General features: G+C 70.1%; 51 protein-coding genes (1 of these 51 cut by a window edge). 31 read left to right on the top strand and 20 right to left on the bottom strand.

What is annotated here, in order from left to right; translation table 11 throughout:
* Positions 1-695, top strand: partial view of a proteasome-type protease gene (locus tag CKO41_RS01305; protein WP_200381015.1) — the 3' portion only. It extends 61 nt beyond the left edge of the window; only the last 695 of its 756 coding nucleotides appear in the window; the start codon falls outside the window, past its left edge; its stop codon occupies positions 693-695.
* A gap of 5 nt (positions 696-700) precedes the next feature.
* Here CKO41_RS01305 and CKO41_RS01300 read toward each other — a convergent pair whose 3' ends face one another.
* Entirely contained in the window at positions 701-1,249 is a 549-nt protein-coding gene (locus CKO41_RS01300; RefSeq protein ID WP_200381014.1) for a SprT family zinc-dependent metalloprotease, read from the bottom strand.
* A 302-nt stretch (positions 1,250-1,551) separates the two neighbouring features.
* Between CKO41_RS01300 and rimP the strand changes: the two genes are divergently transcribed.
* The 8 genes from rimP to CKO41_RS01260 all read left to right on the top strand — a co-directional run bounded on the left by rimP (position 1,552) and on the right by CKO41_RS01260 (position 13,919).
* Positions 1,552-2,013: a ribosome maturation factor RimP gene (gene rimP, locus CKO41_RS01295; protein ID WP_200381013.1), complete on the top strand. Its 462-nt coding sequence runs from the start codon at positions 1,552-1,554 to the stop codon at positions 2,011-2,013.
* Between the two features lie 14 nt (positions 2,014-2,027).
* Entirely contained in the window at positions 2,028-3,554 is a 1,527-nt protein-coding gene (gene nusA, locus CKO41_RS01290; protein WP_200381012.1) for a transcription termination factor NusA, read from the top strand.
* The gene (gene infB, locus CKO41_RS01285; protein ID WP_200381011.1) at positions 3,551-6,328 is read left to right on the top strand and encodes a translation initiation factor IF-2; all 2,778 of its coding nucleotides are present in this window, start codon (positions 3,551-3,553) and stop codon (positions 6,326-6,328) included. Before nusA ends, infB begins: the two co-directional genes overlap by 4 nt.
* A complete protein-coding gene (gene rbfA, locus CKO41_RS01280; RefSeq protein ID WP_200252073.1) occupies positions 6,329-6,700 on the top strand; it encodes a 30S ribosome-binding factor RbfA in 372 nt (123 codons plus the stop codon).
* Between the two features lie 18 nt (positions 6,701-6,718).
* Positions 6,719-7,642 (top strand): tRNA pseudouridine(55) synthase TruB, encoded by a 924-nt coding sequence (gene truB / locus CKO41_RS01275; RefSeq protein ID WP_200381010.1) that lies wholly within the window; start codon positions 6,719-6,721, stop codon positions 7,640-7,642.
* 198 nt (positions 7,643-7,840) lie between these two features.
* Positions 7,841-8,110 carry a 30S ribosomal protein S15 gene (rpsO, locus tag CKO41_RS01270; protein WP_200252075.1) on the top strand — a complete coding sequence of 90 codons (270 nt, stop codon included), beginning with the start codon at positions 7,841-7,843 and terminating at the stop codon, positions 8,108-8,110.
* A 171-nt stretch (positions 8,111-8,281) separates the two neighbouring features.
* A complete protein-coding gene (gene pnp / locus CKO41_RS01265; RefSeq protein ID WP_200252076.1) occupies positions 8,282-10,396 on the top strand; it encodes a polyribonucleotide nucleotidyltransferase in 2,115 nt (704 codons plus the stop codon).
* Positions 10,397-10,463: 67 nt separating this feature from the next.
* Positions 10,464-13,919 (top strand): mechanosensitive ion channel domain-containing protein, encoded by a 3,456-nt coding sequence (locus CKO41_RS01260; RefSeq protein WP_338115526.1) that lies wholly within the window; start codon positions 10,464-10,466, stop codon positions 13,917-13,919.
* Positions 13,920-14,345: 426 nt separating this feature from the next.
* On the opposite strand, the gene CKO41_RS01255 is transcribed toward CKO41_RS01260, so the two are convergent.
* Positions 14,346-14,810, bottom strand: coding sequence for an Lrp/AsnC family transcriptional regulator (locus CKO41_RS01255; protein ID WP_200252078.1), 465 nt, complete (start codon positions 14,808-14,810; stop codon positions 14,346-14,348).
* Positions 14,811-15,196: 386 nt separating this feature from the next.
* Here CKO41_RS01255 and leuA point away from each other — a divergent pair, with 386 nt between their 5' ends.
* Positions 15,197-16,867: a 2-isopropylmalate synthase gene (gene leuA, locus CKO41_RS01250; RefSeq protein ID WP_200381005.1), complete on the top strand. Its 1,671-nt coding sequence runs from the start codon at positions 15,197-15,199 to the stop codon at positions 16,865-16,867.
* 147 nt (positions 16,868-17,014) lie between these two features.
* Here the strand turns inward: leuA and rpmG are convergent, their stop codons facing one another.
* The 3 genes from rpmG to rlmKL all read right to left on the bottom strand — a co-directional run bounded on the left by rpmG (position 17,015) and on the right by rlmKL (position 19,768).
* Entirely contained in the window at positions 17,015-17,182 is a 168-nt protein-coding gene (gene rpmG / locus CKO41_RS01245) for a 50S ribosomal protein L33 (RefSeq protein WP_015279697.1), read from the bottom strand.
* Positions 17,183-17,197: 15 nt separating this feature from the next.
* On the bottom strand, positions 17,198-17,434 hold the full coding sequence (rpmB, locus tag CKO41_RS01240) for a 50S ribosomal protein L28 (protein ID WP_200252081.1): 237 nt from the start codon (positions 17,432-17,434) through the stop codon (positions 17,198-17,200).
* A gap of 177 nt (positions 17,435-17,611) precedes the next feature.
* Positions 17,612-19,768, bottom strand: a complete 2,157-nt coding sequence (gene rlmKL / locus CKO41_RS01235) for a bifunctional 23S rRNA (guanine(2069)-N(7))-methyltransferase RlmK/23S rRNA (guanine(2445)-N(2))-methyltransferase RlmL (protein WP_200381003.1) — start codon at positions 19,766-19,768, stop codon at positions 17,612-17,614.
* Between the two features lie 217 nt (positions 19,769-19,985).
* Here rlmKL and CKO41_RS01230 point away from each other — a divergent pair, with 217 nt between their 5' ends.
* Positions 19,986-20,615: a carbonic anhydrase gene (locus CKO41_RS01230; RefSeq protein ID WP_200381001.1), complete on the top strand. Its 630-nt coding sequence runs from the start codon at positions 19,986-19,988 to the stop codon at positions 20,613-20,615.
* Between the two features lie 24 nt (positions 20,616-20,639).
* On the opposite strand, the gene CKO41_RS01225 is transcribed toward CKO41_RS01230, so the two are convergent.
* The 4 genes from CKO41_RS01225 to map all read right to left on the bottom strand — a co-directional run bounded on the left by CKO41_RS01225 (position 20,640) and on the right by map (position 25,167).
* Positions 20,640-20,987 carry a NifB/NifX family molybdenum-iron cluster-binding protein gene (locus tag CKO41_RS01225; RefSeq protein ID WP_200252085.1) on the bottom strand — a complete coding sequence of 116 codons (348 nt, stop codon included), beginning with the start codon at positions 20,985-20,987 and terminating at the stop codon, positions 20,640-20,642.
* A 63-nt stretch (positions 20,988-21,050) separates the two neighbouring features.
* On the bottom strand, positions 21,051-21,527 hold the full coding sequence (locus CKO41_RS01220; RefSeq protein ID WP_200381000.1) for a hypothetical protein: 477 nt from the start codon (positions 21,525-21,527) through the stop codon (positions 21,051-21,053).
* Positions 21,528-21,664: 137 nt separating this feature from the next.
* Entirely contained in the window at positions 21,665-24,289 is a 2,625-nt protein-coding gene (gene glnD / locus CKO41_RS01215; protein WP_200253528.1) for a [protein-PII] uridylyltransferase, read from the bottom strand.
* Positions 24,290-24,390: 101 nt separating this feature from the next.
* Positions 24,391-25,167 carry a type I methionyl aminopeptidase gene (gene map, locus CKO41_RS01210; protein ID WP_200253526.1) on the bottom strand — a complete coding sequence of 259 codons (777 nt, stop codon included), beginning with the start codon at positions 25,165-25,167 and terminating at the stop codon, positions 24,391-24,393.
* Between the two features lie 379 nt (positions 25,168-25,546).
* On the opposite strand from map, the gene rpsB reads away from it, so the two are divergent.
* The 15 genes from rpsB (at position 25,547) to rnhB (ending at position 40,025) form a co-directional block, all read left to right on the top strand.
* Entirely contained in the window at positions 25,547-26,284 is a 738-nt protein-coding gene (rpsB, locus tag CKO41_RS01205; protein WP_200253524.1) for a 30S ribosomal protein S2, read from the top strand.
* 60 nt (positions 26,285-26,344) lie between these two features.
* On the top strand, positions 26,345-27,229 hold the full coding sequence (gene tsf / locus CKO41_RS01200; RefSeq protein ID WP_200253522.1) for a translation elongation factor Ts: 885 nt from the start codon (positions 26,345-26,347) through the stop codon (positions 27,227-27,229).
* A 61-nt stretch (positions 27,230-27,290) separates the two neighbouring features.
* Positions 27,291-28,013: a UMP kinase gene (gene pyrH, locus CKO41_RS01195; protein ID WP_200253520.1), complete on the top strand. Its 723-nt coding sequence runs from the start codon at positions 27,291-27,293 to the stop codon at positions 28,011-28,013.
* A gap of 3 nt (positions 28,014-28,016) precedes the next feature.
* Complete coding sequence (frr, locus tag CKO41_RS01190) at positions 28,017-28,574, top strand: ribosome recycling factor (protein WP_200253518.1); 558 nt, start codon at positions 28,017-28,019, stop codon at positions 28,572-28,574.
* Positions 28,575-28,630: 56 nt separating this feature from the next.
* Entirely contained in the window at positions 28,631-29,383 is a 753-nt protein-coding gene (uppS, locus tag CKO41_RS01185; RefSeq protein ID WP_338113792.1) for a polyprenyl diphosphate synthase, read from the top strand.
* Between the two features lie 9 nt (positions 29,384-29,392).
* The gene (locus CKO41_RS01180; RefSeq protein WP_200253516.1) at positions 29,393-30,226 is read left to right on the top strand and encodes a phosphatidate cytidylyltransferase; all 834 of its coding nucleotides are present in this window, start codon (positions 29,393-29,395) and stop codon (positions 30,224-30,226) included.
* Positions 30,223-31,413, top strand: coding sequence for a 1-deoxy-D-xylulose-5-phosphate reductoisomerase (gene ispC, locus CKO41_RS01175; protein WP_200253514.1), 1,191 nt, complete (start codon positions 30,223-30,225; stop codon positions 31,411-31,413). The genes CKO41_RS01180 and ispC overlap by 4 nt, the downstream gene beginning before the upstream one ends.
* Before the next feature lie 135 nt (positions 31,414-31,548).
* Positions 31,549-32,913, top strand: coding sequence for an RIP metalloprotease RseP (gene rseP / locus CKO41_RS01170; RefSeq protein WP_200380999.1), 1,365 nt, complete (start codon positions 31,549-31,551; stop codon positions 32,911-32,913).
* 178 nt (positions 32,914-33,091) lie between these two features.
* On the top strand, positions 33,092-35,419 hold the full coding sequence (bamA, locus tag CKO41_RS01165; RefSeq protein ID WP_200253512.1) for an outer membrane protein assembly factor BamA: 2,328 nt from the start codon (positions 33,092-33,094) through the stop codon (positions 35,417-35,419).
* Positions 35,420-35,436: 17 nt separating this feature from the next.
* Positions 35,437-35,946 (top strand): OmpH/Skp family outer membrane protein, encoded by a 510-nt coding sequence (locus CKO41_RS01160; protein WP_242463857.1) that lies wholly within the window; start codon positions 35,437-35,439, stop codon positions 35,944-35,946.
* A 23-nt stretch (positions 35,947-35,969) separates the two neighbouring features.
* Positions 35,970-37,001, top strand: coding sequence for a UDP-3-O-(3-hydroxymyristoyl)glucosamine N-acyltransferase (lpxD, locus tag CKO41_RS01155; protein WP_200380997.1), 1,032 nt, complete (start codon positions 35,970-35,972; stop codon positions 36,999-37,001).
* Between the two features lie 84 nt (positions 37,002-37,085).
* Positions 37,086-37,520, top strand: coding sequence for a 3-hydroxyacyl-ACP dehydratase FabZ (gene fabZ / locus CKO41_RS01150; protein WP_242463868.1), 435 nt, complete (start codon positions 37,086-37,088; stop codon positions 37,518-37,520).
* A gap of 2 nt (positions 37,521-37,522) precedes the next feature.
* Positions 37,523-38,293 carry an acyl-ACP--UDP-N-acetylglucosamine O-acyltransferase gene (gene lpxA / locus CKO41_RS01145; protein ID WP_200253506.1) on the top strand — a complete coding sequence of 257 codons (771 nt, stop codon included), beginning with the start codon at positions 37,523-37,525 and terminating at the stop codon, positions 38,291-38,293.
* The gene (lpxB, locus tag CKO41_RS01140; RefSeq protein WP_200253504.1) at positions 38,293-39,453 is read left to right on the top strand and encodes a lipid-A-disaccharide synthase; all 1,161 of its coding nucleotides are present in this window, start codon (positions 38,293-38,295) and stop codon (positions 39,451-39,453) included. Before lpxA ends, lpxB begins: the two co-directional genes overlap by 1 nt.
* Positions 39,447-40,025: a ribonuclease HII gene (rnhB, locus tag CKO41_RS01135; RefSeq protein ID WP_200253501.1), complete on the top strand. Its 579-nt coding sequence runs from the start codon at positions 39,447-39,449 to the stop codon at positions 40,023-40,025. The genes lpxB and rnhB overlap by 7 nt, the downstream gene beginning before the upstream one ends.
* Here rnhB and ispG read toward each other — a convergent pair.
* From ispG to radC, 5 genes are all read right to left on the bottom strand, one after another.
* Complete coding sequence (gene ispG, locus CKO41_RS01130) at positions 40,010-41,236, bottom strand: flavodoxin-dependent (E)-4-hydroxy-3-methylbut-2-enyl-diphosphate synthase (protein WP_200253499.1); 1,227 nt, start codon at positions 41,234-41,236, stop codon at positions 40,010-40,012. The genes rnhB and ispG overlap by 16 nt on opposite strands.
* Positions 41,237-41,300: 64 nt before the next feature.
* Positions 41,301-42,158 (bottom strand): DUF4743 domain-containing protein, encoded by an 858-nt coding sequence (locus tag CKO41_RS01125; protein ID WP_200253497.1) that lies wholly within the window; start codon positions 42,156-42,158, stop codon positions 41,301-41,303.
* Positions 42,155-42,571, bottom strand: a complete 417-nt coding sequence (locus CKO41_RS01120) for a secondary thiamine-phosphate synthase enzyme YjbQ (RefSeq protein ID WP_200380996.1) — start codon at positions 42,569-42,571, stop codon at positions 42,155-42,157. Before CKO41_RS01120 ends, CKO41_RS01125 begins: the two co-directional genes overlap by 4 nt.
* Positions 42,571-43,386, bottom strand: coding sequence for a nucleoside triphosphate pyrophosphohydrolase (mazG, locus tag CKO41_RS01115; RefSeq protein ID WP_200253492.1), 816 nt, complete (start codon positions 43,384-43,386; stop codon positions 42,571-42,573). Before mazG ends, CKO41_RS01120 begins: the two co-directional genes overlap by 1 nt.
* Positions 43,387-43,492: 106 nt before the next feature.
* Positions 43,493-44,167, bottom strand: a complete 675-nt coding sequence (radC, locus tag CKO41_RS01110) for a RadC family protein (protein WP_200253490.1) — start codon at positions 44,165-44,167, stop codon at positions 43,493-43,495.
* A 145-nt stretch (positions 44,168-44,312) separates the two neighbouring features.
* Here radC and coaBC point away from each other — a divergent pair, with 145 nt between their 5' ends.
* The 4 genes from coaBC to argB are packed head-to-tail and all read left to right on the top strand — an operon-like array spanning position 44,313 to position 49,500.
* On the top strand, positions 44,313-45,542 hold the full coding sequence (gene coaBC, locus CKO41_RS01105; RefSeq protein ID WP_200380995.1) for a bifunctional phosphopantothenoylcysteine decarboxylase/phosphopantothenate--cysteine ligase CoaBC: 1,230 nt from the start codon (positions 44,313-44,315) through the stop codon (positions 45,540-45,542).
* Complete coding sequence (gene dut / locus CKO41_RS01100) at positions 45,520-45,978, top strand: dUTP diphosphatase (RefSeq protein WP_200253532.1); 459 nt, start codon at positions 45,520-45,522, stop codon at positions 45,976-45,978. The genes coaBC and dut overlap by 23 nt, the downstream gene beginning before the upstream one ends.
* Positions 45,979-46,035: 57 nt before the next feature.
* On the top strand, positions 46,036-48,561 hold the full coding sequence (locus tag CKO41_RS01095) for a phosphomannomutase/phosphoglucomutase (protein WP_200380994.1): 2,526 nt from the start codon (positions 46,036-46,038) through the stop codon (positions 48,559-48,561).
* Positions 48,562-48,603: 42 nt separating this feature from the next.
* Positions 48,604-49,500 (top strand): acetylglutamate kinase, encoded by an 897-nt coding sequence (gene argB, locus CKO41_RS01090; protein ID WP_200253703.1) that lies wholly within the window; start codon positions 48,604-48,606, stop codon positions 49,498-49,500.
* 53 nt (positions 49,501-49,553) lie between these two features.
* On the opposite strand, the gene CKO41_RS01085 is transcribed toward argB, so the two are convergent.
* Together CKO41_RS01085 and pyrE are read right to left on the bottom strand one after the other, a co-directional pair.
* Positions 49,554-50,621, bottom strand: a complete 1,068-nt coding sequence (locus CKO41_RS01085) for a DUF4124 domain-containing protein (protein ID WP_200253705.1) — start codon at positions 50,619-50,621, stop codon at positions 49,554-49,556.
* Between the two features lie 54 nt (positions 50,622-50,675).
* A complete protein-coding gene (pyrE, locus tag CKO41_RS01080) occupies positions 50,676-51,335 on the bottom strand; it encodes an orotate phosphoribosyltransferase (RefSeq protein WP_200380993.1) in 660 nt (219 codons plus the stop codon).
* A gap of 239 nt (positions 51,336-51,574) precedes the next feature.
* Between pyrE and CKO41_RS01075 the strand changes: the two genes are divergently transcribed.
* Positions 51,575-52,264 (top strand): sulfite exporter TauE/SafE family protein, encoded by a 690-nt coding sequence (locus CKO41_RS01075; protein ID WP_200253708.1) that lies wholly within the window; start codon positions 51,575-51,577, stop codon positions 52,262-52,264.
* 69 nt (positions 52,265-52,333) lie between these two features.
* Here the strand turns inward: CKO41_RS01075 and CKO41_RS01070 are convergent, their stop codons facing one another.
* From CKO41_RS01070 to proC, 4 genes are all read right to left on the bottom strand, one after another.
* Positions 52,334-54,232, bottom strand: coding sequence for a dynamin family protein (locus CKO41_RS01070; protein ID WP_200253710.1), 1,899 nt, complete (start codon positions 54,230-54,232; stop codon positions 52,334-52,336).
* Positions 54,233-54,293: 61 nt separating this feature from the next.
* Entirely contained in the window at positions 54,294-54,623 is a 330-nt protein-coding gene (locus CKO41_RS01065; RefSeq protein WP_200253718.1) for a DUF167 family protein, read from the bottom strand.
* A gap of 41 nt (positions 54,624-54,664) precedes the next feature.
* Complete coding sequence (locus CKO41_RS01060) at positions 54,665-55,249, bottom strand: YggT family protein (protein ID WP_200253712.1); 585 nt, start codon at positions 55,247-55,249, stop codon at positions 54,665-54,667.
* Positions 55,246-56,076, bottom strand: a complete 831-nt coding sequence (gene proC / locus CKO41_RS01055; protein ID WP_200253714.1) for a pyrroline-5-carboxylate reductase — start codon at positions 56,074-56,076, stop codon at positions 55,246-55,248. Before proC ends, CKO41_RS01060 begins: the two co-directional genes overlap by 4 nt.
* Positions 56,077-56,240: the final 164 nt, after the last annotated feature.

Raw genomic sequence — 56,240 nt, 5'->3', positions numbered from 1 at the left:
CCAACGCCGGGGTCGACTATGTGACGACCTTCAGCAAGTTGCACGTCTTCACGCCGGCGCCTGACCGGCTCTTCGTGCTGCTCTCGGCCGGCAACCTGGCGACGACGCAGGAGGTGCTCGATCGCGTGCGCCGCGACCTGGAGCAGCCCGGCGAGCTCGGCAGCCTGCTCGGCGCGCGCTACCTGTTCGAGGCCGCCGACTACATCGGCAAGGTCAGCCTGGCCGTGCAGCGCGCCCACGGTCCGGCCCTCCAGCAGAGCGGGGTCAGTGGCGAGGCGACCTTCATCCTCGGCGGGCAGATCGCCGGACAGCCGCACGGGCTCTACATGATCTACCCGCAGGGCAACTACTTCGCCGCCTCGCCCGAGACCCCGTATCTGCAGATCGGCGAGAACAAGTACGGCAAGCCGGCCCTCGATCGGATCGCCGACCCGGCGCTGTCGCTCGCCGACGGGGCGCGCCTGTGCATCGTCTCGCTCGATGCCACGGCGCGCTCCAACGTCACCGTCGGGCCGCCGTTCGAGGTCGTCCTCTACCCGAGGGACGCGATGGCCCTCTCCCACCGCCTCAAGCTGACCGCCGGGATGCCGTTGCTCGGGCAGATGTCGCAGAGCTGGAACGCCGGCATCCGCCACGCCTTCGAACAGCTGCCGCGCTTCGACTGGGAGCTCGGCGGGCCGGGCGGATTCGGTTGACGGCCTCAGTCGCCGCGCTCGCCCGCGGCCTCGTCGGGGTGTGCGCCAGGCCGCAGCGCCTGGCCGCAGGCGCGGCAGAAGTAGCGTTGGCCGCGCTGCACGCGGTTGTGGCGGATGCTCGTCAGCGCGTGGGTACGGCAGGCGCAGTGGTAGGGATGGCGGGGGAGCGCTCGAGTGGCGTCCCGGGCGACGGCGAAGCGGTGGCAGCGCTGCGGCGGTGCGCCGAAGAGGGCCATCACCGCCCGCCACTCGCGGCCGTGGGGGCGGATGCGCGGGCCGAAGACCCGGTAGGCGACCAGATGGGCGACCTCGTGGGCCACCGTCTGGGCCAGGAACTCGGCGGGGTTGTCGCGCAGGAGCCGGTCGTTGTAGCGGATCTGCCCGGCCTGGCCGGCGGCGATGCGGGCCTGGCCGGCCGCCTGCCCGCGCAGGTCGAAGCGGATCTCGGGGGTCGGTATCGGGCAGCGGAAGTGCCGTTCGGCGAGTGCCAGCAGCCGCCGGCCGCGCGCGATCGCCTCGCGGCGCAGCGCGAGATCGGGCTCAGGCGCGGACATCGTCGCCGGCCCGGTGATGGGTGTGGTCGGCGGTGCGCCGCGCGGGCGTCGCCGGGGTGCGGAGAAAACCCCCAATAGTTTCGCTGTGTTGCATAATCGCTCGCAAAGGGATAGTATTCGCGGGATTCGATTGCGACGGATTCGGTCATGTAGCCCAATCGCGCAGGAGGCCCCGGATGCGGGGCTTTTTCAACTTCGCATGGTGCATTCGAGGGCGCCCCGCGTGCCCCCGTGGTGCCGAAGCAGATTGGGCCGCTGGCCCATTTTTTGTTTTTACCTTTGGCATAAAGATCCGCAGGCCGATGCAGCACGCCGATACCAGGTTGACCCGTCTCGCGCGAGAGGTCGTCGAGCCGATGGGCTATGAACTCGTCGGCGTCGACTTCTTCCAGCGCGGCGGGCGCGGCGGTGCCCTCCTGCGGGTCTACATCGACCGGGAGCAGGGCATCACCCTGGACGATTGCGCGGCCGTGAGTCACCAGCTCAGCGGGGCGCTGGACGTCGAGGACCCGATCGGTGGGGAGTACGATCTGGAGGTCTCCTCACCGGGCCTCGATCGCCCGCTCTTCACGCCCGAGCATTTTGCGCGCTTCCGCGGCCATCGGGTCAAGATCCGGCTCGTGGCGAAGCAGGATGGCCGGCGCAGTTTCGAGGGTATCATCGGCGAGCTGCAAGAGGGTTCGGTGAGCCTGGAGATAGACGGCACGGTCGTCGAGCTGCCCTTCGCGGCGGTCGAGTCGGCCCGGCTGGTCCCCGAATTTTGAGACGGAAGACCTGAATGAGCAAAGAGATCCTCCAGGTAGTCGAGGTCGTATCGAACGAGAAGGATGTGCCCGAGGACGTGATCTTCGAGGCCATCGAGGCGGCACTCGCGTCGGCGACGCGCAAGAAGCACGGCGGCGAGATCGACGTGCGCGTGAAGATCGATCGCAAGAGCGGCGATTATGCGACCTTCCGTCGCTGGGAGGTCGTCGACGATCCACCCCCCGGCGAGGTGCTGGAGGCCCCCGAGCGCCAGATCACGCGGTCGGCGGCCCGCGAGTTGGAGCCCGGGATCGACGTCGGCGGTTTCATCGAGGACGAGGTCGAGTCGGTCCTGTTCGGGCGGATCGCCGCCCAGACGGCCAAGCAGGTCATCGTGCAGAAGGTGCGCGAGGCCGAGCGGGCCAAGGTCGTCGACGCCTTCCTCGGGCGCCGAGGCGAGCTGGTGACCGGCCTCGTGAAGAAGGCCGACCGCGGTAGCATCCTCGTCGACCTGGGCGGCAACGCCGAGGCGATCGTGCCGCGCGACCACGTGATCCCGCGCGAATCGGTGCGCCCCGGCGACCGCCTGCGCGGCTACCTCTTCGATGTGCGCGCCGAGCCGAAGGGCCCGCAGCTCTTCGTCAGCCGCACGGCCCCCGAGCTCCTGATCGAGCTATTCCGGCTCGAGGTCCCGGAGGTCGGCGAGGGCCTGATCGAGATCGTCGCGGCGGCGCGCGACCCGGGTGTGCGGGCGAAGATCGCGGTGCGCACCGCGGATCCGCGCATCGATCCGGTGGGGGCCTGCGTCGGGATGCGCGGCTCGCGCGTCCAGGCGGTCTCCAACGAACTCAGTGGCGAGCGCGTCGACATCATCCTCTGGGACGAGAACCCGGCCCAGTTCGTGATCAACGCCATGTCGCCGGCCGACGTGGTCTCCATCGTCATCGACGAGGAGGCGCGCAGCATGGACGTGGCCGTCAAGGAGGAGAACCTGTCCCAGGCGATCGGCCGCGGTGGTCAGAACGTGCGCCTCGCCAGCCAGCTGACGGGCTGGGAGCTCAACGTCATGAACGAGGAAGACGCGGCGGCCAAGAGCGAGCAGGAGGCCCAGCGTCTGGTCGAGACCTTCATGGAACAGCTCCTGGTCGACGAGGGCGTGGCCGCAGTCCTGGTCGACGAGGGCTTCACGAGCGTCGACGAGGTGGCCTATGTGCCGCTCGCCGAGCTCCAGGCGATCGACGAGCTCGACGAGGCGACGATCGCACAGCTGCGCGAGCGGGCCAAGGACCTGCTGCTGACCCGGGCGATCGCCAGCGAGGAGACGCTCGGGGGCGACCCGGCGGAGGACCTGCTGGCGATGGAGGGGATGGACGAGACGCTCGCCTATGCCCTCGCCGAGCGTGGCGTGCGGACCGTCGAGGACCTTGCCGAACAGTCGGTCGACGAGTTGATGGAGATCGACGATATGGACGAGGAACGGGCGGCCCAGTTGATCATGAAGGCGCGAGAGCCTTGGTTTGCCGGCGCGGACTCCGACGGTCGGCTGGAGGATGGCGAATGAGCAGTGAAGTAACGGTCAAACAACTCGCCAGCACGGTCGGGATCCCGGTCGAGCGCCTCCTGGCGCAACTTCAGGATGCCGGCATCTCGGCAAGCGCCGAGGATGCGACCCTGACCGAGCAGGAGAAGCTCCAGCTGCTGACCTATCTGCGTCGCTCCCACGGGCGCCGCGAACAGGAAGATGCCGCGACGCCGGAGCGGGTCACGATCAAGCGCAAGTCCGTCAGCGAGTTGCGCCAGCCGACCGCCGCGCCGCGCTCCGGCACCGGCGGGACGCGTCCGGCCCCCGCGGCGGCCCGCTCCAAGACGGTCAGCGTCGAGGTGCGTCGCAAGCGGACCTACGTCAAGCGCGGCGAGGCGCCGGCGTCCGAGGGCGCCGCGCCGCGACCGGCCGAGCGTCCGGCGACGGCGCCGGGCGGGGCCGGCAAACGGCGCGCCCCGGGCGGTGCGTCCCGTCCGGGTACCGGCCGTGTCGTCGTCGACGAGGCGCGCCGCCGCTCCGAACTGGAGGCACGGCGTGCCGAGGTCGAGGCCAGTCGCTCGGCCGAGCAGGAGGAGCAGGAACGGCGCGCCCGCGAAGAGGAGGCGCGTCGGCGCGTCGCCGAAGAGGAGCGCCGTCGGGCCGAGGCCAAGGCCGAGGAGGAACGGCGCCTTCAGGCCGAGACCGAGGCGGCCACCCGCGTGGAGCCCGAGGTGTCGGAGGAGCCCGTCCCGGCCGGGCGCGAGTCGGCGAGGCCCGCGAAGGCGCCCAAGCGGACAGCCCCCCAGGCCCCGGAGCGCGAGCGCCCCGGCAAGAAGGCCGCCGCCGATGTCGGCGAGAAGGAGCGTTCCGCGAAGAAGACCGCGCGCAAGGACTCGGTCCGTGCCCGCGAGCTGGAGCGCCCGGAGGTCGAATACGTCGAGGACGACGGCAAGGAGGCCGCGAGCGCCGGCCGGCCGCTGCGTCGCAAGCGCAAGACGGCCAAGCCGCAGCTGCAAGACAAGCACGGCTTCCAGCGGCCGACCGCGCCGGTCGTGCGCGAGGTCGAGATCCCCGAGGCGATCTCGGTCGGCGAGCTGGCGGCACGGATGTCGGTCAAGGCCGGGCAGGTCATCAAGGAGCTCTTCAAGCAGGGGGTCATGGTCACGATCAACCAGACGATCGACCAGGACACCGCCGCGATCCTCGTCGAGGAGATGGGGCACAAGCCGGTGCTCGCCGCCCGCCAGGACGTCGAGGACGAACTGATCGCCGAGCTGGCGCGCCAGGTCGAGGAGGTCGAGCGACAGCCGCGGCCGCCGGTCGTGACCATCATGGGTCACGTCGATCACGGCAAGACCTCGCTGCTCGACCACATTCGTCGCACCCGCGTCGCCTCCGGGGAGGCCGGCGGCATCACGCAGCACATCGGCGCCTACCGCGTCGAGACCGATCGGGGCACCATCTCGTTCCTCGACACGCCCGGCCACGCCGCCTTCTCGGCGATGCGCGCCCGCGGCGCGAAGGTCACCGACATCGTGATCCTGGTGGTCGCCGCCGACGACGGCGTCATGCCGCAGACGGTCGAGGCGATCCAGCATGCGCGTGCCTCGCAGGTGCCGGTCGTCGTCGCGATCAACAAGATGGACAAGCCGGAGGCGAATCCGGATCGGGTGATGCAGGAGCTCACCCAACACGAGGTCGTCGCCGAGGAGTGGGGTGGCGACACCATGATGGTCAAGGTCTCGGCCAAGTCGGGCGAGGGCATCGACGACCTGCTCGACGCCGTGCTGCTCCAGGCCGAGGTCCTCGAGCTGAAGGCGGCGGTCGATGGGCCGGCGCGTGGCGCCATCATCGAGTCCAGTCTCGACAAGGGGCGCGGACCGGTGGCGACCGTCCTCGTGCAGTCCGGCACTCTGCGTCGCGGCGACATGATCGTCAGCGGCACCGAATACGGGCGCGTGCGGGCGATGTTCGACGAGACCGGCCAGCCCGTCCAAGAGGCCGGCCCGTCGATGCCGGTGCAGGTGCTCGGGCTGTCGGGCGCGCCGAATGCCGGCGACGACGTCCTCGCCGTGATCGACGAGTGGCGGGCCCGCGAGGTCGCCGAGCTGCGCGCCGAGCGCGAGCGCCAGACCAAACTCGATGACCAGCGCGCGGTGAGCCTGGATCAGCTCTTCTCCCAGCTCAAGGAGGGCGAGCAGAAGAGCGTCAACATCATCCTGAAGGCCGATGTCCAGGGTAGCGTCGAGGCGATCAAGGAGAGCCTGCTGAAGCTCACCAATGACGAGGTCCGGGTCACCATCGTCGCCAACGGCGTCGGCGGCATCACGGAGTCGGATGCCAACCTGGCGGTGACCTCGAACGCGATCCTGATCGGTTTCAACGTGCGCGCCGATGCCGCCGCGCGGCGGGTCGTCGACGAGAAGGGCCTGGATCTGCGCTACTACAGCATCATCTACGAGTTGATCGACGAGGTGAAGCAGGCGATCTCGGGCATGCTGAGCCCGGTCGTGACCGAGGAGATCGTCGGCCTGGCCCTGGTGCGCGACGTCTTCCGCTCGTCGAAGTTCGGCGCCATCGCCGGCTGCATGGTCACCGAGGGCGTCATCCGGCGCAACCTGCCGATCCGCGTGCTGCGCAACAATGTCGTCGTCTTCGAGGGGGCGCTCGAATCGCTGCGCCGCTTCAAGGATGACGTCAGCGAGGTCAAGGCGGGTACCGAGTGCGGCATCGGGGTCAAGAACTACAACGATGTCCAGGTCGGCGACCAGATCGAGGTCTTCGAGCGCACCGAGCGGGCGCGGGTCCTCTAAATGAAGGAATTCGATCGCACCGCGCGGATCGGCACCGAGATGCAGCGCGAGCTGGCGCAGATCCTGCGCGCCGAGGTGCGTGACCCGCGCCTCGGCGCCATCACGCTGCAGGAGGTGCGAGTCAGTCGCGACCTCGCCCACGCCAAGGTCTTCTTCACCTGCTTCCCGCTCGATGACGGGGGTGGGGAGCAGGAGCGCCTTCTCAACGGCCGCCTCGCCGGCTTCCTGCGCCGCGAACTGGCCCACCGGTTGCGGCTGCGTACGGTCCCGGAGCTGCATTTCGTGCACGATGAATCGGTCCGCCGCGGTGAGGCGCTTGCGTCCCTCATCGACGAGGCGGTCGGGGCGGAACGCGCCGATTCGGCGCACTAGATAGCACGGACAGGCATCATGGGACGTCGACGCAGGCCCGGCCGGGACGTCAGCGGCATTCTGCTGCTGGACAAACCGGCGGGGCTCACCTCCAACGCCGCCTTGCAGCGGGTGAAGTATCTCTACCGCGCCGCCAAGGCGGGCCACACCGGGAGCCTCGATCCGCTGGCGACCGGCCTGCTGCCGCTGTGCTTCGGCGCGGCGACCAAGTTCTCCGCCTTTCTCCTCGATGCGGACAAGCGCTATCGGGTGCGGGTGCGCCTCGGGGAGACGACGAGCACGGCCGATGCCGAGGGCGAGGTCATTGCCACCGCCCCCGTCGACGGGGTCGACGAGGCGGCGCTGCGCGCGGCGCTGGCCGAGTTCCTCGGCCCGATCGAGCAGCTGCCGCCGATGTACTCGGCGGTCAAGCACCAGGGCGAGCGGCTCTACAAGCTCGCCCGGCAGGGCATCGAGGTCGAGCGCCAGGCGCGCGCGGTGACCATCTTCTCGATCGAGTTGTGCGGCTTCGCGCTGCCCGACTTCGAGATGGAGGTGCACTGCTCGAAGGGCACCTATGTGCGCAGTCTCGCCGAGGACATCGGCAACCGGCTCGGGTGCGGCGGGCACGTCGTCGCGCTGCGCCGCACCGGGGTTGGCCCCTATCGCGACGATGGCGCGACCTTCGTCACGATCGAGGACGTCGAGCAGGCCGCCGAGCAGGGGGCCGAGGCCCTCGACGCACTGCTGTTGCCGCTCGACAGCACGCTCGGCCACTGGCCGGCGGTGCGCCTGTCCGAGGATGCCGCCTTCTACCTGCGCCAGGGCCAGGCGGTCCTGGTGCCGCGCGCGCCGCTGGAGGGCCTGGTGCGGCTCTACGACCCGTCGAACCGCTTCATCGGCGTCGGCGAGGTCCTCGACGACGGCAAGGTGCAGCCCAAACGCCTGTTCGGCAATGACTGAAGCGCCGTTCGCGTGGCCCTGCGGGGGCCGCCCGCCGGTCGCGGAGCGCGAGGATTCCATCCCCGGCGGGCGTCGTACCGCCGGGTCTTTTCGGTTGGCCCGATCCCCTGAAGCCATTGTCGGGGTGGTCAGCCCCGCACCCAGGCGGTGCGGTGTACGGGCCTGTTTCCATGTCTCGATTCCATGAGGAGACGCACCATGACAATGAGCGCCACGGAGAAGCAACAGGTCATCGCGGATTACCAGCGGGCCCCCGGCGACACGGGTTCGCCCGAGGTCCAGGTCGCCCTATTGACCGCTCGGATTCAGCAGCTGACCGAGCATTTCTCGGCCCACAAGCAGGATCATCACTCGCGCCGCGGCCTGGTCCGCATGGTCAATATGCGACGCAAGCTGCTCGATTACCTCAAGGGCAAGGACCTCGAGCGCTACCGCACCCTGATCTCGCGCCTCGGCCTGCGCCGCTGAGGACATCGTCGCCGCGGGCGTGAATCGGCCCGGTGGCGCGCTGGCGGACCCCCAGGTCCGCGGGCGTGCCGCCCGGCCCTCGCCCCCGCCCAGGCGTGCGCCGCCGGTCTCGTGCGCCGCCGAGCCGCCGGCCCTTGCGCCCGTGGTCAGCCATCCCCTGAGGACAAGCCCGTGATCCCAACACCGATCCGCAAGACCTTCCAGTACGGTAGCCAGACCGTGACCCTCGAGACGGGGGAGATCGCCCGCCAAGCCGACGGGGCGGTCCTGGTCAACATGGACGACACCGTGGTCCTGGTGACCGTCGTCGTCGACAGAAAGCCCGGCGTGGTGCGCGACTTCCTACCATTGACCGTCGAGTACCAGGAGAAGACCTATGCCGCCGGGCGCATCCCCGGGGGCTTCTTCCGCCGCGAGGGTCGTCCGAGCGAGGCCGAGATCCTGACTGCGCGCCTGATCGATCGGCCGATCCGCCCGCTCTTCGCCGACGGCTTCACCAACGAGGTCCAGGTCATCGCGACGGTCAAGTCGCTCAATCCCGCCGTCAATCCGGAGGTCCCGGCGATGCTCGGCGCCTCGGCAGCGTTGGCGATCTCCGGGGTCCCGTTCAACGGCCCGATCGCCGCCGCCCGCGTCGGCTACAAGAACGGCGAGTACATCCTCAACCCGGCGATGGTCGGGCTCGGCCCTGACAGCGACCTGGACCTGGTCGTGGCCGGTACCGAGAACGCGGTCCTGATGGTCGAGTCCGAGGCCCGCGGCCTGCCCGAGGACGTCATGCTCGGCGCGGTGCTGTTCGGCCACGAGCAGATGCAGGTCGCGATCCAGGCGATCCGCGAGCTGGCCGCCGAGGCCGGCAAGCCGCCGATGGACTGGCGCCCGGCCGAGCCCGATGGCGAGCTGACTCAGGCGGTCGCGGCGGCCTGCGCTGGGCGCATCGCCGAGGCCTACCGGATCAAGGAGAAGCTCGAGCGCTACCAGGCCCTCGACGGGATCCGCGCCGAGGTCATTGCCGCGCTCTGCGAGGGCGAGGCGCCTCAGTGGAGCGAGACCCAGGTCAAGGGGGCGATCGAGTCGCTGGAGAAGAAGACGGTGCGCGCTGCGATCCTCGCCGGGGAGCCGCGCATCGACGGGCGGGACAACCGCACGGTGCGCCCGATCACGATCCGCGTCGGCGTCCTGCCGCGCACCCACGGTTCGGCCCTCTTCACCCGCGGCGAGACCCAGGCCCTGGTGGTGACGACGCTCGGCACCGAGCGCGACTCGCAGATCATCGACGCCCTGGGCGGCGAGCGGCGCGAGCACTTCATGCTGCACTACAACTTCCCGCCCTTCTGCGTCGGCGAGATCGGCCGCGTCGGCAGCCCGAAACGGCGCGAGATCGGCCATGGGCGCCTGGCCAAGCGCGGCGTGCTGGCGGTGATGCCGAGCATCGACGAGTTCCCCTATTCGGTGCGCGTGGTCTCCGAGATCACCGAGTCGAATGGCTCCAGCTCGATGGCGAGCGTCTGCGGCACCAGCCTGTCGCTGATGGATGCCGGCGTGCCGGTCAAGGCGGCCGTTGCCGGTGTCGCGATGGGCCTGATCAAGGAAGGCGAGCAATTCGCGGTACTGACCGACATCATGGGCGACGAGGATCACCTCGGCGACATGGACTTCAAGGTCGCCGGCACCGTCTCGGGCATCAACGCCCTGCAGATGGACATCAAGATCGAGGGCATCACCAAGGAGATCATGGAGGTCGCGCTGGCCCAGGCGAAGGACGGCCGACTGCACATCCTCGGCGAGATGGGCAAGGTCATCGAGGGGCATCGCTCCGAGATGTCCGAACACGCGCCGCGGATCATCGAGCTGAAGATCCACCCCGAGAAGATCCGCGACGTCATCGGCAAGGGCGGTTCGACGATCCGCGCCATGACGGAGGAGACGGGCGCGACCATCGACATCGGCGACGACGGCCTGGTCAAGATTTTCTCCGTCGACAAATCGGCCGGCGAGGAGGCCAAGCGGCGCATCCGCCTGATCACCGCCGACGTCGAGGTCGGCAAGATCTACGAGGGCAAGGTCGTGCGGCTGATGGACTTCGGCGCCTTCGTCCAGATCCTCCCCGGCCGCGACGGTCTCGTGCATATCTCCCAGATCTGCGAGGAGCGGGTGCAGAAGGTCAGCGACAAGCTGGCCGAGGGCGATGTCGTGCGGGTCAAGGTCCTCGAGGTCGACAAGCAGGGGCGGATCCGGCTCAGCATGAAGGCGGTCGAAGAGCAGGAAGGGGGGCTCGCCGGCTGAACCCCGAGGTCCGACGTCGGGCCCGCCCCTCGACCCTCGTCATCCCGCAAAGGGCGGGGAGGTGCCCGTGCGCCGTTCATCGTCGAAGCTAACCCGGGCGCGGTGGCGCTGGCCGTTCGCAGCGCTGCTGCTCGCCTGGCTGGCGGGCGCCGCGCTGCTCGGGGTGTTCGCGTCGGTGGCGCTGGCCGCGCCGCAGGACTCGGTTACCCTGACCGCGCGTCCCGACGCCGGCGTCTCGGTCGCCCAGATCGAGAGCAAGATCAAGGAGGTCGAGTCCGCCACCGACCTTGATGACGCCACCAAGGCCAAGGTCCAGGAACTGCTGCAGCGCGCGATCAGCAACCTGCAGGTCGCCGACGACCACGAGGCCAAGGCCCAGGCCTACGCCGAGGCGCTGACCATGGCCCCGGCGGAGACGGCCCGCATCCGCAAGGAGATCGCGGCCGCCGAAGCCGCCACGCCCAAGCCCGTCCCCGCCACCCTCTCGCTTGCCGAGATCGAGCAGCGCCTGACCCAGACCCAGGTCGAGGTCTCGCTGACGGAGACCAAGCTCAACGAGGCCGACAAGGTGCTCGACGACCGCACGCAGCGGCTCGAGCGGGCGCGCCAGCGCATCACCGAGGCGCGCCGCAGTCTCGAGGAGCTCGGCACCGAGCTCGGTCAGCCCGCCGTCGAAGGGGAACCGCCGGCCCTGGCTCAGGCGCGCCGCTGGGCACAGCAGACGAACCAGCAGGCCCTCTGGTCCGAGGTGCGGATGCTCGAGCAGGACCTGGTCAGCGCCGATGTGCGTGCCGAGCGGCTCAAGGCGCAGCGCGATCAGGCCGCCGGGCGGCTCGAGCGCCTGCGCGCGCAGCAGCGCAGCCTCGAGGAGTTGCGCAACGAGCGGCGGCGCGCCGAGGCCGAACGGGCCGAGGCCGAGGCCAAGGCCGCCGAGGCGCAGGCGGCCGATGCCGATCCACGGGTCCAGGAGTTGACGCGCGCGAACGCCGCGCTCGGCCAGGCGCTGACCGCCCTGACGGCCGACCTCGATGCCCTGGGCAAGACGGCCGAGGAACTGCGCGGCCAGGCCGAGCGGATCGAGGCGGAGTACCAGGGGGCACGCCAGCGCATCCAGATCGCCGGCGTCAACGAGGCCTTCGGTCAGCTCCTCCTCGATCGGCGCAAGCAGCTGCCGGATCTGCGCGTCGTGCGCCAACAGCTCACCGCCCGCCAGGGCGCCCTGACCGACTCGATGCTGCGTCAGCTGCGCTATCAGGAGGAGCGTCGCCGATTCCAGGGGCGGGATGCCTATCTCGACGAGCAGACCGCCGCGGTCGAGCCGGATCAGCGCATCGAGGTGCGCCGCCAGCTCAGGGAGGCGGCGACGCGCCGCGTCGAACTGCTCGACCAGGCCCTGCGCCTGGAGGAGACCTACCAACGCGCCCTCGGCGAGCTCAACTTCGCGACCTCGGAGTTGCTCGCGACGGCGGCCCGCTACGACGATTTCCTCGCCGAGCACCTGCTCTGGGTGCGTAGCGCAGCGCCGGTCGGCCTGGCAACGCTCAAGGCGCTGCCGGCGGCTGCGGCCTGGCTGGTCGGCCCGTCCGGCTGGAGCGAAGTGGCGCGCGTCCTCGCCCATGAGGCGCGGACCTCGTCGTTGTTTTGGCTCCTGGTGATGGCGGTTGCGCTGCTCATCTGGCGGCAGCGGGCGATCCGCACCGCCCTGCGCGCCACGGCCGAGCCGCTGCGCCGGGTGCGCACGGACAGCTTCCTGCATACGGCCAAGGGGCTGGCGCTGACCCTGCTGCTCGCCGCGCCCTGGCCGTTGTTGATGGCCGGTTTGGGTTGGCGTCTCGCCGATTCGGCGCAGTCGACGGTCTTCACGAGCAGTCTCGGGGTCTCGGCGATCAGCCTGGCGGCCGGCGTCTATTACCTGCGCGCCTTTCGTGCCCTCTGTATCGCGCGGGGGGTCGCCGACCGCCATTTCCGCTGGTCCGGCGAGATCCTGCTGCGCCTGCGTCGCAATCTCGATTGGCTTACGGCGGTGCTGATACCGCTCGGGCTCGTCGTGCTGCTGCTCTACAATCAGACCAATGAAAGCTATAGCGCCAGCCTCGGTCGCCTGGCGCTGATCGCCCTGATGCTGGCCTTCGCCGTCTTCTTCGCGCGGCTCCTGCATCCGTCCGGCGGCGTGCTGAAGGAGTTCCTCGCCAATCACCCGGCAGGCTGGGCCAGCCGGTTGCGCTACGTCTGGTATCCGTTGATTCAGGCCGTGCCACTGGGCCTGGTCGTCCTTGCGGTGCTCGGCTTCGTCTACACCGCCGGCACGTTGCTCAATGCGATGGTCAGCCAGCTGTGGCTGGCCCTGGGGCTCGTGGTCCTGCATCAGTCGATCGTCCGCTGGCTGATCGTCACGCGCCGCCATCTGGCGCTGAAGGCGGCCCTGGAACGGCAGGCGGCGCGTCGGGCCGAGGCGGAGCGTTCGAGCGAGGAGACTGGCGGTGGGAGCACCTTGCAGTACGAGGAGCCCGAGGCGGATCTGGCCTCGCTCGACGAGCAGACGCGTAACCTGATCAACACGCTGGTCTTCTTCGCCGCCGCGAGCGGCCTGTGGCTGATCTGGCGCGACCTGTTGCCGGCGCTGGGCGTCTTCGATCGCATCGCCCTCTGGCACTACGCGGCGGTCATCGATGGGGCCGACCAGATCAAGCCGTTCACGCTCGTCGACCTCGGGATCGTCCTCGTCGTCTGTTTCATCGCCTTCGCGGCCGCCCGCCACCTGCCGGCCCTGATCGAGATCCTGCTCCTGAAGCAGACCAAGATCACCGCCGGCAGCCGCTATGCGATCACGACCCTGATCGGATACGGCATCTTCGCCGTCGCGATCCTGCTGGTCTTCTCCGCGCTCGGCCTCTCCTGGTCGCAGGCCCAGTGGCTGATCGCGGCGCTTGGCGTCGGCATCGGCTTCGGTCTCCAGGAGATCGTCGCCAATTTCATCAGCGGCCTGATCATCCTCTTCGAGCGGCCGGTGCGGGTCGGCGACATCGTCACGATCGGCGATACGACCGGTGTGGTCACCAAGATCCGCATCCGGGCGACGACGATCCGCAACTGGGATCGGCAAGAGCTGTTGGTGCCGAACAAGGAGTTCATCACCGGGCGCCTGTTGAACTGGACGCTGACCGATCAGACCACCCGCCTCACGCTCCCGGTCGGCGTCGCCTACGGCAGCGACACCCGCAAGGCCCTGGCGCTGCTTGCCGAGGCGGCGCGCGAGCATCCCCAGGTGCTGGCCGACCCGGCGCCGCTGATCACCTTCGAGAGCTTCGGCGACAATGCGCTGACGCTGGTGCTGCGCTGCTATCTGGCCTCGCTGGAGAATCGCCTGGCGGTGACCACGGATCTGCACCAGGCGATCAACGACAAGTTCGCCGAGGCCGGGATCGAGATCGCCTACCCGCAGCGCGATGTGCATCTCTTCGCAAATCAGCCGCTCGACGTGCGTCTGCACCGTGCCGGCTCGAAGCCGGCCGCCGAAGACTAGGCGGGCCTTCGGCCGACCAGGACGAACAGTTCGGCGGGCCGCCCCACCGACGCGGACCCCGCTGCGCCGTGCAGAGCCCTCGCCCGCGCGCGCCGGTAGCGCAGCAAATCCCCGCGCGATCCTCCCGCCTCCGCGCCTCGGGGGCGGCGGTGCCGATAGGAACCGCATCCGTCGGGAACGATGCGGTTCGCCGGCCCATCGCATCCTGCGGCCCTCGCCTCTTGGACGGTCCGCGGGTTCTCGAACCGATTCATCGACGATCGGCGTTGGCAATGGGGGCGAGACGCAAGGTGGAAGGAGCGGGCAACTACGGTGGGGGTACGAGCCCGGTGGCTGCCTTGCAGGCTTCTGCGGAGCCCGGGTGCGAGCCGGCGGGCCGTGGCAGCGCGGTCGGGGGCGTATCTCGGAGGCCCCTGCCAGGTGTCCTCAGGGGATCGGTAGGGCAGTGCGCTCGACGATGCGGCGCAGGACGAAGCTCGAGTGGACGCCCGAGACGCCCTCGATGCGGGTCAGCTTGTTGAGCAGCAGGTCTTGGTAGGCGTCCATGTCGCGCACGACGACCTTGAGTTGGTAGTCGGCATCGCGTCCGGTGATCAGCAGGCACTCCAGGACCTCGGGGATGGCGGCGACGGCGGCGTCGAAGCGGGCGAAGCGCTCGGGGGTGTGGCGGTCCATCGAGATGCTCAGGATCGCGGTCAGCGTGAGCCCGAGCTTCTGCGCATCGAGCAGGGCGCGGTACCCTGCGATGATGCCGGCCTCTTCGAGGGCGCGCACGCGACGTAGGCAGGGCGAGGGGGAGAGGCCGATGCGCTCGGCGAGGTCCTGGTTGCTGAGGCGGCCCTCCTGCTGGAGGATCTCCAGGATGCGGCGGTCGTAGCGGTCGAGCTTCATGGTCTGGCGCGCCTTGGCTTTCCTCCGCAATTTATAGCCAAATTCCCATCGAATTTAAAATAAAGAATCTATCTATTCGCCTCTGCGCGCCGAATACGCAATCCTGCGTCCCGCTGTTTGACGTAATCTGTTCCCCGTCGCGCCGACCAGCGCGACGCCCCGGGCGGTCGCTCACGAGGCGGGTGCCCAATGCGCACGATCCCACGAGGATCCAGCGTGGTCGAGGCCCCACGAGGGCAAGACCGCAATCAGGCCGTGCGGCGGGTGATCGCGGTCGGGCAGGGACTCCCCGCCCGGCCTGTGACCCCGGCGGGTGGAACAGAGATGATGTGCGCCCCCGCCTCGTCGGGCGAGGGGCGACCCAAGCGGACCGACAGGAGAGATCCATGACCAGCTTCGACCATCGGAAGTACCGTCCCGGCCCGGTGGTCCGGTTGCCGCATCGGCAATGGCCCGACCGCGTCGTCGAGCGCGCCCCGCGCTGGGCGAGCGTCGACCTGCGCGATGGCAACCAGGCCCTCATCGAGCCGATGAGCGTGGCGCAGAAGCGTCGCCTGTGGGCCCTGCTCGTGGATCTCGGGATCAAGGAGATCGAGGTCGGGTTTCCGGCGGCGAGTCAGCCCGACTACGACTTCGTGCGCTGGTTGATCGAGGCCGAGCAGATCCCGGCGGACGTGACCGTGCAGGTCCTGGTCCAGGCCCGCGAGGACCTGATCGTGCGGACCTTCGAGGCCCTGGGCGGCGTCGCGCGCGCGATCGTCCACGTCTACAACTCGACCTCGCCGGTGCAGCGCGATTGGGTCTTCGGTCAGGGCCGTGATGGCGTCAAGGCCCTGGCCTGCCGCGGGGCCGAGTTGGTGCGTCGCGAGGCGGCCAAGTATCCGGGCGTCGACTGGACCTTCCAGTACTCGCCCGAGAGCTTCACGGCGACCGAGCCCGACTACGCGGTCGAGATCTGCGAGGCGGTGATGGCGGTCTGGGAGCCGACCCCGGAGCGGCCGTGCATCATCAATCTGCCGGCGACGGTCGAGGTCGCGAGCCCGAACGTCTTCGCCGATCAGGTCGAGTACTTCGCCACCCGCATCGCGCGGCGCGACAGCCTGATCCTGTCGGTGCACACGCACAACGATCGCGGCGGGGCCGTCGCGGCGGCCGAGCTGGCCCTGTTGGCCGGGGCGGACCGGGTCGAGGGGACCCTGCTCGGCAACGGCGAGCGCACCGGCAATATGGATATCGTGACCCTGGCGATGAACCTCTACAGCCAGGGGATCGACCCGGGCCTCGACCTGTCGCGTCCGGACGAGATCATCCAGGTCGCGACCGAGTGCACCGGCATCGCGCTGCACCCGCGTCACCCCTGGGTCGGCGAGCTGGTCTACACGGCCTTCTCCGGCAGCCACCAGGACGCGATTCGCAAGTGCCTGGCGCGCCAGGGCCATGGCGCCTCCTGGCAGGTCGCCTACCTGCCGATCGACCCGCGCGACCTGGGCCGCACCTACGAGGCCGTCATCCGCGTCAACAGCCAGTCGGGCAAGGGTGGCGTGGCCTTCGTGCTCGAACGGGAGTACGGCCTGTCGCTGCCGCGCTGGCTCCAGGTCGAGCTGGCGCAGCTCGTCCAGGCCGAGAGCGAGCGGGGTGGCGAGGTGAACGCGGCGCGCATCCATGCCCTGTTCCGCGAGCGCTTCGTCGTCGACCAGGGACCGGTGCGGTTGGTCGGCTACGGCCTGGTGCGCAACGGCCACGATGTGATCGAGGCGCGCATCGCCGAGGCCGGCATCGAGCGTACCCTGCACGGCGAGGGCGATGGGGCGATCGCGGCCCTGATCGACGCCTGGACCCGCCACAGCGGTCAGCGCGTGAGCGTCGTCGATTATCGCGAGCAGGCGATCGGCGAGGGGACCGATGCCGAGGCCGCGGCCTATGTGCTGCTCAACGTGGACGGGCAGCGGGTGGCCGGGGCGGCGATCGACCAGGACACGGTCAGCGCCTCGGTCAAGGCGGTCTTCTCGGCGATCAACCGGGTAGCCGCGGCCTGCGAAGTGGCCAAGGTCGCCTAGGGCGCCGCCGGTGTCGGCCGTCAGCCGGCGACAACGAAAATCGGCTGCCGGTAACGAAAATGGCGGTTACGCTGAGCTGACGGCTGATAGAACGACGAAGGCCCGCCAATGGCGGGCCTTCTCGCGTTCGGCTCCAGCTGTCCGCCGCTACTTGATCTTGCCTTCCTTGTACATCACGTGCTGGCGGACGACGGGATCGAACTTCTTGATCTCCATCTTGCCGGGCTGATTGCGCTTGTTCTTGGTCGTCGTATAGAAGTGACCGGTCCCGGCGCTCGATATCAAGCGGATCTTCTCGCGTGCTGCCTTGGCCATCGTAGCTCCTCCGCGTTAGACCTTGACGCCTTGGGCGCGCAGGTCGCTGAGCACCTGCTCGATGCCCTTCTTGTCGATGATGCGCATGCCCTTCGACGAGACGCGCAGTTGCACCCAGCGGCCCTCGCTGGCGACCCAGAACCGCTTGTTGTGCAGGTTGGGCAGGAAGCGGCGCTTGGTCTTGTTGTGCGCGTGCGAGACGTTACAACCGGTGAGCGGGCGCTTGCCGGTCACTTGACAAACCTTCGACATGACGAGTCCCCTTTCGGATTCCGGTTGCCGGGCGCGAGCGATCGTTTCTCTTTCGCGCTGAAAGACCGCGAATTCTAGCGACTTCATCCTGTTGGCGCAACCTCGATGCGCGTTGGCGCGGTTGCGCCCTGGCCGGCTTCGTCCGAGCGCTCGGAGCCGCCTCGCCGCGCGCCGCGGTCAGCGGCGCTCGATCCGCCAGCACTGGTGGATCCGCGGGTTGCGCGCGAAGTCGCGCGGCAACGTCGCGGCGGTGATGTCGGTGCAGCGCAGCTCGGCGAGGGCCTCGGCGTCGAGCCGGAAGCGGCGGCGGTTGGTCGAGAAGATCAGGATGCCCTCGGGTGCGAGCCGGGCGAGGGCCGCGCGGATCAGCGCGACCTGGTCGCGCTGGACGTCGAGCGTCTCCTGCATCCGCTTCGAGGTCGAGAAGCTCGGCGGATCGAGGAAGATCAGGTCGTAGCCGGGGCCCGGTTCGGGGGTGGCGAGCCATTGCAGGCAATCGGCCTGGATCAGGCGGTGTCGCGGGCCGCTCAGGTCGTTCAGGGCCAGGTTGCGGCCAGCCCATTCGAGGTAGGTGTTGGAGAGGTCCACCGTCGTCGTTGCGAGCGCCCCGCCGCGCGCGGCATAGCAGGTCGCGGTGCCCGTGTAGCCGAACAGGTTGAGGACGCGGCGCCCGGCGGCGAGCTCGCCGACCAGGCGGCGCACGTCGCGGTGGTCGAGGAACAGGCCGGTGTCGAGGTAGTCCTCGAGGTTCACGAGGAAGCGCAGACCGTTCTCCTGGACGGTCAGGAAGCGCCCGTGCTGCGCCAGGCGCTGGTACTGGTTCGAGCCCTTCTGCTGGCGGCGGACCTTGAAGAGGACCTGCCCGTCGGGCACTGCCAGCACCTCGGGCAGCACCCCCAGCGCCTCGCGCAGGCGGCGGCGCGCCGCGCGCGGATCGATCGTCGCGGGCGCCTCGTATTCCTGGACGTGGACCCAGCGCCGCTCGGCCTCGTAGATGTCGACGGCGAGTGCGTACTCGGGCAGGTCGGCGTCGTAGAGGCGGAAGCAGTCGACCTGCTCGCGGCGACGCCACTTGGCCAGGGCCTTGAGGTTCTTCGCGAGCCGGTTGGCGAACATCGCGGCGCCCGGGCCGCGCTCGGCGGCCGGCAGTGGCCGCGGGCGGTCGGAGACATGGGCCTCGGGGCCGACCCGGAAGTGCAGCAGCCGGCAGTCGAGCGGGCCGTTCATCAGCCGGTGGTGGCGGTGGGCGCGCAGGCCCATCGTCTTGCCGAGGTCGGGGTTGCCGGTCAGGACCGCCGCCTGCCAGCCGTCGAAGCCCTCGCGCAGCCTGGCGCCGAGCAGCGCGTAGAGGGCCGGCAGCTCGGCCGCCTCGCCGAGGCGCTCGCCATACGGCGGGTTGGCGACGACCAGGCCTGTTTCGCCGTTGCGGCCCGGTGCCACCTCGGCGAGCTCGCGGCGCTCGAAGTGGACCCGTCCGGCGAGTCCGGCGCGCGCCAGATTGGCGAGCGCGGCGCGGATCGCGCCCGGGTCCCGATCGTAGCCGCGCAGGCGGCCGAGGCCGGCGAGTCCGGCCCGGCGTCGCTCCCAGGCCTCGTCCAAGAGCGCCTGCCAGCCGTGCGCGTCGTGCTGGCGCCAACCGAGCAGGCCCCAGTAGGGGCGCCGCAGCCCCGGGGCGCTGTCGGCGGCGATCAGGGCGGCCTCGATCGGCAGGGTGCCGGAACCGCACAGGGGGTCGACGAGGCCGCCGCCGGCCGCCGCGATCGCCGGCCAGTCGGCGCGCAGCAGGATCGCCGCCGCCAGGTTCTCCTTCAGCGGCGCCGCGGCCCCCTGTTCGCGGTAGCCGCGCCGGTGCAGGGACTCGCCGGCGAGGTCCAGGCTCAGCGTCGCCTCGTCGCGGTGGAGATGGACGTGGATCGGGATGTCCGGGCGCTCCGGCGCCACGCTGGGGCGCTGGCTGCAGCGCTGCCGGAAGCGGTCGGCGATCGCGTCCTTGACCTTGAGCGCGCCGTAGCGGCTGTCGCCGATCTGCGACTGGACGCTGTCCAGGTGGACGGCGAAGGTCTGCTCCGGCGTCAGGTGTTCTTCCCAGGGGAAGGCGGCGGCGCCTTCGTAGAGGGCCTCCGGGGTCGGCGCGGGGAAGTGGGTCAGCGTCACCAGGACGCGGTTGGCGACCCGCGACCAGAGGCAGACCCGATAGGCCTCGGCGAGGGTGGCCGTAAAGGCGACCCCACCGCGGGTCTCACGCGCGGTCGCGAGCCCGAGGGCGCGCAGCTCGTCGGCGAGCAGGGTCTCGAGGTATCGCGGGGCGGTGGCGAAGCAGGCGAGGTCGGACATGGGCGGGGACTTGATGCTGGGGCGCTAAGGATAGCCTGAAAGGGGGGCGAGCGGTGGTGCCATCGGAGGCCGCGGCCGTGTAGGATTGGCGGCCGCTGCCGATTCCGCCCTTTCGATGAGGAGACCAGGTGTTGATCGTAATCGCTACTGGAATGCATACCCCGGGTGCCGTCAATGGTCCGGTCGTCTGGAGCGGTCGGCCCACGGGGGTTCCGCGATGATCTCGGCGCGTGAGGCGTTGGCGCGGCTGCGCGAGGGGAACGCCCGCTATGTGGCGGGCGAGCCGATCGGCGGGGCCCTGGCCAGCGCGGCGCGGCGCAGTGCGCTGACCGACGGTCAGGCGCCGTTCGCGATCGTGCTGGGTTGTTCGGACTCGCGGGTGCCGGCCGAGATCATCTTCGACCAGGGGCTCGGCGACCTGTTCGTCATCCGCGTTGCCGGCAACATCGTCGCGCCCTCGCAGGTGGGCAGCGTCGAGTTCGCCGCCGAGCGCTACGGCACGCGGCTGGTCGTCGTCCTCGGCCACTCGCAGTGCGGTGCCGTCCTCGCGACCCTCGATGAAGTGCAGCGCCCGACGCCGAATCAGTCGCCGAATCTGCGCTCGATCGTCGGGCGCATCAGCCCGGCCGTCGTGCCGCTGCTGGCGACCGGGTTGAAGGGCGATCCCGAGGCCCTCGTCCACCAGGCCGTGCGGGCCAACGTCCTGGCCGCGGCCAACCATTTGCGCCACGGCTCGGCCCTGCTGGAGCAGATGACCCAGGACGATGGGCTCGTCGTGGTCGGCGCCGAGTATTCGCTCGAGACCGGCGTGGTCGACTTCTTCGACGGCGTGCCGGACGCCGCCTAACCGCTGGCGGGCGCGGCCCGGCGCTCAGTGCGCGTGCGGCGTCGGCGGGGGCAGGGGCTCGCCGGCGGCGAGGGCGCGCACCGCGGCCAGCGGGTCGCTCTCGCTGGTCGCGTAGACGCGGACCCCCGCGCGGGCCAGGCGCTGCACGAAGCCGCTCCCGGCGCTGCCGGTGACGATCGCCTCGAGGCCGCTCGTGAAGAGCGGGTGGTCGGTGCCCTGATAGTCGTGCAGCGCCATGCCCGGCGGCAGGTCGAGCCGCTCGACCTCGCGTGGCGCGTCGGCCCCCTCGACCTCGAAGATCAGGAAGCGACGGGTCTTGCCGGCGTGGGGGGTGACGGTGCGGAAGTTCTGGCTCGATACGGCGACGCGCATGCGCGCACTCCTCTAGGACGGGCGGGCGATCGGCGCCGGGGCCGGAGAGGCCGCGGCGCGTCTTCAGTATCCCCGATAGTACCAGCCGTTGTCCCAGCCCGGTGGCCGATGATCCGGGGGCGGCGGGGCGGCGTGCCCGGGGTCGCTGGGGGTGTCGCCCGGCCAGGGCGGCGCCGGGGTCGCGGACCAGGGTCCCTGTCGGCGGAAGCGCTCGCGGTCGCGGTCGATCTGCTCGAGCCGCTCCTCGCGGCGCTGCTGGAAGGCCTGCTCGCGGGCCTCGTGCTGGGCGGCGGCCCAGGGGTCCTGCCAGCGCCGTCGGGCGTCGATCGCCTCCTCGGCCGTCTGGCGTTGCGCCTCCCAGGCGCGTCGCTGGGCGCGGACCTCCGCGAGCCAGGGCGATCCCCCTTCGCTCGTCGCCTGGGCCTGCGCTGCCGAGGGCGGCGCCTCGTCGGCTTGGCCCGGACTCATCGCGAGCAGTGCCCAGAGCGTTGTACAGACCACCCGGGCGGTGGTCGGGCGGCTCGGGTGTGCGGCTGACATCGAAGGCGGATCCGGGGGGTGGCTTATCGGTTGTTCACTGATCGCTTATATAGCGAATCTTCGGTCGGTCACGCAAGCCATTCAACGGATTGCCCGGTCCTCCCGAGCCCGGGGCGTTGCCGGCCGGGACGCCGTCGTCAGTGACGCGGGACCCGCTCGAGGTGGCGGTGGATCTCCTGCTGGAGGCAGTCGAGGGCCTCTTCGCAGGTGATCTGGGTGCCCTCGGGCGAGGTGATGAAGAAGATGTCGTCGACCTCGGCGCCGATCGTCGCGATCTTGGCGTTGCTCAAGCGGATGCCGCAGGCCTCGAAGACCGATCCGACGGCGGCGAGGAGGCCCGGTCGATCGAGGGTCGTCAGGCGCATCACGGTGCGCCGATTGGCCTCGTCGGCCGTGAAGCTGACCCGGGTCTCGATCGGGAAGTGCTTGTACTGGCGCGGCATGCGCCGGGCGACCTCGAGGCTCGGGTCGGCGTCGGCGAGGACCGATTCGAGGGCGTTCTGGATCTCGGCGAGGCGTGCCTCGTCCTCGACCTGGGTGCCACCCTGATCGAGGACCTGATAGCTGCTGAGCGTCATGCTGTCGTCGTTGGTCAGGATGCGCGCGCCCATGATGTTGAGCCCGAGTTGGTCGAGCATCGCCGTCGTGCGGGCGAACAGGCCCTGGCTGTCGCGGGTGTAGATGAAGATCTCGGTGCCGCCGCGCGCCGTCTGGGGGCGGATCCGCACGAGCGGCAGGGCCTGGCGGTCGGCGGCGAGGACCAGTCGGGTCTGCCAGACGATCTCGTCGGGCGAGTTGTGCAGGAAGAAGTCGCGGTTGAAGCCCTGCCAGAGCGCCTGGCAGGCGGCCCTGTCCTGGTCGTCTTGGCCGAGCAGGCGCAGGGCCTCGGAGCGCTTGCCCTCGATCAGCTCGTCCTGCGCCTGGGGGTTGTCGAGGCCGCGCAGCAGGGCGCGCCGGGCGTTGTGGTAGAGCTCGCGCAGCAGGGCGTCGCGCCAGCTGTTCCAGCGCTTCGGGTTGGTCGCGCGCGAGTCGGCTACGGTCAGCAGATAGAGGTAATCGAGGCGGGTAGAGTCGCCGACCTCGGCGGCGAATGCCTGCACGACCTGGGGGTCGCCGATGTCCTTGCGCTGCACCGTGATCGACATCAGCAGGTGCTTCTCGACGAGCCAGGCGACGAGGCCGGCGTCGAAGTCGCTGAGGCCGTGCAGGCGGGAGAACTCCAGGGCCTCGCGGGCACCGAGTTGGGAGTGGTCGCCCTGGCGGCCCTTGGCGATGTCGTGGAACAGGCCGGCGAGGTAGAGGAGTTCGAGCTTCGGGATCTTCTGGGCGATCGCGGTGCAGAGCGGCAACTCGTCGGTGAGTTCCGGGACCGTGTAGCGACGCAGGTTGCGCAGCAGGAACAGGGTGTGCTCGTCGACGGTGTAGACGTGGAACAGGTCGTACTGCATCCGCCCGACGATGTTGGCGAAGGCCGGGATGTAGGCGGCCAGGACGCCGTAGCGGTTCATCCGGCGCAGTGCGCGGTTGATGCCGATCGGTTGGCGCAGGATCTCCATGAACAGGCTGCGGGCGCGCAGGTCGGCGCGGAAGGTGTCGTCGATCAGGTGGCGGTGTTCGCGGATCAGGCGGATCGTGCTGGCGCGCACGCCCTGGAGCTCGGGGTGGGTCTGGAGGATCAGGAAGACCTCGAGCAGGGCCCGCGGGGAGCGGCGGAAGACGCCGTCGTCGGTGACCTCCAGATAGCCGCTACGGCACTGGAAGCGGCGGTTGATCGGCACCGGCGGGCCGAGCCGGTCGCGCAGCAGGATCGCCTCCTCGAAGAGCTGGAGCAGCATCTCGTTGAGCCGGTTGAGCTCCATGACGGTGCGGTAGTAACGCTGCATGAACTGCTCGACGGCGAGGTTGTTCGGCCCGTCGCTGTAGCGGAACTGCTGCGCCAGCGTGCGCTGGTAGTCGAAGAGCAGGCGGTCCTCGCGTCGGCCGGTGAGGCGGTGCAGCGCGAAGCGGATCCGCCACAGGTGGGCCTGGCCCTCGACCAGGGTGCGGTGCTCGTCCTCGGTGAGGAAGCCGTGATCGACGAGATCGTGCAGGGTCTCGGCGGCGAAGTGGCGCTTGGCGACCCAGGCGATCATCTGGATGTCGCGCAGGCCGCCGGGGTTCTCCTTGATATTGGGTTCGAGGTTGTAGGCGGTGTCGCCGTACTTGTGCCAGCGCGCCTCCTGCTCGCGGTGTTTGGCCGAGAAGAAGGCGTCGCTCGGCCACACCCGCTCGGGTGCGATCGCCCGGCGCATCGCCTCGAAGAGTTCCGCCTCGCCGGTGAGCAGGCGCGACTCGATCAGGTTCGTGATGACGGTGATGTCGCTGGCGGCGATGCTCGCGCATTCGGCGACCGTGCGCACGCTGTGTCCCGGTTGCAGGCCGATGTCGAAGAGCAGCGTGATCAGTTCCTCGAGCGGGCCGGCGAGCGGCGCGACGGCTTGCGGGTCGACCAGGACCAGGATGTCGACATCCGAGGCCGGGTGCAGCTCCTGGCGCCCGTAGCCGCCGACCGCGACCAGCGCGGCCGGCGCGCCGGCGGGGACGATCTGCTCCCAGAGTTCGCAGAGGATCCGGTCGATCAGGCGACTGTGGTCCTCGACCAACTCCGTGACCGGGATCCCGTGATCGAACCGCTCGAAGAGGGCGGCGGCCCCGGTGCGCAGACGCTCGCGATAGCGCCCGATGATCGGCGAGAGGTGATGGACTGGGTTGGCTGACGACATGGGCGCCTCGGGGCACTGGGGAACACGGGGCGCGACGCGGCGAGACCGGCGTGCGCGAGGGGTGTCGTCCCTGGCCGCTGCGCGAGTCCGTCCCGCCCGGGTCAACCGGGACGGGGCGCGTCGCGCTCCTCGGCACGCAGGGTCAGGACTTCATGCCCATCGGGGGTCACGAGCACCGTGTGCTCCCATTGGGCCGACAGGCTGCGGTCCTTGGTCACGACCGTCCAGCCGTCTGGCAACTGCTTGATGAAGCGCTTCCCGGCGTTGACCATCGGCTCGATCGTGAAGCACATGCCCGGCTCCAGGGTCAGCCCGGTGCCGGGCTTGCCGTAGTGGAGGATCTGCGGGTCCTCGTGGAACTCGCGGCCGATGCCGTGCCCGCAGTATTCGCGCACGACCGAGAAGCGCTGCGCCTCGACGAAGCGCTGGATCGCGTGGCCGATGTCGCCGAGGGTCGCGCCCGGTCTGACCTGCGCGATGCCGACGCGCATCGCTTCGAGGGTCACCTGCATGAGCCGGCGGGCCTGGATCGAGGGCTCCCCGACGGCGAACATCATGCTGGTGTCGCCATGGTAGCCGTCCTTGATGACGGTGACGTCGATATTGAGGATGTCGCCCTTCTTCAGGACCTTTTCGCCCGGGATGCCGTGACAGACCTGGTGGTTGACCGACGTGCAGATCGAGCGGGGGAAGCCGCGGTAGTTCAGCGGCGCCGGCACGGCCCCTTGGACCTGCGTGATGTACTCGTGGCAGAGGCGGTCGAGTTCGCCGGTCGTGATCCCGGGGCGGACGTGCTCGCCGATCATGTCCAGCACATCGGCGGCCAGGCGTCCGGCGACGCGCATCTTGGCGACCTCGTCGGGGGTCTTGATCGGCACGCTCCCGGCTCTTGTGACGGCATCCACAGTGGGGTTTGAACCTCGTTGAAACCTGAAGAGAATTGCTCGGTCGGAACCCGGTATGGTATAAAACGCGGCGCGTTGCCGCAAACCCGGCCGATCGGGTGGTGGGAATGCCGCGGGTCCGATTCGTGGCATCCCGTCGATCTTCCAGGCGGGTGGCGGTGGCGCCGAGTCTCGCAGACCCGAAGCGAAAAACGCGTGTTTTTCGCTTTATTTTTAGCTGGTGTCCGGGCGCTCGATGTCAAGCGCCGGCACGATCCAAGTCCGCACACGCGCCGTCACAGAGAGCCGGGTGCCCCGCGAGGGGTCGCTGTCTGGGGCGCGTGGAGGCCCAACCCCAACGAGGAATCATTCCGTGACTGAGATTACGATGCGGCAGATGCTGGAGGCTGGTGTCCATTTCGGCCATCAGACCCGCTACTGGAACCCGAAGATGGCCGCGTTCATCTTCGGCCACCGCAACAAGATTCACATCATCAACCTCGAGAAGACGCTGCCGCTCTATCGCGAGGCCGCGAACTACCTGGGTACCCTCGTCGCCAACGGCGGCAAGGTGCTCTTCGTCGGCACCAAGCGGGCGGCGCGCGAGGCCGTGCGCGAAGAGGCCCGGCGCTGTGGCATGCCCTATGTCGATCACCGTTGGCTCGGCGGGATGCTGACGAATTTCAAGACGATTCGCCAGTCCATCAAGCGGCTGAAGGACCTCGAGGCGATGTTCGAGGACGGCAGCATCGAGCGTTTCAACAAGAAGGAGGCCCTCGACCTGAGCCGCGAGCGCGACAAGCTCGAGCGCAGCCTCGGCGGCATCAAGGACATGGATCACCTGCCCGATGCCCTGTTCGTCATCGATGTCGGTTACGAGAAGATCGCCGTGACCGAGGCGAACAAGCTCGGCATCCCGGTCGTCGGCGTCGTCGACACGAACAACGACCCGGGTAAGATCGACTACGTCATCCCCGGCAACGACGACGCGATCCGCGCGGTGCGCCTCTACATCCAGGGGATGGCCGACGCCATCCTCGACGGGCGCGCGACCAGTGCGGCGATCGCCTCGGGCGGCGAGGCTCTCGAGGAGGCGCCAGCCGCCGGCTAGATCTTCAGGTGGCGCCGGCGCTCGCCGGCGTGCCAACCTTTCCGACAAGGAGCAGAATTCATGGCTATTTCAGCCGCACAGGTGAAAGAGCTTCGCGAGCGCACCGGCTCGGGAATGATGGAATGCAAGAAGGCGCTAACCGAGACCGGTGGTGACATCGAGGCCGCCATCGAGTTGATGCGCAAGACCGGGCAGGCCAAGGCCGCGAAGAAGGCTGGGCGGGTCGCCGCCGAGGGTGCCATCATGCTCGCCGTCAGCGACGACGGGCGGCGCGGGGTCTTGGTCGAGGTCAACTGCGAGACCGATTTCGTCGCCAAGGACGCCGGCTTCGGCGAGTTCGCCGAGGCCGTCGTCGCGCAGGCCCTGGCCAGCGACGTCGAGGATGTCGAGGCCCTGATGGCCCTGCCCATGGCCGGCGCCGGGCAGACCCTCGCCGAGGCGCGCGAGGCGCTGATCGCCAAGATCGGGGAGAATATCCAGGTGCGCCGCGTCGTGCGCCTGGACGGGGCGCAGGGTCAGATCCACAGCTACCGCCACGGCGTGCGCATCGGTGTCCTCGTCGATGTCGAGGGGGGCGACGCCGAGGTCGGCAAGGACATCGCGATGCACATCGCCGCGAGCCGTCCGCTCTGCGTGAGCGCCGACCAGGTCGACGGCGATGCGCTCGCCAAGGAACGCGAGATCTTCCGTGCCCAGGCCCTGGAAGAGGGCAAGCCGGAGAAGATCGTCGACAAGATCGTCGAGGGCCGGGTGCGCAAATACCTCGAGGAGATCACCCTGCTCGGGCAGCCCTTCGTCAAGGACCCTGACCTGTCGGTGGAGCAGCGCCTGAACCAGGCCGGCGCCAAGGTCGCGCGTTTCGTGCGCCTGGAGGTCGGCGAGGGTGTCGAGAAGCGCCAGGAGAACTTCGCCGACGAGGTCATGGCCCAGGTGCGCGGCGCCTGACGACGGCTTCGGGGCGCCGCCCCGCGCGGGGCGGCGCGCGCTAACCCAAGGAGAGACGAACGTGGCGACTGCGCCCTACCGGCGGATACTCCTGAAGCTCAGCGGCGAGGCCCTGCTGGGCGATCAGGACTACGGCATCGACCCCAGCGTCGTCGCCCGGCTGGCCGGGGAGGTGCGCGAGCTGGTGGCCACGGGTCTGCAGGTCGCGCTCGTGATCGGCGGTGGCAACATCTTCCGCGGTGCTGGCCTCGCGCAGGCCGGCATGGATCGGGTCTCGGCCGACCACATGGGCATGCTCGCCACCGTCATGAACGCCCTGGCGATGCAGGATACCCTCGAACGTCTCGGGGTGCCGACGCGCGTGATGTCGGCGCTGCGGATCAACCAGGTCTGCGAGGACTACATCCGGCGGCGCGCGATACGCCACCTCGAGAAGGGGCGGGTGACCATCTTCGCGGCCGGCACCGGCAGCCCGTTCTTCACGACGGACTCGGCGGCCAGCCTGCGGGCGATCGAGATCGGCGCCGACCTCCTGGTCAAGGCGACCAAGGTCGACGGCGTCTATTCGGCGGATCCGGTCAAGGATCCGCAGGCCGTCTTCTATCGTCGTCTGACCTACAGCCAGGCCCTGCGCGAGGACCTGCGTGTCATGGATGCGACCGCCATCGTCCTGTGCCGCGACAACGGCCTGCCGTTGCGGGTGCTGAACATCAACGTGCCGGGGGCACTGATGCGCCTCATCTCCGGCGAGGACGTCGGGTCGCTGGTAGAGAGTGGGGACTGAACAATGATCGATGATGTCAAGAAAGATGCCGCCGGCCGCATGGCCAAGAGCGTCGAGGCGCTGCGCCACGAACTGGCGAAGATCCGCACCGGACGGGCCCATCCCGCCCTGCTCGACCACATCATGGTGTCGTACTACGGCTCCGAGGTTCCGATCAAGCAGGTGGCCAACGTTACCGCCGAGGACGCCCGCACGCTCGCGGTGACGCCCTGGGAGCGCAACATGGTCCAGGCGGTCGAGAAGGCCATCATGCAGTCCGACCTCGGGCTCAATCCGAACACGGCCGGCACCGTGATCCGCGTCCCGATGCCGGCGCTGACCGAGGAGCGGCGTCGCGATCTGATTCGGGTCGCCCGGCACGAGGCCGAACAGGCCCGGGTCGCAGTGCGTAACGTACGGCGCGACGCCAACAACGAGCTCAAGGAGATGGTCAAGGAAAAGATGATCTCCGAGGATGACGAGCGGCGCGGCGAGGAACTGATCCAGAAACTGACCGACCAGTACGTCAAGGAGATCGACGGGGTCCTGGCGGAGAAGGAGACGGATCTGCTGTCGATCTGACGCGCGTGTTCCCGAGTTTTGCATCGATCGTGGTCGATCCTCGTTCGGATCCCCTGGTGGGCGCGCCGGCCGGGGTCGTGCCTCGGCACGTGGCCATCGTCATGGACGGCAACGGCCGCTGGGCGCGGCAGCGGCGCCTGCCGCGCACGGCCGGGCACCGTGCCGGCGTGAAGACGGTGCGCGTGATCGTCGAGGAGTGCCTGCGCCGGCGCATCGAGGCCCTGACCCTGTTCGCCTTCAGCAGCGAGAACTGGCGGCGCCCGCGCGCCGAGGTGGACCTGCTGATGCAGCTGTTTCTGCACACGCTTCGCGGGGAGGTGCGCCAACTGCACGAGAACGGCGTGCGCCTGCGGATCATCGGGGAGCGCGGCGCGTTCCCCGATACCCTGCGGCGCCACATGGCGGAGGCCGAGGCCCTCACGGCCGGCAACGACGCCCTGCAACTCCAGGTCGCGGCCAACTATGGTGGTCGCTGGGACATCGCCCAGGCGGCCCAGCGTCTCGCCGCCGATTGCGCGGCCGGACGGCTGGCGCCGACGGCGATCGACGAGACTGCGCTGGCGGCACGCCTGGCCGGCGCCGACCTGCCGGACCCCGACCTCTTCGTGCGCACCGGCGGCGAGAAGCGTATGAGCAATTTTCTCCTGTGGCAGTCGGCCTATGCCGAGCTCTACTTCACCGACCTCCTGTGGCCGGAATTCGACGAGGACGCCTTCGGCCTCGCGCTGGCCGACTATGCGGCGCGCCAGCGTCGCTTCGGGCTGACCGGCGAACAGGTCGTGGCCATGTCCGCACGGGCAGGGGGCTGAGTCTTGCTGATGGTTGGTACCGCTCTGCGCCAGCGCGCGGCCACCGCGGCGCTGCTGATCCCGCTCACGGTCGCCGTGGTCCTGTGGCTGCCGACCCCGCTCTTCGCGCTCTGCCTCGCCGTCGTCGTGCTGTTCGGGGCCTGGGAGTGGGCGGCGCTCGCCGGGCTCGCGAGCCTGCGTGGCCGAGTCGCCTATCTGATCCCGCTCGCCACCGGCATGTGCCTGCTGTGGCTGGCTCCGTCGGGCGGCTGGAGCCCCTGGATCCTGGCCGGCTTATCGCTCTGGTGGTGGTGGGTGGCGCTGACCCTATCGACGATTCGGGTCGTCGAGGCGCAGCGCGGCGTCGCTTGGCGCCTCGCGGCGGCCGGTGCCCTGGTCCTGCTCGGTCCCTGGCTCGCGCTGGTCCATCTCCACGCCGTCGAGGGCAACGGGCCGCTGCTCGTGCTGTTCCTGCTGGTGCTGATCTGGATCGCCGACTCGGCGGCCTACTTCAGCGGTCGGCGCTGGGGGCGGGCGAAGCTCGCGCCCGTGCTCAGCCCCGGCAAGACCTGGGCGGGTGCCTACGGCGCCCTGCTCGGCGGGCTGCTCTGGGGGCTGCTGCTGGTCTGGGGCCTTGGGCTGCGCTGGGATCAGGCCTTGCTCGCGCTGGCGGTCTGCGTGGTCAGCGTGGCCATGTCGATCGTCGGGGACCTCTACGAGAGCCTCCTCAAGCGGCGCCGCGGTCTGAAGGATTCGGGGCGGCTGTTGCCCGGGCATGGTGGTATCCTCGATCGCATCGATAGTCTAACGGCCGCCGCGCCCTGCTTCGCGCTCGGCCTGATCTTGCTGGGGATAGGCAATTGATTGGGATCACGGTACTCGGCTCCACGGGCTCGATCGGCGTCAGCACCCTGGATGTGGTCGCGCGCCACCCCGAGCGGTTTCGCGTCGTCGCACTGACGGCCAACCGCGATGCGCAGGGGCTGGCCCAGCAGTGCCGGCGCGTGCGCCCGGCCTATGCGGTCATGGCCGATCCGCAGGCGGCTGCCCAATTGCGTGAGTTGCTGGCCGACATGAAGGGACCGCCCGAGGTGCTCAGTGGCGCCGCGGCGCTGGAGCAGGTCGCCGCGCTGCCCGAGGTCGGGGTCGTCATGGCGGCCGTCGTCGGCGCCGCTGGCATGCTGCCGACGTTGGCTGCGGCGCGCGCCGGCAAGCGGGTCCTACTCGCGAACAAGGAGGCCCTGGTCGTCGCCGGTGCCCTGCTGATGCGGGCCGTCGCCGATCATGGCGCCCTGCTGTTGCCGATCGACAGCGAGCACAACGCGATTTTTCAATGCCTGCCGCCGAACTATGGCGAGGGGCTCGCGGCCGTCGGCGTCGAGCGCATCCTGCTGACGGCCTCCGGCGGGCCGTTCCGCGATGCCGATCCGGGTACGCTTGCGGGGGTGACGCCGGAGCAGGCCTGTGCCCATCCGAATTGGTCGATGGGGCGCAAGATCTCGGTCGACTCGGCGACCATGATGAACAAGGGCCTGGAGCTGATCGAGGCCTGCTGGCTCTTCGGCACCTCGCCGGAGCGCATCCAGGTCGTCGTGCATCCGCAGAGCGTGATCCATTCGCTGGTCCAGTACGTCGACGGCTCGGTGCTCGCCCAACTGGGAAATCCGGACATGCGCACGCCGATCGCTCACGCCCTGGCCTGGCCGCAGCGGATGGCCTCCGGGGTGATGCCGCTCGATCTCTTCGCCGTGGCGCGGCTCGATTTCCAGCCGCCGGACCTGGTGCGCTTCCCCTGCCTGCGGCTCGCCTACGAGGCGGCCGCGGCCGGTGGCACGGCGCCGGCGGTCTTGAACGCGGCCAATGAGGTCGCCGTCGCCGCCTTCCTGGAGCGGCGCATCGGCTTCACCGACATCGCCCGGGTCGTCGGCGAGACGTTGGCGGCGAGGCCGAGCGTGGCGATCGGCGAGGGGCAGGGCGTCGAACTGCTGCTCGAGGTCGATCGCGAGGCGCGGGCCGTCGCCGACCGCCAGGTCCAAGCCCAGGCCGTCTGAGGGGCGCCGCCTGAGGGGCGCCGCCCGGGGGCGTCGGCACCGCGCGCCGCTGGCCCGACCCGCTGGTCCACCCCGTCGGTGCGCCCGGGGTGTGGCTCGCCGAACGCTTGCCCCTGCCACTGTCACGGTGACGATATGTCCGATCTGCTCTTCACTATCGGTTCCTTCCTGGTCGCCTTGGTGATCCTGATCGCGGTGCACGAGTTCGGGCACTTCTGGGTCGCCCGCAGGCTCGGCGTGCGGGTCCTGCGCTTCTCGCTCGGCTTCGGCAAGCCCTTGCTGCGCTGGACGGATCGACGCGACGGTACCGAGTTTGTCGTCGCGAGCCTGCCGCTCGGCGGCTATGTCCAGATGCTCGACGAGCGCGAAGGCGAGGTCCCCGAGGCGGAACTGCATCGCGCCTTCAATCGCCAGGTCGTCTGGAAGCGGGCAGCCATCGTCGCGGCCGGCCCGCTCTGCAACTTCCTGCTGGCAGTCGCCCTCTACTGGGGCATCCTCGTCGTCGGCGATGTCGGGAACCGCCCCCTGATCGGCGAGGTGGCTCCGGCGTCGGTCGCCGAGACCGCGGGCTTCGCGCGGGGCGACGAGCTCCTGCGGATCGAGGATCGAGCGACGCCGACCTGGGAGTCGGCGGTCTTCGCGTTGCTCGTCGAGGGCCTCGGCGGGCAGGATGTCGCCGTGCGGGTACGCGAGGAATCGGGCGGCGAGGTCGTGCGCTGGCTCGCCGGCGACGCCCTCGAGGGGCTGACCGACAGCCCGGCGATCCTCGCCAACATCGGCCTGGCACCGGCGCGCCCGACCCTCGATCCGGTCGTCGGCGAGGTCCTCGAGGACGGTGCGGCCGAGCGGGTTGGGATCCGGCCCGGCGATCGCATCGTCGCCGCCGACGGCACGGCGATCGGCTCGTGGGGAGAATGGGTCGCGCTGGTTCGCGCCCACCCGGGAACCCCGATCCCGACTGAACTCGTGCGCGATGGCGAGACCCTGCGCGTGACGATCACGCCGGATGTCGTGACCGAGGGCGAGGAGCGCATCGGGCGGATCGGGGTCGCGGTGGCGCTGCCCGAGGGGCCGGGCGAGCGCTACCTGGCCGAGGTGCAGCTCGGTCCGGTCGACGCCGTCGGCGCGGCCCTGGCCAAGACCGCCGACATGACGGTGCTGATGCTGCGGATGGTCGGGCGCATGTTCGCCGGCGACGCCTCGATCGACAATCTCAGCGGTCCGATCGCGATTGCCGAGACGGCTGGCAAGACGGCCAGCTACGGTTTGCTGCCGTTCGTGAAGTTCCTCGCCGCCGTCAGCATCAGCCTGGCGGTCTTGAACCTGTTTCCGATCCCGATCCTCGATGGGGGGCACCTCCTCTACTACTTCATCGAGTGGATCAAGGGCAGTCCGCTCTCCGAGCAGGCCCAGATCCAGGGGCAGCGCCTCGGGATGGTGGTCCTCGCGATGCTGATCACGTTCGCCTTCTACGTCGACATCTCCCGGTTGCTGGGCTAGTTCAGCGCTTTCCCTTATACTGGCGCGGACCTCGGGGGGCCGCCCCTCGGGCGGCCCTGAGGTCGCGCGGGCGTGCGCCGCATCCCCACTCGGGGGCGCCGACGAGGTGGCCACTCGTCCGGGCGCGGAGTGCGCCGCGGCGCCGGCATCTTTCTTCGACATCGGGTAGGGTTTGCGGATGAGCATCTCGGTCAAGGGCGGAGCGCCTCGTCGATGGATCGGCCTGATCGCCGCGCTGCTGTTCAGTCAGGCCCTGCCGGCGGCGCAGTTCACGATCTCCGACATCCGCCTCGAGGGGCTCCAGCGCATCTCGCCCGGTACCGTCTTCAACTCCATGCCGGTCGCGATCGGCGACACCGTCAGCGACAGTGTCACCGCCAATGTCATCCGCTCCCTCTATGGCACCGGCTTCTTCGACGACGTGCGGGTCGAGCGCGATGGCTCGGTCCTCGTCATCTGGCTCGAGGAGCGCCCTGCGATCGCCGAGATCGACATCTCGGGCAACAAGGACATCAAGACCGACGACCTGAAGAAGGGGCTGGGGGATATCGGTCTTGCCGAGGGGCGGGTGTTCAACCCCTCATTGCTCGATCGCATCGAACTGGAGCTCAAGCGCCAGTACTTCGCCCGTGGCAAGTACGGCGTGGAGATCCGCTCGACCGTGTCGCCGCTGGAGCGCAATCGGGTCGCGGTGCGCATCGAGATCGCCGAGGGCGCCACCTCGCGGATCAAACAGATCAACCTGATCGGCAACGCCTCCTTCAGCGAGAAGGAGTTGCTCGGCGAGTTCAAGCTCGGCGGCCGCCGTTGGCACTCCTTCTACTCGAAGAACGACCAGTATTCGAAGCAGAAGCTCGCCGGCGACCTCGAGGCGCTACGCAGCTTCTACCTCGATCGCGGTTTCATCCGCTTCGAGATCAAGTCGACCCAGGTGTCGATCAGTCCTGACAAGAAGGACATCTATGTCACGGTCGCGATCGATGAGGGTGGCCGCTACGAGATCGGCGACATCCGCCTCGCTGGCGAGGCGACGGTGCCGACCGAGCAACTCTTTCCGCTGATCCAACTGCGTCGCGGCGAGACCTTCTCGCGCTCGGCGACGGCCGAGAGCGCGGAGCGGATCTCCAAGCGGCTCGCCGACGAGGGCTACGCCTTCGCCAACGTCAACACGATCCCGGAGATCGACGACGAGGATCGGACGGTCGCGGTGACCTTCTTCGTCGACCCCGGGCGGCGGGTCTACGTGCGGCGCGTCAACATGAAGGGCAACACCGAGACCCGCGATCAGGTCCTGCGCCGCGAGATGCGTCAGCTCGAGACCGCCTGGTTCTCGGCCGAGTTGGTGCGCCAGTCCCAGGAGCGCTTGCAGCGCCTCGGCTATTTCGAAGATGTCTCGATCGAGACCCCGGCGGTACCGGGTTCGGCCGATCAGGTCGACGTCGATGTCACGGTCGTCGAGAAACCTTCGGGCAACCTGATGGCCGGCATCGGCTACTCGCAGTCGCAAGGCATCCTCTTCAATACCAGTATCACCCAGAATAATTTCCTCGGTACCGGCAAGCGGGTGTCGCTCGCGTTCAATACGAGCGGGTCGGACCAGTTCTATCAGCTCGCCTATACCAACCCCTACTTCACCGTCGATGGCATCAGCCGCGGCTTCGAGCTGTCCTATCGCAAGATCGATTACGACGATCTGACTGGTGCCGATTACACGACCGATGTCGGTACCGCCGGGATGAGCTTTGGACTGCCGATCACGGACACCAGCAAGGCCGGGCTCGGGTTCCGCTACGAATACACCAAGTTCAACCCGAGCAAGGACTCGGCGCTGGCCCAGGACTTCGTCGCGAACAACGGCGACGTCTTCCATGACTTCGTACTGACGGCCAGCTACACGCGCGATTCGCGCGATCAGGCGATCTTCCCCACCAAGGGCGCCTCGCAGTCGCTCGTCGCCGAGGTCTCGATCCCGGGCAGCGACCTCGAGTACTACCGGCTGACCTATCGCGACCGACGCTTCGTGCCGCTGACGAGGCGCTTCGTGTTGTCGTTGCGCGGCGAGGTCGGCTACGGTGACGGCTACGGCTCGACCGATGGCCTGCCCTTCTTCGACAACTACTATGCTGGCGGTCCGCGGAGCGTGCGGGGCTGGGAGGAGTCGTCGCTCGGTCCGCGCGAGACCTCGGGCGATCGCGATCCGACCGGCGGCAATCTGAAACTCACCGGTAGCATCGAGCTGTTCGCGCCGCCGCCGGTCGGCGGCCAGTTCGAGAAGACGCTGCGCTTGGGGGCCTTCTTTGACTTCGGCAACGTCTGGACAACCGACGACTCGGACCTGGTGTCCCCGACCGGCTTCGACCTGGGCGACATCCGCTACTCGACGGGTCTATCGGTGACCTGGATGTCGCCGGTCGGCGCCCTGTCGGCGAGCCTCGGCTATCCGCTCAACGACGAGGACGGCGACGACACCCAGGTCTTCCAGTTCAACTTCGGACAGGCGTTCTAGGGCCGCTGGCCATGGCGATGCGTTTCCTCACACTCATCCTCCTGCTCGCTGCCGCGCCCCTGACCGTCGCGCCGGCGGCCGATTACAGCATCGCCGTCATCGATGCCAATCGCGTCGTCGAGGAGTCGCCCCAGTACGCGGCCGCCGGCCAGGCCCTACAGGGCGAGGTCGCCGAGCGCGAACGGGCGTTGCGCGAGCAGCAGGAGGAGATCGCCAAGCTTCAGGAGCGGCTCGAGCGCGACGGGCCGCTGATGAGCGAGGACGAGGTTCAGCGGCTGCAGAACGATATCCGCAGTCGTCAGCGGCGCCTCAAGTACGCCCAGGTCGAGTTCCAGGAGGACTTCGCGCTGCGCCAGAACGAGTTGCGCACCAAGCTCGCGAAGCAGGTCCAGGAGGCCGTCATCGAGTTGGCGAAGGAGAAGGGGATCGATCTGATCCTGAGCGAGGGCGTCGTCTACTCGAGCGATCGGATCGACCTCTCCGACGAGGTGATCGAGCGCCTGAAGCAGCGCTTCCAGTCGCGCTGACCGGCCCGACCCCGCTTGCACCGATGACCAGAGGCTCGCCCATCACCCTGGGGGCGCTCGCCGCCGACCTCGGGGCGGAGTTGCACGGCGACGGCGCCGTCGTCGTGACGCGGGTTGCCGATCTAACTCGGGCCGAGCCCGACAGCTTGTCTTTTCTCGGTGATCGGCGCTATCGTTCAACCCTCGAACGCACCCGCGCGGGGGGTGTCATCCTGGCAGCGGGCGATGCCGAGCACTGCCCCGTCCCAGCATTGGTCACGGACAATCCGTATCTCGCCTTCGCCCGGGCGGCGCGGCGCCTGCACCCGTATCCGCCGGTCGTCGGCGGGGTGCATCCATCGGCCGTCGTCGCCGATTCCGCGCACATCGACGCGAGCGCCTCGATCGGTCCGCTCACGGTCGTGGAGGCCGAGGCCGAGATCGGCCCGGGGGTCTTCGTCGGGCCGGGCTGCATCGTCGGGGCCGGCTGCGTGATCGGCGCCGAGAGCCGTCTGGTCGCGCGCGTGACCCTCTGCGAGGGCGTGCAGGTCGGTTGCCGCGTCCTGCTGCACCCGGGCTGCGTGATCGGTCGCGAGGGGTTCGGCTTCGCGAGGGACGGGGAGCGCTGGGTGCGGATCCCGCAGATTGGACGTGTGCGGCTCGGCGACGACGTCGAGATCGGCGCCAACACGACGGTCGACCGCGGCGCCATCGGCGATACCGTCATCGCCGCCGGGGCCAAGATCGACAACCTCATCCAGATCGGGCACAACTGCGAGATCGGCGAGAACACGGCGATGGCGGCCTGTTCCGGGATCTCGGGTTCGACCCGCATCGGGCGCAACTGCACGGTCGCCGGGGCCGTCGGGATGGCGGGGCACCTGGAGATCGGCGATGACGTCCACTTCACCGGGATGGCGATGGTGACCCGCTCGTTCCCGGAGCCCGGCGTCTACAGCAGCGGGATCCCGGCGATGCCGAACGCCGAGTGGCGACGGGCCGTCGCCCGCTTGCGGCAGCTCGACGCGCTGGCGCGGCGGCTCAGGCACGTCGAAGACGAATCAAAGGCCAAATAACAACACGATAGGGTCGTGACCGGGGCTGTGGCGGCGCTCGGTTTGACCGTTCGCTCCGTCCGCTTGGAGGTAGCCTTGAGCACGATGGACATCCACAAGGTGCTGAGCCTGTTGCCGCACCGTTATCCCTTCTTGCTGGTCGACAAGGTCGTCGAGTTCAAGCAAGACGAGTACCTGATCGGGGTCAAGAACGTCACCTTCAACGAGCCGTACTTCGTCGGCCACTTCCCGATCCGTCCGGTCATGCCCGGGGTCCTGATCATCGAGGCCCTGGCCCAGGCGACCGGTCTGTTGGCGATGGAATCGCGCCCGCAGGACGTCGGCGAGAAGGCCCTCTACTATTTCGTCGGCATCGACAAGGCGCGCTTCAAGCGCCCGGTCGAGCCAGGCGACCAGCTGTTCCTGGATGTGCGCGTCCTCAACATCAAGCGCGGCATCTGGAAGTTCAACGGCGAGGCACGCGTCGACGGCAAGCTCGCGGCCAGCGCCGAGATCATGTGCACGGCCAGGGACTTCTGAGCTTGATCCATCCATCGGCGATCATCGACGCCGACGCCGAACTCGGCGCGGGCGTCGAGGTCGGGCCCTTCGCCGTCATCGGCCCGCGGGTGCGGATCGGTGCCGGCTGCCGGATCGGTCCCCATGCCGTCGTCATGGGCCCGACGCGGATGGGCCGCGACAATCGGATCTACCAGTTCGCCTCGGTCGGCGAGGCGCCGCAGGACAAGAAGTACGCCGGCGAGGAGACCTGGCTGGAGCTCGGTGAGCGCAACGTCGTGCGCGAGTACGCGACCCTGCACCGGGGTACCGCCCAGGACCGTGGCCTGACCCGGATCGGCAACGACAACCTGCTGATGGCCTATAGCCATGTCGCCCACGACTGCGAGATCGGCGACCACGCCATCCTGGCCAACGCCGCCTCGCTCGGCGGCCACGTCCAGATCGGCGATTGGGCGATCCTCGGCGGCTTCACGATCGTGCACCAATTTTGCCGCATCGGCGCCCACGCCTTCTGCGCGATGGGCTCGGTCGTCACGAAGGACGTGCCGACCTATGTCACGATCGGCGGCCATCCGGCCGAGCCCCGCGGCATCAACAGCGAGGGGCTCAGGCGGCGCGGCTACACCGAGGAGACCATCCAGGCGATCAAGCGCGCCTATCGGCTGCTCTACCTCTCCGGCCTGAAACTCGACGCCGCGGTGGCCGAGATCCGCGCCCTGGCGGCGCAGACGCCGGAGCTTGCGGCCCTGGCCGACTTCGTCGCGGCCAGCCAGCGCAGCATCGTGCGTTGATGGCCCCGACGGTCGCGATCGTCGCGAACGAGCCGTCCGGGGACCTCCTCGGCGCGGCCCTGATCCGCGCGCTGCGGGCGCAGCGGCCGGGGCTGCGCTGCCTCGGCGTCGCCGGGCCGCGGATGCTCGAGGCCGGCTGCGAGACCCTGATCGAGATGGAGCGGCTGTCGGTGATGGGCCTGACCGAGGTCCTCGGCCACCTGCCGGAACTCCTGCGGATCCGCCGCGACCTGGCGCGCCGGTTCCTCGCCGAGCGCCCGGCGGTCTTCATCGGCATCGATGCCCCGGACTTCAATCTCGGCCTCGAGCGGCGCGTGCGCGCGGCCGGGATCGCGACCGCGCACCTGGTCAGCCCGACCGTCTGGGCCTGGCGACCTGGGCGGGTCAAGCAGATCCGTGCGTCCGTCGATCGGATGCTGTGCCTGTTTCCGTTCGAGACCGAATTCCTCGAGCGCCACGGCGTCCCGGCCCGCTACGTCGGCCACCCGCTGGCCGATGAGATCCCGCTGCGCGTCGATCGCGCCGCGGCCCGCGCGCGCCTCGGCCTGCCGGGCGAGTCGCCGATCATCGCGCTCCTGCCCGGCAGTCGCCGCGGCGAGGTCGAGCGGCTCGCCGCGCCCTTCCTCGCGGCGGCCCGCTGGTGCCACGAGCGGCGCCCCGAGCTGCACTTCGTGGTGCCCCTGGTCAGCGAGCGGCTGCGCCGACTGGTCGAGGAGGCCGCCCGGTGCGAGGCCCCGGACCTGCCGCTGACGCTCGTCGACGGGCGCAGCCGCGAGGTCCTCGGGGCCTGCGATCTGGTCCTGACCGCCTCCGGCACCGCGACGCTCGAGGCCCTGCTGCTGAAGCGGGCGATGGTCGTCGCCTATCGGGTCCACCCGCTCACCTATCAGCTCGTCAAGCAGCTGCGCCTGATCCGGGTGCCGCACATCGCGATGGCCAACCTGCTCGCCGGCGAGGCGTTGGCGCCTGAGTTCATCCAGGGGGAATGCCGCCCCGAGCGGCTCGGGCCGGCGCTGCTCGGGTTTCTCGACGACCCCGCGCGGGTCGCTGCGATCCAGGCCCGCTACGCCCGCATCCACGCCGACCTGCGCCACGACGCGGCGGCCGCGGCCGCGCGCGCGGTCCTCGAGCTCATCGACGAGCGCGGCGCGCGATGTTGATCGCCGGCGTCGACGAGGCCGGTCGCGGGCCGCTGGCCGGTCCGGTGGCCGCCGCGGCCGTGATCCTGGACCCGGCCAGGCCGATCGCCGGGCTCGACGATTCCAAGCGCCTCTCGGCGACCCGCCGGGCACGCCTCGAGGAGGCGATCAAGGCCGAGGCGCTGGCCTGGTCGCTCGCCTGGGCGACGGTCGCCGAGATCGATGTGGGCAACATCCTCCAGGCGGCCTTGCTCGCGATGCAGCGGGCCGTGGCCGGGCTCGGCGTTGCGCCGACCGAGGTCCTCGTCGACGGCAACCGCTGTCCGATCCTCGCCTGTCCGGTGCGCGCGATCGTCGGCGGCGACGCCAGCGTCGCCGCGATCAGCGCCGCGTCGATCCTCGCCAAGGTCGCGCGCGACCGCGAGATGCAGCGGCTCGATGCCCTCTATCCGGGCTACGGGTTCGCCGAGCACAAGGGCTACCCGACCGCCGCGCACCGGGCGGCCCTGCTTCGGCTCGGTCCGAGCCCCGTCCACCGCCGCTCGTTCCGCCCGGTGCGCGAGCTGTCCGAGCGCGCTCAGCCGGCCCCGTAGCGGCGCTCGACATAGTCGTCGACGAGCCGCATGAACTGCTCGGCGATGTCATCCCCCTTGAGGGTCAAGACCTTCTCCCCGTCGATGAAGACCGGGGCCGATGGGCGCTCGCCGGTGCCTGGCAGGCTGATGCCGATATTGGCGTGCTTGCTCTCGCCCGGGCCGTTGACGACGCAGCCCATGACGGCGACCTGGAGGTCCTCCACCCCCGGGTAGCGTCCGCGCCAGACGGGCATCTGGGCGCGCAGGTGCTCCTGGATGTCGCGTGCCAGCTCCTGGAAGAGGGTGCTGGTCGTGCGCCCGCAGCCCGGGCAGGCGGTGACCATCGGCGCGAACGAGCGCAGTCCCATCGTCTGGAGGATCTCCTGGGCGACGATGACCTCGCGATCGCGCGCCTGGCCGGGCTCGGGCGTCAGCGAGACGCGGATGGTGTCGCCGATGCCCTCCTGGAGCAGCACGGCCAGCGCCGCGGTCGAGGCGACGATGCCCTTCGAGCCCATCCCGGCCTCGGTCAGGCCCAGGTGCAGCGCGTAGTCGCCGCGCGCCGCGAGCGTGCGGTAGACATTGATCAGGTCCTGGACGCCGCTCATCTTGCACGAGAGGATGATGTGGTCGCGCGGCAGGCCGAGCGCCTCGGCGCGTGCGGCGCTCTGGAGCGCCGACTGGACCATCGCCTCGTGCATGACGGCCTCGACCGGCAGCGGCGCGCCCGAGCGGGCGTTCTCGTCCATCAGCCGCACGATCAGGTCCTGATCCAGGCTGCCCCAGTTGACGCCGATCCGCACCGGTCGGTCGTAGCGGCAGGCGATCTCGATCATGGTCGCGAACTGGCTGTCGCGCTTCTCGCCGCGCCCGACGTTGCCCGGGTTGATCCGGTACTTGGCCAGCGCCGCGGCGCAGTCGGGATAGTCGCTGAGGAGGCGATGGCCGTTGAAGTGGAAGTCGCCGATCAGCGGGACGTCGAGACCGAGGCCATCGAGGGCCTCGCGGATCCGCGGCACCGCCTGGGCCGAGGACTCGTTGTTGACCGTGATGCGTACGAGTTCGGAGCCGGCGCGGGCCAGTTCGGCGATCTGGGCGACCGTCGCGGCCACGTCGGCGGTGTCGGTGTTGGTCATCGATTGCACGACGACCGGGGCATTGCCGCCGACGCGGATCTGGCCGATGCGCACGGCGACGGTGGGGCGACGCTGGATGGGATGTGGGCTCATGGTGTCGTTTCGGCTGGTGAGGGAGGGGACGCGCCTGGCCGGCCGGCCGGCGGAGCCGGCGCGCTCACGGCAGCGGGGCGCGCAGGCCCTGGACGAGGGCCAGGTAGTCGGGCTCGTCGGGGCCGATCAGGCCGTGGCGGATCAGGAAATCGATGATGACCAGGTTGCAGTTGAGCTTGAAGGCGTCGGTATCGCGCACGGTGGCGAGGACCTGCTCGATCGACCACAGGGCGAAGGATTCGACCTCCCCGTCGGTGCAGACCGGCGTGAATCCCTCCGGCAGTTCCAGGTCGTAGCAGTAGATGACATCCGGCTTGAGACCGGCCGCCGAGGTCCGGCAGTAGGTCACGGCCCCGACCGGGCGCGCCCGGTCGGCCAGTGCCGGGGACATGCCGGCCTCCTCGTGGCACTCCTTGCGCAGGTTCTCGGCGAGCGAGACGCCCCAGGGCAGGCCGCCGGCGACCAGGTGGTCGAGCCGCCCCGGGTAGTTGCGCCGGTCCGCGGCGCGCCGCCCGACCCAGAGTGCGAGCCCGTCGGCGGTGCGCACGAAGCCATTGAGGTGCTGGCCGAAGGCGCGTACGCCGAAATAGGGTGCGGCGGCGCGGTCGATCAGGAAGCGCGCCTGATCCCGGCCCCCAGCACAGACCGGATAGGGTTCCCCGTGCCGGTGGCTGATGAGCCCGTCGGCGACGAGCCCGGCCAGGATCTCGGCGAAGCGCGCGCTGCGGGCCTCGAAGCCGGTCGGCGCCGCTTGCCAGTGCAGGGCGCCGTCGTCGGCGAGCCGGAAGTCCGCGCCGTGCCAGGCGAGGTCCGCGGCGAAGCCTCGCGTGACCAGGCCGAGGCGCTCGCCGGCGACGACGAATGGCCGGTAGTCGTCCGGGTCCCAGCGGTTGCAGGCATGGATCTTCTCGAGCAGGCTCATCGCGGGTCCGGATCGGCGAGGATGGTACAGAGGACGGTACGCTCGCGGCGCGGCCCGTCGAACTCGCAGAGGAAGATGTTCTGCCAGGTCGAGAGGCCGAGCTGGCCGTCGTTCAGCGGGATCGTCTCGGAGGGGCCGACGAGGCCGGCCTTGAGGTGCGCGTCGCCGTTGCCGTCCTCGGCGTCGTGGCGCCAGATGCCACGCGGGATCAGCCGGCGCAGCAGCTCGACGACGTCGCTGCGCACGCTCGCATCCCAGTTCTCCTGGATCATGAGGGCGGCGGTCGCGCCCTGGGCGTAGAGGGCGACCAGGCCGTCGCGGACGCCGCTGCGCGCGACGGCGGCGCGCACCTCGGCGGTGATGTCGATGAGTTCCTCGCGCGCCCGGGTCGCGACCTGGATGCGTGCCTGCATCAGCGCCTCTCGCCTTCCGCCTCGTGCGCCTTCGCCTCGGCCCAGAGCCGTTCCATCTCCTCGCGCACCGTCGGTCCGGGCGCGAGTCCAGTCGCGCGCAGGCCTGCCTCGATGTGGGCGAAGCGCCGCTCGAAGCGGGCGTTGGCGGCGCGCAAGGCCTGTTCGGCCTCGACGTCCATGTGGCGCGCCAGGTTGACGCAGGCGAACAGGAGGTCGCCGATCTCGTGCTGGCGGGCGCCGGCCGGGGCCTCCTCGGCGAGCGTCGCGCGGCATTCGGCGAGTTCCTCGCGGACCTTGTCGAGGACGCCGTCGATGTCGTCCCAATCGAAGCCGACGGCCCGCGCGCGCCGTTGCAGCTTCTCGGCCCTGGCCAGGGCCGGCAAGGCCCGGGCGACGCCGTCCAGGGCCCCGGCCGCCTCCGCGGGGCGCTTCGCCGCGCGCTCGGCGGCCTTGGTGCGCTCCCAGTTGGCGCGTAGCTCGGCGTCGGTGCGCAGGTCCGCGTCGGCGAAGACGTGCGGATGGCGGCGGATCATCTTGTCGCAGATCGCCTGGACGACGTCGGCGAAGGCGAAGCGGTCCTGTTCTTCGGCCATCCGAGCGTGGAAGACGACCTGCAGGAGCAGGTCGCCGAGCTCATCGCGCAGCGCATCCATGTCTCCCTCCTCGATCGCTTCGGCGACCTCGTAGGCCTCTTCGAGGGTATAGGGGAGGATGGTGCGGAAGGTCTGTGCGAGGTCCCAGGGGCAGCCGCCCTGCGGGTCGCGCAGGCGGGCCATGATCGCGAGCAGATCGGAGACGGTGGCAGGTCGACTCATCGAAATACGATACCGGGCAATGGGGCTGCCGCGCTACCCCGCGACCCCGAGGGGGATCGCGAGGGCGATGGGTCCCTCGCCCTCGCGCCAACGGCGGCCGGGACGGTCAGATGAGTCCACGTTCGGCCAGCGAGGTGCCGCGGCCCTCGCCGACGATGAAATGATCGAGGACCCGCACGTCGATCAGCGCCAGGGACTCCTTCAGACGTTGGGTGATGCGGATGTCGGCTTGGCTCGGCTCGGCGACCCCGGACGGGTGGTTGTGGGCGAAGATGACGGCTGCGGCATTGATCATGAGCGCCTGGCGTACGACCTCGCGCGGGTGCACGCTAGCCCCGTCGATGGTGCCGCGGAAGAGCTCTTCGTAGCGGATCACGCGGTGGCGGTTGTCGAGGAACAGGCAGGCGAAGACCTCGTGCGGGTAGGCGTAGAGGCGCGCCTTGAGATAGTCGCGGGTGGCCTCGGGGCTGGTCAGGACGTCGATGCGGGAGATCCCGTCCTCCAGATAGCGCCGGCTCATCTCCAGGACGGCCTGGAGCTGCGCGAATTTGGCCAGGCCCAGCCCCTTGCCGCGGCAGAACTGTTCCTGTCCGGCCGAGAACAGGCCGCGCAGCCCGCCGAGTTCGGCGAGCAGGTCGCGGGCGAGATCGACGGCGCTCTTGCCGGCCACGCCGGTACGCAGGAAGATCGCCAGCAGTTCGGCATCGGTCAGCGCGCGGGCGCCGCGCGTCAGCAGGCGCTCGCGTGGGCGCTCGTCGGTCGGCCAGTCGGTGATCGCCATCCCTGTCCTCGCGCTCGGGCACCGGCGCGGCCCGCTCTGTCTTTGAATCGTATCGTTGCATTATAGTTCGTGCGCCGCCCGTCGCGGGGCAAATCGGCTACACTGGCCGCTGACGAGGCGAGGCCGACTGGGGAGCAGGGGCGAGGTGAGCGACAAGCCGGGGAGCCGGATCCTATTGGGGATCAGTGGCGGGATCGCCGCCTACAAGGCGGTCGAGTTGGTGCGCCGGCTGCGCGCGGACGGCGCCGAGGTGCAGGTCGTGATGACCCGCGCCGCCGCCGCCTTCGTCGCGCCGCTGACGCTCCAGGCCGTCTCGGGCCGGCCGGTGCGCCAGGCGCTGCTCGATCCGCAGGCCGAGGCGGGGATGGATCACATCGAGCTCGCCCGCTGGGCCGACCTGCTGCTGGTCGCGCCGGCCACCGCCCACCTGATGGCGCGCCTGGCCCTCGGTCTGGCCGACGATCTCTTGACGACGCTCGCGCTCGCGACGGAGGCGCCCCTCGTGCTGGCCCCGGCGATGAACCATCGGATGTGGACCAACCCGGCGACCCAGGAGCATCTCGCCCGCCTGGTGGCGCGCGGCGTGCGGGTCCTGGGGCCGGCGAGCGGCGCCCAGGCCTGCGGCGAGGAGGGGCCCGGGCGGATGCTCGAGCCGGCGGAGATCGTCGCGGCGCTCGCGCCCGAGGCATGGCCAGGGCGCGCGGGTCATCGAACGGGTCCCCTCGCGGGCCGATGCGTCCTGATCACGGCCGGGCCGACCCGCGAGCCGCTCGATCCGGTGCGCTTCATCGGCAACCGCAGCTCGGGGCGGATGGGTTACGCGTTGGCCGCGGCGCTGGCCGCGCGCGGCGCCGCGGTGACGCTCATCAGCGGCCCGAGCGCGTTGGCGCCGCCACCGGTCGCGGACTTCGTGCGGGTCGAGACGGCCCTGGAGATGGCCGCGGCGGTCATGGAACGGGTCGCCGGCTGCGACCTCTTCGTCGCCACCGCCGCCGTCGCCGACTACCGCCCCGCCGCGCCGGCCGCCGGCAAGATCAAGAAGGCGGCCGCCGCGCTGACCATCGAGCTGGTCCGGAATCCGGATATCCTGGCCGAGGTCGCCGCCTTGGCCGCGGGACCCTTCACGGTTGGCTTCGCGGCCGAGACCGAGCGGCTCGAGGAACACGCGACGGCCAAGCTGCGGGCCAAGGGGCTCGATATGATCGCCGCCAACCGGGTCGGCACCGGGGCCGGCGGCTTCGATACCGACGACAACGCCCTCGTCGTCCTCTGGCCCGGCGGTCGCCGCGCCTTTCCGTTGATGCCGAAGACCCTTCTCGCCGACCAACTCGCGGACCTCATCGTTGAACGCTATCTCGCATCGCTTGCAGGTTAAGCTCCTCGACCAGCGCCTCGGGCGCGACTTCCCGATGCCGCGCTACGCGACGGACGGCTCGGCCGGTCTCGACCTGCGCGCGATGCTGACGACCGAGCTCGTGTTGGTGCCGGGGGCGACGGCCCTCGTGCCGACCGGCATGGCCATCCATATCGCCGACCCGGGCGTCGCGGCCATGATCCTGCCGCGTTCGGGCCTCGGGCACGAGCACGGCGTCGTGCTCGGCAACCTCGTCGGCCTCATCGATTCGGACTACCAGGGGCCGCTCCTCCTCTCGTGCTGGAACCGCGGCGAGCGGCCCTATCGGATGCAGATCGGCGAGCGTGTCGCCCAGCTGATCCTGGTGCCTGTGCTGCGGGCCGAGCTGGAGGTGGTCGAGGCGTTTTGCGATTCGGCCCGGGGCGCCGGCGGCTTTGGACACAGCGGTCGCGGCTGAGGTGGCCCGTCGATGATGCGCGTTTCCCGAGCGAAGCGACGAACCGAGGATGCGGCTATGGAAGAGAAGAGGGCCCCGCACGGCCGTCCCCTGATCGCGTCCTGGCTCGGCCCCTCGCTCGCGCTCGCGCTGCTCCTGCTCTTGGCCATCGCCCTGGCGACCCTCGCCGCCGGTGCTCGGCACGCGGCCCTCGATGGCCAGCGCCAGGTCGGCCTGGCCGACCTGATCGGGGGCTACACGGCCGTGCGCGTGCAGGAACTGCGTGCGACGCTGGAGCGCTGGGGCCGCGACGCCGCCCTCGTGGAGGCCCTCGTCGTTGGCGACGAGGAGGGCCTGGCGCGCCAGGCGGAGGCGCTGCGCCGGGCCGTGCCGGCGGCCGTGGTCGTCCAGATTCGCTCGCTCGCCGATGCCTCGGCACCGGCGGAAGAGGACCCGGAACTGAGCTTCGCCGGTCGCGACCTGGTCCGCCGCACGGCCCAGTCGGGACAGGTCAGCGTCCTGGAGGTCCATCGCGTCGGCAGCGCCGAGCGCCACCTCGCGATCGCCGCACCGATCACCGATCCGCTCGCCGACGGCGTCTTCGGCGTCGTCTATCTCGGGCTGTCGCTCGGTTGGCTACCCGAGGTCGGCGCCGCGGGCGACGACCTCGGGCTGATCCGTTACCAGCAGCAGGTCGGCGCCGATCGAGTGACGATCGATCCGGCCGCGGCCGCCCCCCGGGGCGAGCCCGATTACACGGCATCCGTGCCAGATTCGCGCCTCCTCGTGGCGGCCTGGTCGGGCGAGGGCCGTTGGCTCGCGGTCGGGTTCCTCGCGCAGCTCGCCGGCCTCTCGCTGGCGCTGCTGGCGCTTGCGGGTCTCGTCGTCGCGCTGGCGGCGCGCCGCCAGCAGCGGTCGTTGGTCGCCGATCTGGCCGGCATCCTGGCGCTCGTCGAGGACGCCGCCGAAGGTCGCGGCCTGCGCGGCGCGCGGTGTCGTCTCGCCGAGCCCGAGGGTTTGCGGGCGCAGATCCGACCGCTCCTCGAACGCCTCGTCGGGGCGGGTCGCGCCGAGGCGGGCGGTGTCGGTCCGGCGCCGACTGAGTCGGTCCAGGCAGGCGACGAGGACTGGCCGAGCAGCGAGGAGATCGAGGGCCTCGCGCCTGAGCTCAAGGCCGTACTCGAGAAGCGCCCGGCGGCCTCGCCACCGGCGCCCGACGGGCTGGCAGGGATCGAGGTGCCGGCCGAGATCTTCCGAGCCAACGACATCCGCGGGCTGGTCGGCGAGACCTTCACCGAGGAGCTCGCGCGGACGATCGGCCGCGCGATCGGCAGCGAGGTCCGCGCCCGCGGCGGGCGGCAAGTCTGCGTCGGGCGCGACACACGGGTCTCGTCTGAGGCCCTGGCCGAGGCGACCATCGAGGGCCTGCGTGCGGCCGGCTGCGATGTGACCGTCCTGGGATTGGTGCCGACGCCGCTCGTGTACTTCGCCACCCGGTTCCAGGGCGAGAGTGCTGGGGTCATGGTCACGGCTGGGCACAATCCTCCTAAATACAATGGGGTGAAGATCGTCATCGACGGCGAGCCGCTGGTCGATGGGCAGATTGCCGCGCTGCGCGAGCGGATCCTCGAGGGGGACTTCGCGAGCGGCGAGGGAGCCCTTGTCGAGCGCGACCTGGTCGATCGCTATTGCGAACACGTCGAGCGCGATATCACGCCGGCGCGGGTACTGAAGGTGGTCCTCGATTGCGGCAGCGCGACCACCTCGGTCGTCGCGCCCGTGCTCTACCGACGGCTAGGCTGTCGGGTGGTCGATCTGGGGTGCGATCCGACGGCCGGTGGACGGGCCATCGATCCGGCCCAGCCCGACTGCCTGCTCGGGCTCGCCGAACGGGTCGTCGCCGAGGGCGCGGACCTCGGTCTCGCCTTCGATACGGACGGCGATCGCCTCGGGGTCGTCGACTCGGGGGGCCGCTTCATCGCCGCGGACGCCCTGCTGCTGCTGCTCGCGATCGATGTCCTGTCGCGTCACCCGGGCACTGACGTCGTGTACGATGTTGCCTGCTCCCGGGCGCTCGCCGGCGAGGTGCTGCGCCATGGGGGCCGCCCGGTGATGTGGCGCTCCGGCCATGCCCGGCTCAAGGCCAAGCTGCGCCAGTGCGGCGCGCTGATCGCCGGCGACGCCGACGGTCACATCATCTTCGACGACCGCTGGTTCGGCTTCGACGACGCCCTCTATGCCGGCGCCCGGCTGATCGAGCTGTTGGCGCAGGACCCGCGACCGAGCGCCGAGGTCTTTGCGGCCCTCCCGGTCGGACGGGCGACGCCAAAGCTCTACGTGCCGCTCGCCAGCGGCGATGCCGCCAAGGTCATGGCGGCCATCCAGGGGGTGGCAGGCCAGGTCCTGGTCGGGGCCGAGATCAGGACGATCGACGGACTGCGCGCCGAGTTCGAGCGTGGCTGGGGGCTGGTGCGCGCCGCCGACACCCGTCCGGGTCTGGCGTTGCGCTTCGAGGCCGACGACGAGGAGGCGTTGGGCGCCGTTCAGGGGCAGTTCCGCCGCCTCCTGGAGCAGGCCGCGCCGGGCCTGCGGCTGCCGTTCTGAGGCCGTGGCCGGCGAGTCACCGATTCATCTAGAGGAGTCACGATGTCATTGCCGAGCGAGGGGGCGCGCAACATCGCCCAGGTCCTGATCGAGGCCTTGCCCTATATCCAGCGCTTCCGCGGCAAGACCATGGTGGTCAAATACGGCGGTAATGCGATGGTCGAGGCAGCCCTGCAGCAGGGCTTCGCGCAGGATCTGGTGTTGATGAAGCTGGTCGGCATCAACCCGGTCGTCGTCCACGGCGGTGGGCCGCAGATCGGCCGCCTGCTCAAGCGCCTCGGCAAGGACAGCGAGTTCGTGCAGGGCATGCGGGTGACCGACAGCGAGACGATGGACGTCGTCGAGATGGTCCTCGGTGGCCTCGTGAACAAGGAGATCGTCAACCTGATCAATCGTCAGGGCGGCGCGGCGGTGGGCCTCTCGGGCAAGGACGGCGATCTGATTCGGGCGCGCAAGCTCGTGCTGCGTCGCGACGCCCCGGAACTGCTGGTCCCGGAGATCATCGACCTCGGTCATGTCGGGGAGGTCGAGAGCATCGATGCCGGCGTCGTCAACCTCCTGGTGCAGGGCGACTTCATCCCGGTCATCGCGCCGATCGGCGTCGGCGAAGACGGCTTCTCCTACAACATCAACGCCGATTTGGTCGCCGGCAAGGTCGCCGAGATCCTCGGCGCCGAGAAGCTGGTCCTGCTCACCAACACGGCCGGTCTGCTCGATGCCGACGGCGCGTTGATCAGCGAACTCGATGTCGGGCGGGTCGCCGAGCTGATCGAACAGGGCGTCATCCATGGCGGCATGCTGCCGAAGATCCGCTGCGCGATCGAGGCGGTCCAATCCGGTGTGCGCAGCGCCCACATCCTCGATGGGCGGGTCGAGCACGCACTGCTGCTCGACCTCTTCACCGACGAGGGGGTCGGTACCCTGATCCGGCGCCGCTAGGAACGGTTCAAAAACGAGGCGGGCTTGCCGCCCCGCATGCCCCCGGCCCCTCGCTAACGGGGCTCGGGCATGGGCGGCTCCTCCTCGGCCCCACGGTCGAGCGCCGCCCGAAAGCCGGTGATGAGTTCCGGTGCGCGCGGGTCTTGGCAGGTGCGCCCGTCTTGGCGCGGCCGGTGGCACTGGACATCGAGGAACAGGGCCTCCCCCGCCCCGCTGCCGTCGGCGATCCGCGAGAGGATCAGGCCAACGTCACCCGCCTTGCGCGGTGCAGCGGTGACGATCAGGCGATCCCCGGCCAGGTGTATGGGCGTGGTCGCGTGGCGCCGGACATAGGCGACGGCGAGCGGCCAGAGTCGGTCGCATTCGGCGGCGTCGGCGCAGGTCACGAGGTTGGTGAGCGGCGGTGGTGCCTCCGTCTCGCCCGAGGGGGCCGCCGCTGCCTCGGTGGGTTCGACGAGCCGCTGGTAGCGCGCGAGATCCCTCTCGAAACCGGCATGGACCTCGCGGCGCTGCCGCTCGTGCTCGAGGATCTTGGTGTAGGCGTTGCGGATCATGGTCTCCGCGCTCGCGATCCGGGCCCTCAGGTCCTCCGGGACGGCCTTGCCGGCGCGCTCCATGTCGCCCGCCTCGCCGTAGAGGTTCACGAGCCGTCCCTGGTAGAGGCGGATCAGGGAGCGTGTCACCTCGATCGCCGCGTCGATGCTCGCAAGCTTGGTGCTGCGGGCGAGATGGATGTCGTCGACCGAGTGATAGGTCCGCAGCAGCCGGGCGTCAGCCGCCGCCTGGGCGTCGATCAGGCGCTGCCGCTCGGCGCGCGCGCGCTCCAGTTCGCGCTCGCGGGCCCGTTCTTCCGGCGTCTTGGCCGGCGGGACCGTCTCCAGACGGACACCTGTGTTGGAGATCTCGGTGCGCCCGCGCTGGATCTCGCTCGGCGGCACCCTGTCCGAGTAGTGCACGACGCCCTCGTCGTCGACCCAGCGGTAGAGCGTCGCTGCGGCACCGGCGCCAGCGAGCGACAGTAGCACCCCGGCGAGGGTCGCGACCACGCCGGCCGACATCCGCAGCGGGGAACGGTGTCGGTCGCAGGTCGGCTGATCCATGCAGGTGCGTGGCGAGACCATGCCGGTGGTGGTCCTCCGTCGCTGCCGTCGGGACGGGAGGCCGGCGCCGGCCGGTTAACGCGTGTCCGACTGGAGGCTGCCGAACTCGGCGCGGTAGCGGCGCACGGCGGCGAGGTCTGCGACGGCGCCAGGGGTCTCCTCGAGGAAGGCGAGGAGGTCCTCGAGCGTCGCGATCGCCGTGACCGGCAGGCCCTGGTCGCGGCGCACCTGCTCGACGGCCGAGCGATCTTCGGAGCCGCGTTCCTGGCGATCGAGCGCGATGAGGACACCGGCCGGCTCGGCCCCGTGGGCGCGGATGATCGCCACCGACTCGCGCACCGAGGTACCGGCCGTGATGACGTCGTCGATGATCAGCACGCGGCCGTGCAGCGGGGCGCCGATCAGATCGCCGCCCTCGCCGTGGTCTTTGGCCTCCTTGCGGTTGAAGGCGTAGGGTACGTCGCGGCCGTGCCCGTCGGCGAGCGCGATGGCCGTCGCGGCGGCGAGCGGGATGCCCTTGTAGGCGGGGCCGAAGAGGACGTCGAACGGCGGCGCAGCGGCGACGATGGCCTCGGCATAGAAGCGCCCGAGCCGCGCCAGGCGGGCGCCGGTGTTGAAGAGGCCGGCGTTGAAGAAGTAGGGGCTCTGGCGTCCGGACTTGAGCGTGAATCGGCCGAAGCGCAGCACCCCGGTCTGGATCGCGAACTGGAGGAATTCTCGTTGGTAGTCGAGCATGGCTGTGGACTCGGTGTGGACACTGGGCCTCGTTGTTCCGGGGGCGGCGGGCATTGGTCCGGTCGCCTTGGCCGTCTCGACGGGCCCGATGGGCCGGCGTGGGCGCGCGGCGCGCTCGGGCGCTGCCGCGCAGGTCGCTTGCGACGACCCGACGACGCCGTGTTCGGCGTCCGTTCGGCGCCTCCGCCGATAGCGTGGCATGTCGGGGGCGCCACGTCTATCCTCGGTGGCCTGCGGCCATGATCGACGACCCCGGGACCCTGCTGACGGCCTTCCTCGTCGGTCTGCTCGGCGGCGTGCACTGTCTCGGCATGTGCGGGGGCATCGTCGCGACCCTCACGGCCGGCCTGCCGCGCCGGGCGCGGGCCAGTCCGCTGTCGGCCATGCCGTATCAGCTCGCCTACAATGCCGGGCGCCTCGCCGGCTATGCGCTCGCCGGCGCCCTGATGGGTGGCCTCGGGGTAGTCCTGGCGCAGTCCCTGTCGCTGCAGCAGGGCCAGCGCCTGCTCTATGGTGTGTCTGGGCTCGTCATGGTGCTGCTCGGCCTCCATTTGGCCGACTGGTGGCGGGGGCTGGCGCGTGTGGAGGCGCTCGGCGGGCGGCTGTGGCGCCATCTCGAACCGCTCGGCCGGGGCCTGCTGCCGGTGACGACCCCGGCGCGTGCCTTGGGTCTGGGGTTCATCTGGGCCTGGTTGCCGTGCGGCCTCGTCTATAGCGTGCTGATCTGGGCGATGGCCGCCGGGAGCCCGGTGCAGGGCGCCTCGCTGTTGCTCGCCTTCGGTCTCGGCACCCTACCGAATCTGCTCGGCATCGGCCTGCTCGCGGGGGCCGTCGCGCGCGTCGCGCACCGCCCGGCCGTGCGGCGCGCCGCCGGACTCCTCGTGATCGGCTTCGGTCTGCATGCCCTGTGGCAGTTGGTGCGGTTCTGAGCCGATCGGCGCCGGGAGGCGGGTTGCGGTCGACCCCGGGTGTGGCCGTGAAGGTCGCTCGCCCTGTCCTCAGCCTGGCGGGGCCAGCGGTTCGCCGGCGGCGGGCTCGGGCCGGCCGGCACGCTCGGATGGCCCGTCGAGGGTCGGGGGGTGGTAGAGGGCGCTGTCGATCGCGCGCAAGGCCACGAGGCGCTCGGTCAGCGCGCGATGCTCGGTGCGCAGTCCGGCGATGCGCTGCGTCAGCCCGCTGCCCGAGCGCTTGATCTGCTCCAGGCTCTCCAGTCGTTGCTCCATTGTCGCCTGGTGGTGCTCGATCGCCTCGGCGAGCGGTGCGAGCGCGTCACCGAGCCAAGGGTCGAGATTGAGCCTCAATCGATCGAACAGGACCCGGGCGCGGCTGGCGATGCGCTGGTGGAAGCGCTCGATGACGTGTGCCTGTTCGGCGAAGGCCATCGTGCGGCGGAGGTCCTCGGCCTCCTGGTAGAGCAGTTCCAGCTCGACATGGTAGCGAGTCGGAACGAAGGCGCGGGGCGCGGCGAGCTCGAAGCCATGTTCGACGCGGAACTCCTCGTACACACTACGCAACAGCCGGCGCTGACGCTCGGCCTCGTCCGTGATCGCCTGCATCCGCGCGCGCAGCCGGTCGAGCAGGTCCTTCATCGCGACGCCCAGACCGTGGGTCGTCCAGCTCTTGACCATGGCCTTGTGGCCGGCCTCGATCAGTGCGTCGATGCTCGGTCGCGCGAGGATCTCCCGACAGTGCGCGGTGTCGGCGAGGAGTTGGTCCCGAAGAGTCTGGAACCGGGCGACCGCCGTTTGGTGCTGGTGGCGATGGTCCTGGGTCTGCTCGGACAGGCGCTCCTGGACCTTGGCGTTGCGCCCCTGCAGCTCTTCGAGCTCCTGGATCAGGCCCTGGATATGGATGATTTGGCCGGAGATCTGGGCGTAGTGGCCTTGGGCGAGCGCGCCGATCCCCTCTTCGAGGCGAGCGGTGAGGTCGCGGTGCTTGGCTGCCAGCAGCTGGTTGGCCAAGGCGCGCTCCAGCTCCGGCAGGCGGCTGAGTCGGAGCAGGTTCTCGTCCTGGCGCACGCGGGCCGCGAGGCCCAACCCGAGCGAGAGCGGGACGACCTGCTCGATGGGCAGTGCCAGCGCCTCGGCGACCTCGCGGCGCAGCGCGTTTGGCGACTTCTCGGTGGTGGGCCTGGGCGGGCCGCCGGGGTGCGTTCGTGTCGGATCGGGTCGGTCGACGGAGACGACGATATCCTGGCGGCGCGTGGCGAGGGGCGCCTGTAGCTGGTGCTGCCAGAACGCGAGGTCGGCCTCGTCGATGCCGTCCTCGGCGTCGAGGGCGAAAAGGATCGCCTGGGAGCGGCTCAGCGGCGGTTGCGCCGACTCGGGATCTGCAGGCGCGAGACCGGGCAGGATCAGGATGGTCAGGCCCTGCTGGAGCAGCGGGTGGGGCAGGCTGACGAGGGCCTCGTGCCAGGCGCCGGCCTCGGGCGTGGCCGCTTGCAGCAATCGCTGCAAGTGGCGCGCGTGGGGCTCCTGCGCGTCGTCGCCGAGGGGATGATGGATCCACGAGCGTGCGTTCGGCCCATCGTCCGCGCGCGGCAGGAGGCGCAGATAGGCCGATGGCTCGGCCTCGTCCCAAAAGAGGGCGATCGGACAGGCCGGCAGGCGGCCGTCCGGCGGCAGCAGCGGACGGGTATGACCGGGGAAGAGGAGGGCGTTGACCAGGGTGGCGGTGCGGGCCGGGTCGCCCGCGACGGTCGCGACGGTAAGCCGGTCGCGACGCAGCGTCGCGAGACAGTCCTGGATCTGGGCCATCGATTCGGGCGTCTCGGCGTCGTTCTCGGCGAGCCATCGTTCGAACTCGATGACGGTTCGCTCGATCCGGTCTTTCCATTGCCGGTAGGCGCTGACCCCCCGTTGTATGGCCGAAGGCGAAAGGGTATTCCTGCCGTCCAAGATACCTGTCCCGTGTATCCCAAGCCAACGCAAGAGTATATACGACGACGCCCGGCCCCCATCAGCGGCGGGCGCCGCGCCGCCCGTCAGCTTGCTGGCCCGGGTCGGACGGTGCGGGCACCAGGCCTGCGAGCCGCCGGGGGTTGCGGATGCGCACCCGCTTGGTGCGCGACAGGGCGCCCGCGTCCAGTTCGACCCCGGAGGGTGTCACGCCGAAGGTCTCGGCGAGGAAGCGGCGCAGGTGGGCGTTGGCCTTGCCGTCGACCGGCGGCGCCGTGATCTGCACGCGATAGCACTCGCCGAGCGGACCGACGAAGGCGTCGCGCTTGGCCCGCGGCTGCACCTTCAGCGTCAAGCAGAGGTCGCCGGCGTCCCAGCGGTACCAGGTCATCGTCGGGACCTCGTCGGTCCGCTCGGCCTCCGCGGGCGTCGTCAGATGACCCACGGTGGGCTCAGTGTCAGGGCCTGCAGCGGCGGTAGCAGCAGCATCCGCAGCAGGACCAGGCCGATGATGACCAGCAGCGGCGACAGGTCGATCCCGCCGATCGGCGGCAGCAGCCGCTGCGCCGGGCGCAGCAGCGGCGCGGTCAGGCTCTCTAGCAGGCGCATGCCGGGGTGGCGCGGATCCGGGGCGACCCAACTCAAGATGACCCGGATGAAGACGGCGAACAGGAAGATGTTGATGGTCAGCCCGACCAGGGCCGGCAGCGACCAGAAGAAGGCGCCGAACAGGTTACGCTCGACGCCCGCCAGCAGGCCGATCAGGACCAGCTCGGTCGACTTGAGCAGCCAGGCGAGGACGAGCGAGGCGACGTCGGCCCCGCCGATGCCGGGCACGACGCGCCGCAGCGGCCCGAGGACAGGGGTCGTCAGCTTGACGACGAACTGCGAGATCGGGTTGTAGAAGTCCGCCCGCAGCCATTGCAGCAGGAAGCGCAGGATGACGATCGTCGTATAGAGCCCGAACAGGGTCTGGATCAGGAAGACCAGCGGGTTGGTCAGATAGGTGTCGGTCATGACTGCTCCGTCAGTTGGTCGGACAGCTCGGCGGCACGTCGGCGCGCGGCGGCCGTCGCGCGGGCGACGAGGTCCTCGAGGTCGCCGGCGGCGAAGACCGCGAGGGCCGCCTCGGTCGTGCCGCCCGGCGAGGTCACGCGCGCGCGCAACGTCGCCGGCGCATCGCCGCCCTCGATCGCCATGCGGGCCGCCCCGAGGGCGGTCTGGATCGTCAGTAGGCGCGCGTCCTCGGCGGGCAGCCCGAGGTCCACGGCGGCGGCCTCGAGGGTCTCCATCAGCAGGAAGAAGTAGGCCGGGCCGCTGCCCGAGATGGCCGTGACCGCGTCGATCAGGTCCTCTTCGGCGACCCACCGGACCATGCCGACGGCGCGCAGGATGGTCTCGGCCTGATTGCGCTGCGCGGCGCTCGCTCGGGGCGAGGCGTGCAGGCCGACGGCCCCGGCCTGGAGCATCGCCGGGGTGTTGGGCATCGCCCGCACGATCGGCAGGGCGGTGCCGAGCCAGTCGGCGATCGTCGCCTCGCGTACCCCGGCCATGACCGAGATCACGAGCGACAGGCGCGACCCGAGCCGCCCGGCCAGTTCGCGGCATACGGTGGGTGCGATCTGCGGTTTCACGCAGAGGACCAGGGTGTCGGCCTCGGCGACGGCGGCCGCGTTCGAAGCGGCGGCGCGCACGCCGAAACGCTCGGTCAGGGCCCGGGCCTTGGCCGGATCCGGGTCGCTGACGATCAGCCGCTGCGGCTGGTAGCCGTCGGCGACCAGGCCGGCGATCAGGCTGGTGGCCATGTTGCCGCCGCCGATGAAGGCGATCTGTGCATGCTTCATGATCTTTCCGTTGCGACTCCCGGTTGCGGGTTCAGGGCCCTCGGGCGATGCGAGGCACCCGTGCAGGGCATGGGGGCGGTGTCGTCTTGGGCCGCCCCGGCGGCCTCGGGAGGCCGCGCGGCGGCGATCGCGAGCTCGCAGCGCGTGCCGTGGGATCGGCGATC

It is taken from the genome of Thiococcus pfennigii, assembly GCF_016583835.1.
In the GTDB taxonomy this organism is placed as follows: domain Bacteria; phylum Pseudomonadota; class Gammaproteobacteria; order Chromatiales; family Chromatiaceae; genus Thiococcus; species Thiococcus pfennigii.
This window is presented reverse-complemented; position numbering and strand designations above follow the sequence as displayed.

What these genes read in the sequence shown, in the direction of transcription:
- CKO41_RS01300 (WP_200381014.1), bottom strand. Translation starts at nt 1,249, where the DNA reads ATGTCCGCGCCTGAGCCCGATCTCGCGCTGCGCCGCGAGGCGATCGCG.
- rimP (WP_200381013.1), top strand. Translation starts at nt 1,552, where the DNA reads ATGCAGCACGCCGATACCAGGTTGACCCGTCTCGCGCGAGAGGTCGTC.
- nusA (WP_200381012.1), top strand. Translation starts at nt 2,028, where the DNA reads ATGAGCAAAGAGATCCTCCAGGTAGTCGAGGTCGTATCGAACGAGAAG.
- infB (WP_200381011.1), top strand. Translation starts at nt 3,551, where the DNA reads ATGAGCAGTGAAGTAACGGTCAAACAACTCGCCAGCACGGTCGGGATC.
- rbfA (WP_200252073.1), top strand. Translation starts at nt 6,329, where the DNA reads ATGAAGGAATTCGATCGCACCGCGCGGATCGGCACCGAGATGCAGCGC.
- truB (WP_200381010.1), top strand. Translation starts at nt 6,719, where the DNA reads ATGGGACGTCGACGCAGGCCCGGCCGGGACGTCAGCGGCATTCTGCTG.
- rpsO (WP_200252075.1), top strand. Translation starts at nt 7,841, where the DNA reads ATGACAATGAGCGCCACGGAGAAGCAACAGGTCATCGCGGATTACCAG.
- CKO41_RS01255 (WP_200252078.1), bottom strand. Translation starts at nt 14,810, where the DNA reads ATGAAGCTCGACCGCTACGACCGCCGCATCCTGGAGATCCTCCAGCAG.
- leuA (WP_200381005.1), top strand. Translation starts at nt 15,197, where the DNA reads ATGACCAGCTTCGACCATCGGAAGTACCGTCCCGGCCCGGTGGTCCGG.
- rpmG (WP_015279697.1), bottom strand. Translation starts at nt 17,182, where the DNA reads ATGGCCAAGGCAGCACGCGAGAAGATCCGCTTGATATCGAGCGCCGGG.
- rpmB (WP_200252081.1), bottom strand. Translation starts at nt 17,434, where the DNA reads ATGTCGAAGGTTTGTCAAGTGACCGGCAAGCGCCCGCTCACCGGTTGT.
- rlmKL (WP_200381003.1), bottom strand. Translation starts at nt 19,768, where the DNA reads ATGTCCGACCTCGCCTGCTTCGCCACCGCCCCGCGATACCTCGAGACC.
- CKO41_RS01230 (WP_200381001.1), top strand. Translation starts at nt 19,986, where the DNA reads ATGATCTCGGCGCGTGAGGCGTTGGCGCGGCTGCGCGAGGGGAACGCC.
- CKO41_RS01225 (WP_200252085.1), bottom strand. Translation starts at nt 20,987, where the DNA reads ATGCGCGTCGCCGTATCGAGCCAGAACTTCCGCACCGTCACCCCCCAC.
- CKO41_RS01220 (WP_200381000.1), bottom strand. Translation starts at nt 21,527, where the DNA reads ATGTCAGCCGCACACCCGAGCCGCCCGACCACCGCCCGGGTGGTCTGT.
- glnD (WP_200253528.1), bottom strand. Translation starts at nt 24,289, where the DNA reads ATGTCGTCAGCCAACCCAGTCCATCACCTCTCGCCGATCATCGGGCGC.
- tsf (WP_200253522.1), top strand. Translation starts at nt 26,345, where the DNA reads ATGGCTATTTCAGCCGCACAGGTGAAAGAGCTTCGCGAGCGCACCGGC.
- frr (WP_200253518.1), top strand. Translation starts at nt 28,017, where the DNA reads ATGATCGATGATGTCAAGAAAGATGCCGCCGGCCGCATGGCCAAGAGC.
- CKO41_RS01180 (WP_200253516.1), top strand. Translation starts at nt 29,393, where the DNA reads ATGGTTGGTACCGCTCTGCGCCAGCGCGCGGCCACCGCGGCGCTGCTG.
- rseP (WP_200380999.1), top strand. Translation starts at nt 31,549, where the DNA reads ATGTCCGATCTGCTCTTCACTATCGGTTCCTTCCTGGTCGCCTTGGTG.
- bamA (WP_200253512.1), top strand. Translation starts at nt 33,092, where the DNA reads ATGAGCATCTCGGTCAAGGGCGGAGCGCCTCGTCGATGGATCGGCCTG.
- CKO41_RS01160 (WP_242463857.1), top strand. Translation starts at nt 35,437, where the DNA reads ATGCGTTTCCTCACACTCATCCTCCTGCTCGCTGCCGCGCCCCTGACC.
- lpxD (WP_200380997.1), top strand. Translation starts at nt 35,970, where the DNA reads ATGACCAGAGGCTCGCCCATCACCCTGGGGGCGCTCGCCGCCGACCTC.
- fabZ (WP_242463868.1), top strand. Translation starts at nt 37,086, where the DNA reads ATGGACATCCACAAGGTGCTGAGCCTGTTGCCGCACCGTTATCCCTTC.
- lpxB (WP_200253504.1), top strand. Translation starts at nt 38,293, where the DNA reads ATGGCCCCGACGGTCGCGATCGTCGCGAACGAGCCGTCCGGGGACCTC.
- rnhB (WP_200253501.1), top strand. Translation starts at nt 39,447, where the DNA reads ATGTTGATCGCCGGCGTCGACGAGGCCGGTCGCGGGCCGCTGGCCGGT.
- ispG (WP_200253499.1), bottom strand. Translation starts at nt 41,236, where the DNA reads ATGAGCCCACATCCCATCCAGCGTCGCCCCACCGTCGCCGTGCGCATC.
- CKO41_RS01125 (WP_200253497.1), bottom strand. Translation starts at nt 42,158, where the DNA reads ATGAGCCTGCTCGAGAAGATCCATGCCTGCAACCGCTGGGACCCGGAC.
- CKO41_RS01120 (WP_200380996.1), bottom strand. Translation starts at nt 42,571, where the DNA reads ATGCAGGCACGCATCCAGGTCGCGACCCGGGCGCGCGAGGAACTCATC.
- mazG (WP_200253492.1), bottom strand. Translation starts at nt 43,386, where the DNA reads ATGAGTCGACCTGCCACCGTCTCCGATCTGCTCGCGATCATGGCCCGC.
- radC (WP_200253490.1), bottom strand. Translation starts at nt 44,167, where the DNA reads ATGGCGATCACCGACTGGCCGACCGACGAGCGCCCACGCGAGCGCCTG.
- CKO41_RS01095 (WP_200380994.1), top strand. Translation starts at nt 46,036, where the DNA reads ATGGAAGAGAAGAGGGCCCCGCACGGCCGTCCCCTGATCGCGTCCTGG.
- argB (WP_200253703.1), top strand. Translation starts at nt 48,604, where the DNA reads ATGTCATTGCCGAGCGAGGGGGCGCGCAACATCGCCCAGGTCCTGATC.
- CKO41_RS01085 (WP_200253705.1), bottom strand. Translation starts at nt 50,621, where the DNA reads ATGGTCTCGCCACGCACCTGCATGGATCAGCCGACCTGCGACCGACAC.
- pyrE (WP_200380993.1), bottom strand. Translation starts at nt 51,335, where the DNA reads ATGCTCGACTACCAACGAGAATTCCTCCAGTTCGCGATCCAGACCGGG.
- CKO41_RS01075 (WP_200253708.1), top strand. Translation starts at nt 51,575, where the DNA reads ATGATCGACGACCCCGGGACCCTGCTGACGGCCTTCCTCGTCGGTCTG.
- CKO41_RS01065 (WP_200253718.1), bottom strand. Translation starts at nt 54,623, where the DNA reads ATGACCTGGTACCGCTGGGACGCCGGCGACCTCTGCTTGACGCTGAAG.
- CKO41_RS01060 (WP_200253712.1), bottom strand. Translation starts at nt 55,249, where the DNA reads ATGACCGACACCTATCTGACCAACCCGCTGGTCTTCCTGATCCAGACC.
- proC (WP_200253714.1), bottom strand. Translation starts at nt 56,076, where the DNA reads ATGAAGCATGCACAGATCGCCTTCATCGGCGGCGGCAACATGGCCACC.